Source organism: Burkholderia sp. 3C (assembly GCF_054589155.1).
The window spans coordinates 217,202-267,835 of the sequence record NZ_BAAILN010000093.1 but is presented as its reverse complement, the minus strand read 5'-3'; the positions used below and the strand labels follow the sequence as shown (position 1 = coordinate 267,835).

The 50,634-nt window shown below is 67.7% G+C and carries 43 protein-coding genes; 22 read left to right on the top strand and 21 right to left on the bottom strand.

Translation table 11 applies throughout. From position 1 onward, the window contains the following. Positions 1–111: 111 nt before the first annotated feature. Positions 112–549, top strand: coding sequence for an acyl-CoA thioesterase (locus ACYP33_RS19635; protein ID WP_414449611.1), 438 nt, complete (start codon positions 112–114; stop codon positions 547–549). Between the two features lie 332 nt (positions 550–881). Here the strand turns inward: ACYP33_RS19635 and iolB are convergent, their stop codons facing one another. From iolB to ACYP33_RS19600, 7 genes are all read right to left on the bottom strand, one after another. After that, positions 882–1,742: a 5-deoxy-glucuronate isomerase gene (gene iolB / locus ACYP33_RS19630; protein WP_459623447.1), complete on the bottom strand. Its 861-nt coding sequence runs from the start codon at positions 1,740–1,742 to the stop codon at positions 882–884. Further along, positions 1,742–2,662 carry a myo-inosose-2 dehydratase gene (iolE, locus tag ACYP33_RS19625; RefSeq protein ID WP_459623445.1) on the bottom strand — a complete coding sequence of 307 codons (921 nt, stop codon included), beginning with the start codon at positions 2,660–2,662 and terminating at the stop codon, positions 1,742–1,744. Before iolE ends, iolB begins: the two co-directional genes overlap by 1 nt. Then, on the bottom strand, positions 2,659–4,626 hold the full coding sequence (iolD, locus tag ACYP33_RS19620) for a 3D-(3,5/4)-trihydroxycyclohexane-1,2-dione acylhydrolase (decyclizing) (RefSeq protein WP_459623443.1): 1,968 nt from the start codon (positions 4,624–4,626) through the stop codon (positions 2,659–2,661). Before iolD ends, iolE begins: the two co-directional genes overlap by 4 nt. An 11-nt stretch (positions 4,627–4,637) precedes the next feature. Further along, positions 4,638–6,614, bottom strand: coding sequence for a bifunctional 5-dehydro-2-deoxygluconokinase/5-dehydro-2-deoxyphosphogluconate aldolase (locus tag ACYP33_RS19615; RefSeq protein ID WP_414449608.1), 1,977 nt, complete (start codon positions 6,612–6,614; stop codon positions 4,638–4,640). 12 nt (positions 6,615–6,626) lie between these two features. Continuing rightward, positions 6,627–7,436 carry an ATP-binding cassette domain-containing protein gene (locus tag ACYP33_RS19610; protein WP_459623441.1) on the bottom strand — a complete coding sequence of 270 codons (810 nt, stop codon included), beginning with the start codon at positions 7,434–7,436 and terminating at the stop codon, positions 6,627–6,629. A 12-nt stretch (positions 7,437–7,448) separates the two neighbouring features. Further along, positions 7,449–8,594 (bottom strand): ABC transporter permease, encoded by a 1,146-nt coding sequence (locus tag ACYP33_RS19605; RefSeq protein WP_459623439.1) that lies wholly within the window; start codon positions 8,592–8,594, stop codon positions 7,449–7,451. 109 nt (positions 8,595–8,703) lie between these two features. Continuing rightward, on the bottom strand, positions 8,704–9,780 hold the full coding sequence (locus ACYP33_RS19600; RefSeq protein WP_459623437.1) for a sugar ABC transporter substrate-binding protein: 1,077 nt from the start codon (positions 9,778–9,780) through the stop codon (positions 8,704–8,706). A gap of 194 nt (positions 9,781–9,974) precedes the next feature. Here ACYP33_RS19600 and ACYP33_RS19595 point away from each other — a divergent pair, with 194 nt between their 5' ends. The 9 genes from ACYP33_RS19595 to ACYP33_RS19555 all read left to right on the top strand — a co-directional run bounded on the left by ACYP33_RS19595 (position 9,975) and on the right by ACYP33_RS19555 (position 19,647). After that, entirely contained in the window at positions 9,975–10,853 is an 879-nt protein-coding gene (locus ACYP33_RS19595) for a MurR/RpiR family transcriptional regulator (protein WP_414444899.1), read from the top strand. Further along, complete coding sequence (gene iolG / locus ACYP33_RS19590) at positions 10,846–11,865, top strand: inositol 2-dehydrogenase (RefSeq protein ID WP_459623435.1); 1,020 nt, start codon at positions 10,846–10,848, stop codon at positions 11,863–11,865. Before ACYP33_RS19595 ends, iolG begins: the two co-directional genes overlap by 8 nt. A gap of 11 nt (positions 11,866–11,876) precedes the next feature. Next, the gene (locus ACYP33_RS19585) at positions 11,877–12,914 is read left to right on the top strand and encodes a Gfo/Idh/MocA family oxidoreductase (RefSeq protein ID WP_459623433.1); all 1,038 of its coding nucleotides are present in this window, start codon (positions 11,877–11,879) and stop codon (positions 12,912–12,914) included. Between the two features lie 136 nt (positions 12,915–13,050). Beyond that, positions 13,051–13,278 (top strand): sulfurtransferase TusA family protein, encoded by a 228-nt coding sequence (locus tag ACYP33_RS19580; RefSeq protein WP_414444902.1) that lies wholly within the window; start codon positions 13,051–13,053, stop codon positions 13,276–13,278. 485 nt (positions 13,279–13,763) lie between these two features. Continuing rightward, positions 13,764–14,210, top strand: a complete 447-nt coding sequence (locus ACYP33_RS19575) for a hypothetical protein (protein ID WP_459623431.1) — start codon at positions 13,764–13,766, stop codon at positions 14,208–14,210. 206 nt (positions 14,211–14,416) lie between these two features. Then, entirely contained in the window at positions 14,417–15,121 is a 705-nt protein-coding gene (locus tag ACYP33_RS19570) for a response regulator transcription factor (RefSeq protein ID WP_414449601.1), read from the top strand. Further along, positions 15,118–16,494, top strand: a complete 1,377-nt coding sequence (locus tag ACYP33_RS19565; protein WP_459623429.1) for a FecR family protein — start codon at positions 15,118–15,120, stop codon at positions 16,492–16,494. Before ACYP33_RS19570 ends, ACYP33_RS19565 begins: the two co-directional genes overlap by 4 nt. A 9-nt stretch (positions 16,495–16,503) precedes the next feature. Continuing rightward, positions 16,504–18,924: a CHASE2 domain-containing protein gene (locus ACYP33_RS19560; RefSeq protein WP_459623427.1), complete on the top strand. Its 2,421-nt coding sequence runs from the start codon at positions 16,504–16,506 to the stop codon at positions 18,922–18,924. A gap of 78 nt (positions 18,925–19,002) precedes the next feature. Continuing rightward, positions 19,003–19,647 (top strand): DUF4136 domain-containing protein, encoded by a 645-nt coding sequence (locus ACYP33_RS19555; RefSeq protein WP_459623426.1) that lies wholly within the window; start codon positions 19,003–19,005, stop codon positions 19,645–19,647. 87 nt (positions 19,648–19,734) lie between these two features. On the opposite strand, the gene galU is transcribed toward ACYP33_RS19555, so the two are convergent. Next, positions 19,735–20,616: a UTP--glucose-1-phosphate uridylyltransferase GalU gene (galU, locus tag ACYP33_RS19550; protein ID WP_414444907.1), complete on the bottom strand. Its 882-nt coding sequence runs from the start codon at positions 20,614–20,616 to the stop codon at positions 19,735–19,737. An 88-nt stretch (positions 20,617–20,704) separates the two neighbouring features. Next, positions 20,705–23,575 (bottom strand): valine--tRNA ligase, encoded by a 2,871-nt coding sequence (locus tag ACYP33_RS19545; RefSeq protein ID WP_459623424.1) that lies wholly within the window; start codon positions 23,573–23,575, stop codon positions 20,705–20,707. Positions 23,576–23,788: 213 nt separating this feature from the next. On the opposite strand from ACYP33_RS19545, the gene ACYP33_RS19540 reads away from it, so the two are divergent. Both ACYP33_RS19540 and ACYP33_RS19535 read left to right on the top strand, forming a co-directional pair. Continuing rightward, complete coding sequence (locus tag ACYP33_RS19540; protein WP_414444909.1) at positions 23,789–26,170, top strand: UvrD-helicase domain-containing protein; 2,382 nt, start codon at positions 23,789–23,791, stop codon at positions 26,168–26,170. A 2-nt stretch (positions 26,171–26,172) separates the two neighbouring features. Then, a complete protein-coding gene (locus ACYP33_RS19535) occupies positions 26,173–27,006 on the top strand; it encodes a 5'-methylthioadenosine/adenosylhomocysteine nucleosidase (RefSeq protein WP_459623422.1) in 834 nt (277 codons plus the stop codon). A gap of 97 nt (positions 27,007–27,103) precedes the next feature. Here the strand turns inward: ACYP33_RS19535 and ACYP33_RS19530 are convergent, their stop codons facing one another. Continuing rightward, on the bottom strand, positions 27,104–28,357 hold the full coding sequence (locus ACYP33_RS19530) for an MFS transporter (protein WP_459623420.1): 1,254 nt from the start codon (positions 28,355–28,357) through the stop codon (positions 27,104–27,106). A 346-nt stretch (positions 28,358–28,703) separates the two neighbouring features. On the opposite strand from ACYP33_RS19530, the gene ACYP33_RS19525 reads away from it, so the two are divergent. Next, complete coding sequence (locus ACYP33_RS19525; protein WP_459623418.1) at positions 28,704–30,362, top strand: methyl-accepting chemotaxis protein; 1,659 nt, start codon at positions 28,704–28,706, stop codon at positions 30,360–30,362. Positions 30,363–30,465: 103 nt separating this feature from the next. Here the strand turns inward: ACYP33_RS19525 and ACYP33_RS19520 are convergent, their stop codons facing one another. From ACYP33_RS19520 to ACYP33_RS19505, 4 genes are read right to left on the bottom strand one after another with little or no spacing between them, the layout of a single operon-like run. After that, positions 30,466–31,389 (bottom strand): efflux RND transporter periplasmic adaptor subunit, encoded by a 924-nt coding sequence (locus ACYP33_RS19520; RefSeq protein WP_459623417.1) that lies wholly within the window; start codon positions 31,387–31,389, stop codon positions 30,466–30,468. 13 nt (positions 31,390–31,402) lie between these two features. After that, positions 31,403–31,606: a DUF1656 domain-containing protein gene (locus tag ACYP33_RS19515; protein ID WP_206129043.1), complete on the bottom strand. Its 204-nt coding sequence runs from the start codon at positions 31,604–31,606 to the stop codon at positions 31,403–31,405. Continuing rightward, positions 31,603–33,810, bottom strand: a complete 2,208-nt coding sequence (locus ACYP33_RS19510) for an FUSC family protein (RefSeq protein WP_459623414.1) — start codon at positions 33,808–33,810, stop codon at positions 31,603–31,605. Before ACYP33_RS19510 ends, ACYP33_RS19515 begins: the two co-directional genes overlap by 4 nt. A gap of 11 nt (positions 33,811–33,821) precedes the next feature. Then, a complete protein-coding gene (locus tag ACYP33_RS19505) occupies positions 33,822–35,381 on the bottom strand; it encodes an efflux transporter outer membrane subunit (protein ID WP_459623412.1) in 1,560 nt (519 codons plus the stop codon). A gap of 236 nt (positions 35,382–35,617) precedes the next feature. Here ACYP33_RS19505 and ACYP33_RS19500 point away from each other — a divergent pair, with 236 nt between their 5' ends. Beyond that, a complete protein-coding gene (locus ACYP33_RS19500) occupies positions 35,618–36,559 on the top strand; it encodes a LysR family transcriptional regulator (protein ID WP_414449590.1) in 942 nt (313 codons plus the stop codon). Between the two features lie 122 nt (positions 36,560–36,681). Continuing rightward, positions 36,682–36,840, top strand: a complete 159-nt coding sequence (locus ACYP33_RS19495) for a hypothetical protein (RefSeq protein ID WP_459623410.1) — start codon at positions 36,682–36,684, stop codon at positions 36,838–36,840. A gap of 170 nt (positions 36,841–37,010) precedes the next feature. On the opposite strand, the gene ACYP33_RS19490 is transcribed toward ACYP33_RS19495, so the two are convergent. Genes ACYP33_RS19490 through wrbA form a run of 4 tightly spaced genes read right to left on the bottom strand, consistent with a single transcriptional unit; the run spans position 37,011 to position 40,487 of the window. Further along, positions 37,011–37,892 (bottom strand): metallophosphoesterase, encoded by an 882-nt coding sequence (locus ACYP33_RS19490; RefSeq protein WP_459623461.1) that lies wholly within the window; start codon positions 37,890–37,892, stop codon positions 37,011–37,013. Positions 37,893–37,948: 56 nt separating this feature from the next. Beyond that, the gene (locus ACYP33_RS19485) at positions 37,949–39,370 is read right to left on the bottom strand and encodes an FAD-binding oxidoreductase (protein WP_459623408.1); all 1,422 of its coding nucleotides are present in this window, start codon (positions 39,368–39,370) and stop codon (positions 37,949–37,951) included. Positions 39,371–39,390: 20 nt separating this feature from the next. Next, the gene (locus ACYP33_RS19480; RefSeq protein ID WP_459623406.1) at positions 39,391–39,882 is read right to left on the bottom strand and encodes a DUF2069 domain-containing protein; all 492 of its coding nucleotides are present in this window, start codon (positions 39,880–39,882) and stop codon (positions 39,391–39,393) included. After that, the gene (wrbA, locus tag ACYP33_RS19475) at positions 39,882–40,487 is read right to left on the bottom strand and encodes an NAD(P)H:quinone oxidoreductase (RefSeq protein WP_459623404.1); all 606 of its coding nucleotides are present in this window, start codon (positions 40,485–40,487) and stop codon (positions 39,882–39,884) included. Before wrbA ends, ACYP33_RS19480 begins: the two co-directional genes overlap by 1 nt. A gap of 81 nt (positions 40,488–40,568) precedes the next feature. Here wrbA and ACYP33_RS19470 point away from each other — a divergent pair, with 81 nt between their 5' ends. After that, on the top strand, positions 40,569–41,906 hold the full coding sequence (locus ACYP33_RS19470) for a YihY family inner membrane protein (RefSeq protein ID WP_459623402.1): 1,338 nt from the start codon (positions 40,569–40,571) through the stop codon (positions 41,904–41,906). A gap of 33 nt (positions 41,907–41,939) precedes the next feature. On the opposite strand, the gene ACYP33_RS19465 is transcribed toward ACYP33_RS19470, so the two are convergent. Further along, the gene (locus tag ACYP33_RS19465) at positions 41,940–42,260 is read right to left on the bottom strand and encodes an Mpo1-like protein (protein ID WP_459623400.1); all 321 of its coding nucleotides are present in this window, start codon (positions 42,258–42,260) and stop codon (positions 41,940–41,942) included. A 202-nt stretch (positions 42,261–42,462) separates the two neighbouring features. Between ACYP33_RS19465 and ACYP33_RS19460 the strand changes: the two genes are divergently transcribed. The 3 genes from ACYP33_RS19460 to aroC all read left to right on the top strand — a co-directional run bounded on the left by ACYP33_RS19460 (position 42,463) and on the right by aroC (position 46,240). After that, positions 42,463–42,933, top strand: a complete 471-nt coding sequence (locus tag ACYP33_RS19460) for a CBS domain-containing protein (RefSeq protein WP_414444924.1) — start codon at positions 42,463–42,465, stop codon at positions 42,931–42,933. Between the two features lie 166 nt (positions 42,934–43,099). Continuing rightward, the gene (locus ACYP33_RS19455) at positions 43,100–45,034 is read left to right on the top strand and encodes an MFS transporter (RefSeq protein WP_459623398.1); all 1,935 of its coding nucleotides are present in this window, start codon (positions 43,100–43,102) and stop codon (positions 45,032–45,034) included. A 105-nt stretch (positions 45,035–45,139) separates the two neighbouring features. Continuing rightward, on the top strand, positions 45,140–46,240 hold the full coding sequence (aroC, locus tag ACYP33_RS19450) for a chorismate synthase (RefSeq protein WP_459623396.1): 1,101 nt from the start codon (positions 45,140–45,142) through the stop codon (positions 46,238–46,240). Positions 46,241–46,331: 91 nt separating this feature from the next. Here aroC and ACYP33_RS19445 read toward each other — a convergent pair whose 3' ends face one another. After that, positions 46,332–48,005: an electron transfer flavoprotein-ubiquinone oxidoreductase gene (locus ACYP33_RS19445; RefSeq protein WP_459623394.1), complete on the bottom strand. Its 1,674-nt coding sequence runs from the start codon at positions 48,003–48,005 to the stop codon at positions 46,332–46,334. Positions 48,006–48,175: 170 nt separating this feature from the next. Here ACYP33_RS19445 and ACYP33_RS19440 point away from each other — a divergent pair, with 170 nt between their 5' ends. Together ACYP33_RS19440 and ACYP33_RS19435 are read left to right on the top strand one after the other, a co-directional pair. Beyond that, positions 48,176–48,952: an SDR family oxidoreductase gene (locus tag ACYP33_RS19440; protein WP_414444928.1), complete on the top strand. Its 777-nt coding sequence runs from the start codon at positions 48,176–48,178 to the stop codon at positions 48,950–48,952. Between the two features lie 27 nt (positions 48,953–48,979). Continuing rightward, entirely contained in the window at positions 48,980–49,411 is a 432-nt protein-coding gene (locus ACYP33_RS19435) for an acyl-CoA thioesterase (protein ID WP_414449580.1), read from the top strand. Between the two features lie 49 nt (positions 49,412–49,460). On the opposite strand, the gene ACYP33_RS19430 is transcribed toward ACYP33_RS19435, so the two are convergent. Then, positions 49,461–50,006 carry a LuxR C-terminal-related transcriptional regulator gene (locus tag ACYP33_RS19430; protein WP_414444930.1) on the bottom strand — a complete coding sequence of 182 codons (546 nt, stop codon included), beginning with the start codon at positions 50,004–50,006 and terminating at the stop codon, positions 49,461–49,463. Positions 50,007–50,226: 220 nt separating this feature from the next. On the opposite strand from ACYP33_RS19430, the gene ACYP33_RS19425 reads away from it, so the two are divergent. Continuing rightward, positions 50,227–50,634 (top strand): CoA transferase subunit A (locus ACYP33_RS19425; RefSeq protein WP_459623392.1); only part of this gene is annotated, 408 nt, incomplete at its 3' end.

The window sequence follows — 50,634 nt, the reverse complement described above, 5'->3', positions numbered from 1 at the left end:
CGCCGTGCGCCGCATCGTCGCGCGAACGCGCCGCGCTGTAAAGCCGGGCGCGTCGCCGCGGCGCCGCGTGCCGATCCCGCTTCCTTCCCTCCGACCTCGACTCTGCCGCCCATGTCCGCCAAGCCCGAACTGCTGCCGCGCAGCGCCTACCCTCACTTCCTGTCGATCACCACGCGCTGGATGGACAACGACGTCTATGGCCACGTCAACAACGTCGTCTATTACAGCTACTTCGATACCGTCGTGAACGAATACCTGATCCGCGCCGGCGTGCTCGACGCGGAGCGCGGCGAAACGATCGGCCTGGTGGTCGAGACGCAGTGCAACTATTTCGCGCCGCTGGTGTTCCCGCAGAAGATCGACGCGGGCCTGCGCGTGGCAAAGCTCGGCACCTCCAGCGTGCGCTACGAGATCGGCCTGTTCGCCGAAGGCGAGGCGTCGGCGGCCGCGCAGGGGCATTTCGTGCATGTCTACGTGGGCCGCGACAGCCGCCGCCCGGTGCCGCTGCCCGACGCATTGCGCGCCGCGCTCGCGCCGCTGGCCGCCTGAAGCCGCGGGCAGGCGTCGGCCGTGGTGCGGTCGACGGGCATCAACTAACGGTTGTAGTCGCGATTCTGCCGGTAGCTAGCTCGACGCCGACCGAGGTGGATTTTCCAGCCGGCTTGGCGTGCTCGATTTCGCACACGTGAGCTTCCTCATGCTCGATGCCTGCGCCAATGTCGCGGTTCATGCCGGTGGCCGGGCCGACACCGAGACGGCGCCTTCAGTCGGCTCGACGGACTCGATTCCGCACACGCGAGCTTCCTCGTGCCCGGTGTCTACACCGATGCGCTGGCCGACCACGCACGGCCAGCCACCGGCCATCAGGCCAGCGACCCATCTCACCCCGCCTTGGCCGCCTGCGCGGCCGCATCGCGTTTCGCGATCCAGTCGTGCTCGGGATCGTTCTTGAAATGCCAGACGCGCGTCGGCCCGGCCATCACGTTGAGGTAGTAGGAGTCGTAACCGTACGGCACCACCACCGGGTGATAGCCGCGCGGCACCATCACCACGTCGTGATCGGACACGGCCATCGACTGGTCGATGTCGCGCGCATCGGTATAGACGCGCTGGAACACGAAGCCCTGCGGCGGATTCACGCGATGGTAGTAGGTCTCTTCCAGGAAGCTCTCGACCGGCACGTTGTCGGTGTCGTGCTTGTGCGGCGGGTAGCTCGACGAGTGGCCCGACGGCGTGCGCACCTCGACCACCAGCAGCGATTCGGCGGGCTCCGTCTGCGGAAGGATGTCGCACACGTAGCGCGTGTTCGCGCCGGTGCCGCGCACCGAGCGTGTCATCTCGCCCGGCTCGATGCGGCGCGGCGGATAGCGGCCGGTGCCCGGTGCGCTCGCCACGCCCAGCTCCGTGTCGCGCGTGGCCGTGATCGTCACGCTCACGCCGGGCGGCAGGTACAGCGCGGCGGGCGGGCTGTCCTCGAACACGCTGTCGCGCGAGCCGAGCGCGTCCCAGCGCGTGCCGTCGTCGCTGGCGATATCGACCCGGCCGGCCAGCACGACGATGCAGGTTTCGCGCTGCGGCTCGTGCAGCGCCAGCGATGCGCCGGCTTTCAACCGATGAGCCGAAAAGCCCACGTGCCGCCAGTGGGCCGATTCGGGCGTGACCGTCGCGATCGACGGGCCGGCGGCCGTGCCCTTGACGAGCAGGTCCTGCGGTTTGGTGGGGGTGTTCATGTTGGCGTTCATCACGCGGCCTCCTTGCGTTGTGACGCGAGCGGCGCATCGACCAGCGCGCGCAGCGTCCGGTAACCCAGCTCCGCATAGGCGTAGCTCGGCGCGATCACCGGGTCCTGCTCGGCCTCGACCACCAGCCAGCCCCGGTAACCGTGGCGCTTGAGCCGGTCGATGACGGCCGGGAAATCGACGCTGCCGTCGCCCGGCACGGTGAACGCGCCGTTGATGACCGATTCGAGAAAGCTCCAGTTGCGGTTGCCGGCCAGCCGGATCACCTCGGCGCGCACGTCCTTGCAGTGCACATGGCAGACGCGGCCGATATGCCGCTCCAGCACGGCGAGCGGATCGCCGCCGCCGAACGTCACGTGGCCGGTGTCGAACAGCAGCCCGAGCGCGTCGCCGGTCAGCGCCATCAGCCGGTCGATGTCGGCCGGCGCCTCGATGTAGGCGCCCATGTGGTGGTGATAGGCGGTGCGCACGCCCTGGCTCAGCGTGTAGCGGGCGAACGCGTCGAGCCGCTGCGCGTACTGCTCCCATTGCGCGTCGGTCACGAAGCGCGGGCGCTGGTAGAGCGGCACGTCGGGCGAGCCCTGGATCGAGGCGGCCACCTCGCCGTACACCATCACGGTCGCGCCGTTGCTGGCCAGCAGTTCGAGATGCGGCCCCACCGCGTCGATTTCCTCCTGCACGCCGCGCTCGGCGAGCCGGCCCGAATACCAGCCCGAGACGAGCGCCAGGTCGTAGCCGCCGAGCAGATCCTGAAGCGCCTTCGGCTCGCGCGGAAACTTGTTGCCGAGCTCGAAGCCGGCATAGCCGATCTGCTTGCCTTCGGTGAGCGCCACCGCGAGCGGCGTCTCGCCGCCGAGCGAGGGCAGGTCGTCGTTCATCCACGACAGCGGGTTGACGCCGATTCGAATGTCGTAATCGCTCATGTCGATGATTCCGGGGAAGAAGGTTCGTGAGACGTGCCGGCGCGTGCGGCCACCTGCTGTTCGTAACGGGCGCGCGCCTCGCGCACGGCGGCGCGCGGCGACACCTCGGGCACCGCGACTTCCCACCACCAGCCGCCGTCGGCCGTGGTGCGCGTGGCGTCGGTGTCGATGCAGATCACGGTGCTGCGGTCGGCGGTGCGGGCGCGCGCGAGCGCGGCGTCGAGCGCGTCGAGGCTGTCGACATGCTCGCCGTGCGCACCGAGCGCGCGCGCATGGGCGGCGAAATCGATCTGCGGCGCGCCGGCCGGCCCTTGCACGCAGTCCTCGATCATGTTGTTGAACGGCGCGCCGCCGCAGGCTTGCTGCAAGCGGTTGATGCAGCCGTAGCCGCGGTTGTCGAGCACCACCACGATCAGCCGCGCGCCGAGCATCACCGAGGTGGCGATCTCGCTGTTCATCATCAGATAGCTGCCGTCGCCGACGAACACGATCACCTCGCGCTCGGGCCGCGCGAGCTTGACGCCGAGGCCGCCCGCGATCTCGTAGCCCATGCACGAATAGCCGTATTCGACGTGATAGCCGCCCGGCACGGCGGCGCGCCACAGCTTGTGCAGTTCGGCCGGCAGCGTGCCGGCCGCGCAGACGGCGATGTCGTTGGCGGCCGAGGCGGCCACCGAGCGTTGCACGGCGCCGATCACGTCGGCGTCGTAGGGCAGTTGGCCCGGCTGCGGCGGCGCGTGGGTCAGCGTCTGCACGATGTCGCGCCAGGCCGCGGCCAGCCCGTGCGCGCGCTCGGTCCAGCCCGGTTCGGCGCGCCAGCCGTCGAGGCGCGCTGTGAGCGCGTCGAGCGCGAGCCGCGCATCGGCCTCGACGGCCGTGGCGCGATGCTTGAGCGCGTCGAACGGGTTGGCGTTGATGCCGAGCACGGCGGCCTGCGCGAACAGCGTGTTCGAGCCGGTTGTGAAATCCTGCAGCCGGGTGCCGACCGCGATCACGCAATCGGCCTCTGCGGCCAGCGCGTTGGCCCCCGGGGCGCCCGTCACGCCGAGCGCGCCGGCGTTGAGCGGGTGATCCCACGGCAGGCAGCTCTTGCCGGCCTGGGTTTCGGCCACCGGGATGCCGTGCCGTTCGGCGAACGCGCGCAGCGCGGCGGCGCCGCCCGCGCTGTAGAGCGCGCCGCCGCCGGCCACCAGCAGCGGCCGGCGCGCCGTGCGCAGCGTGTCGAGCGCGGCGTCCAGCTCGGCATCGATGGGCGCGGGCGCATGAAAGCGCACCACGCGCGGCGCGAAGAACGACACCGGATAGTCGTAGGCCATGGCCTGCACGTCCTGCGGCAGCGCGAGCGTGACGGGGCCGCACAGCGCGGCGTCGGTCAGCACGCGCAGCGCACGCGGCAGCGCGTTCAGCAACTGCGCCGGATGGACGATCCGGTCGAAATAGCGCGACACCGGCTTCAGCGCGTCGTTGGCCGACAGCCCGCCGTCGTGGAAATCCTCCACCTGCTGCAGCACCGGGTCGGGCGCACGCGAGACGAACACGTCGCCGGGCAGCAGCAGCACCGGCAGCCGGTTCACATGGGCCAGCGCGGCGGCCGTCACGAGGTTGGTCGCGCCGGGGCCGATCGAGCTGGTGACGGCCATCATGCGACGCCGGAAATGCGCCTTCGCGTAGGCGATGGCGCTGTGGGCCATCGCCTGCTCGTTGTGGGCGCGGTAGGTCGGCAACACGTCGCGCGCCTGGTACAGCGCCTCGCCGAGCCCGGCCACGTTGCCGTGGCCGAAGATCGCGAACACGCCGCCGAACAGCGGCTCGGTGCGGCCGCTGCCGTCCTCGGCCGGCACCTGCTGCGCGGCGAGATAGCGGACCAGCGCCTGCGCGACGGTCAGGCGCACGGTCGCGCCCTCGGCGCCGGCAGCCACGCTGCCGGCCTGCGCCGGATCGGATTCGATCGCTCTACGGTTCATCGTCATCCCTCCTAGGCGACGCGGCGGGCCGCGACCTCGCCGGCACGCGCATCGCGCCAGGCGCCGATCAGCGTCTCGAAGATGGCGCGCACCCGCGCGATCACGCCCGCGTCGTCGATCTCGCCGGCCAGCCAGGCCCGGCTCGGCTCCCAGAAGATCGTGCGGCCGACCGTGAAGCCCCGGCAGGTGTTCGACGCGGCAGCGGCCGCGAAGCCGCCCACCAGTTGCTCGACCGGCGCGGACAGGCCGAGCAGCACCACGCCGAGGCAATACGGATCGCGCTCGGCGATCAGGCGGTCGACTTCGCGCCATTGCGCCGCGTCGAGCGGTTCGAGCTTCCACCACTCGGGATGGATGCCGAGGTTGTAGAGCCTTTTGAGCGCGCGATAGACCACGTCGGGGCCGTCGGGCAGATCGGCGCGGCGCGGCGGAATCACTTCGAGCAGCAGCGCGTGGCCGCTGGCCTGCACGGCGTCGTACAGCGCGCGCAACTGCGTTTCCTGTTCGAGCCGAACCGCCAGCGCGTCGTCGGGGTGATAGCGCACCAGGCACTTGGCGATCTGTTCGGCCGGCCAGGTTTCGAGCGTGGTGCCGACCGAGCGGCCATGATCGAATTCGAGCGGCAGCGAGCCGGGCAGCTCGACCGGGCGGCCGACCCACCAGCCGCGTCCGGTCGCGTCGTTGAGCGCGTCCTGGCCGTAGCGGTCGTCGATCAGCACGCCGATCTGGCCTTGCAGGCCGAGTTCGGTTTCGGTCTGCGCGACGGCCTCGACGAACAGCCGCTTCAGCTCGGCGATCCGCGTGAGCGGCGCGCCCGTCTGCTGCGCCAGCTCGAAGAACTGGTTGCGATGGTCGAACGCAAAGCCGAGCACCTGATCCCATTGGCGGCGCGGCGGGCTGACGCGATGCAGGCGCGCGAGCGCCGGATCGAGATCGGGGCGGCGCATGCGTTGCGGATCGCGCGCGGCCTCGCTCAGGAAGTGCGTCAGCTCGGCTGGAGTGGGCATCGCGGGCGAGCAGCCGTGGCGCGACACCACCAGCGCGCCGCAGGCGTTCGCGGTGCGGGCCGCCGCTTCGAGCGGTGCGCCGCGCAGCCATTGCGACAGCAGGCCCGAGGCGAACGCGTCGCCGGCGCCCAGCACGTTGAGCACCTCCACTTCGACGCCGCCGATCAGCGTCAGCGCGTCGAGCGTCTTCGGCACGGCGGCCTCGACGATCGAGCAGCCGAGCGGCCCGCGCTTGACCACCAGCGTGGCGCTGGTCACGCGGCGCACCATCTCCAAGGCATCGAGCAGCGCATCCTTGCCGCCCGCGATGCGGAACTCTTCCTCGGTGCCGATCACCAGATCGAACAGCGGCAGAATGCGCTGCAAATGCGCGGTCACGCCCTCGTTGGCGATGAAGCGGGTTTCGCCGTCGGCCTTGCCGGTCAGCCCCCACAGCACCGGCCGGTAATCGATGTCGAGCACGGTGCGCACCTGATGGCGGCGCGCGTAATCGAGCGCGCGGCGGCTCGCGCGGTTGACCTTGTCGGTGGAGAAGTGCGTGCCGGTGATCAGCAGCGCCTTCGAGGAGGCGATGAAAGCTTCATCGATGTCGTCCTCGTCGATCGCCATGTCGGCGCAGTTCTCGCGGTAGAACACCAGCGGGAAGCTGTCGCGATCCTTGATGCCGAGCAGCACCAGCGCGGTCAGGCGTGCCTCGTCGGTAATCAACTGGCGCGTGTCGCAGCCTTCGCGCTCGAGCGTGTCGCGCACGAAGCGGCCCATGTGGTCGTTGCCCACGCGCGCCAGCATCGCCGATTTCAAACCGAGCCGCGCGGTGCCGAACGCGATGTTGCCGGACGAGCCGCCCAGGTATTTCGCGAAGCTCGTCGCGTCTTCCAGGCGGGCGCCGATCTGCTCCGCGTACAGGTCCACGGCGACGCGGCCGATGCAGATCACATCGAGCGCCCGGTTCTGCGCGAAGGAAAGGGGGGAGTGAGCCATGTCGGTTCCTGGTTAGATCACGGCGCCGTCGAGTTCGGCGACCATCTTCTGCATTTCCGCGCCGCCGGCCATCATGTCGAGCACCTCGTCCTTGCTGATGGTGTCCTTGGTGAAGGTGCCGAGCGAGCGCCCGCGGTTGAGCAGCGTGAACGAATCGCCGATCGGGTAGGCGTGGTGGACGTTGTGGGTGATGAAGATCACCGAGATGCCCTTGGCGCGCGCGGTGTGGATCAGCTTGAGCACGTTGAAGCTCTGCTTGACGCCGAGCGCGGCGGTGGGCTCGTCGAGGATCAGCACGCGCGCGCCGAAATGGATGGCGCGCGCGATCGCGAGGCACTGGCGCTCGCCGCCCGACATGGTGCCGATCGGCTGATGCGCGTCGCGCACGTGAATGCCCATCTCGGCCAGCTTGCCGCGCGCCACCTCGGCGGCCAGGTCGAGATCCATCACGTCGATCAGGCCGAACAGCTTGCGGGTGGGCTCGCGGCCCATGAAGAAATTGCGCGCCACCGACAGCAGCGGCACCAGCGCCAGATCCTGATAGACGGTGGCGATGCCGAGGTCGAGCGCGTCCTTGGGCGATTCGAAGCGCACCGGCTGGCCGTCCACCAGGTAGCGGCCCTCGGACGGCGCGTGCACGCCGGCCAGCGTCTTGATCAGCGTGGATTTGCCGGCGCCGTTGTCGCCGAGCAGGCAATGCACCTCGCCGCGCCGCAGTTTCAGGTTGATGTCCGACAGGGCGATCACCTTGCCGAAGAACTTGCTGACGCCGTCGAGTTCGAGAATCGTGTCGTGCGCAGGCGCACCGGAAGGCTGGGACATGAGTCGGCTCCGTTACGCTTGCGCCACGCGGCGGCGCACATAGTGGTTGAACAGCACGGCGATCAGCAGCATCACGCCGAGGAACACGCGGAACCAGTCCGAGCTGATGTTGGTGTAGGTGATGCCGATCTGCACCACGCCGAAGATCAGCGCGCCGAACGCGGCGCCCACCACCGAGCCGTAGCCGCCCGTGAGCAGCGTGCCGCCGATCACCGCGGCGATGATCGCCTCGAACTCCTTCTGCAGGCCGCGGTCGGCTGCCGCCGAGCCGATGTCGGCCACCTGCAGCACGGCGAACAGGCAGGCGCAGAACGCGGTCAGCACGAACAGCAGGATCTTCACGCGGCGCACCGGCACGCCCACGTTCTTGGCCGCGTTGGCGTCGCCGCCCACCGCCAGGATCCAGTTGCCCCAGCGCGTCTTGGCCAGCACGAACGCGCCGATCGCCGTGACCGCCAGCCACCACAGGATCACCTTCGGCACGCCCGGCACCAGCGGGTCGCCGTTGTCGAGCAGGCCGCCGATGCCCAGGTGCGCGAGCCAGCGGAACAGGCCGTGGAACGCCACGCCCTGGAACAGCGCATGGGTGAGCGGATCGGCGTGGGCGTAATCGCCGAGGCCCGAGATGATGGTGCGATCCGCGAACATCACCGACAGCGCCAGCGTCAGGCCGCGCAGGATGAACATGAACGCCAGCGTGACGATGAACGACGGCAGCCGGGTGCGCATCACCAGATAGCCGTTCAGCGCGCCGAGCGCCATCGAGCCGGCGAACGCGAAGATCACGGCGGCCCAGATCGGCCAGTGGAAATAGGCGGTGGGGATCGCGACCATCATGCCGGCGAAGCCGATCATCGAGCCGATCGACAGGTCGAACTCGCCGGCCACCATCAGCAGGCAGGCGCCCACCGAGAGGATGCCGAGATAGGCCGCCACCTGGGACCAGTTCATGATCCCGTCGAGGTTGAACATGCCCGAGCCGCCCGCGCCGATCGCGAAGATCGCGAACACCAGCACGGCGCCGGAAATCGCGGCGAATTCGGGACGATTGAGAAAGCGCGAGAACCAGGCCTCGCCGCGCAGCCGCTCGTCGGCGCGCGCGCCGGGCTGCGGGGTTTCCTGGGACTGCGCTGTCAGATGCTTGCCGGCTACACCCATGATGTCTCCTTGATGCCGCGGCGCGCGGGAAAGCGGGCAAACGCAAGCCCGACGCGCCGGCACGAAAGCGCGGCAGCACGCCGCGCGGTCAACGTTGTCCTGCCGTGCCTCAGCGGTACTGGCCCGCGTACTTCACGACCTTGTCCAGGTTGTCCTTGGTGATGAAGCCGGGGCCGGAGCGGATGTTCTTCGGGCCGTAGGACGGTTGCAGCCCGTAGGTCGCGAGGCGCGCCTGGAATTTCGGATTGGCTTCGAGGATCTGGCGGATCTTCACCGGGTCGGTGGTCTTGTCCTTCTTCACGATCGCGAGCACGGCCACCGGGATGTAGCCCTGCAAATACGGCTGCTGATCGATCGCGAACTGGATCGTGCCGGCGCGGATCGCGCGGGCGATGTCGTCGGAGAAGTCGAACGTCGCGAAGTAGACCTTGCCCGACAGCCCCATTTGTTGCAGCGCCTTGAGCGTGGCGGCGGCCGGCACCGGGCCGAGCGTCAGCACGGCCTGGGTCTTCGGATGGTTGCGCAGGTAGGCGCTGACCTTCGATTGAATTTCGGTCGGATCGGTGCCGGCGTCGATCGTGGAGGCCTTCATGTCCGCGCCGATCGCATCGGCGAAGCCACGGCAGCGCTCGAACGACACCGGGTTGGTGGCCAGGTGGTTCACGCACAGGAACGACTTGACGCCCGCTGCCTTGGCTTTTTCGCCGGCCGCCTGGCCCGCCACGTATTCGGGCTGGCCCACGTGCATGATCGCGCCGAGCTGGGTGCTCTGTTCCTCGGTGCCCGAGTTGATGGTGACGAGCGGGATCTTCTTGGCGGTGACCTTGCCGATCGAACTCTTGAGCACGTCGAAATCGGCGATGGTGGTGATCACGCCGTCGTAGTCGCGCGCGGCGGCCTGTTCGATCAGGCGCGACATGTCGGCGATGTCGCCGTTCGGGGGATTGCGGTAATCGGTCGTGACGTTGAAATCCGCGTCGGCCTGCTTGATCGCGTTCTTGATGGTGTTCCACCAGGAATCGGAATCGGGCGCATGACTGATCAGGACGAATCGGGCATCGGCTGCCTGCGCGGGCAGCGCGGCGGTGCCCAGGCCGGCCGCGACGGCCAGCGCTGCCGCAAGCGTTCTCAGGCTCGCCGTGACGCCGGACGAGCGAAAGCCGGCCTTGCCATTGCAAAGTCTCATGTCTCCACCTGTGTCGGTTCTGTTATGGGTCGAACGTTGCCGTTCACGAGCAAGATTAGGTCAAGCGCCGGGCGATTGCAAAGAAAATTTTATTTCAACTTGAAATGGAAAATGTGTTCCATTTTGAGAGGGCGCTGCCTATACTCGGCCCACGACATCAGCACCGGTTTGGCGCGCCGCGCCGCCGCACATTCATGGACGACACCACGCAACCCGACACCACGGTCGACGCGCTGCTGCAGCGCATCACCGACACCTACGACACGCTGCCGCGCCAGCTCAAGCGCATCGCCTCGTATATCGACGAGCACCGTTCGAGCGTGATGATGGATCGCACCAGCGACATCGCCGAGCGCTGCGGCGTGCATCCGTCGGCGGTGGTGCGCTTCGCGCAGCGTTTCGGTTTTTCCGGGTTTTCCGATTTGCAGGCGGTGTTCCGCGAGGCCTATACCGAGCGCAACCCGAGCGTGCAGAGCTATCAGCAGCGCATCCGCACGCTGATCGACGACGAGGCTGGCGCGCTGTCGGAGCCGGCCGTCGCGCGGCAGTTCATCGACGCCGCGCGCGCGGGGCTCGACGAGCTGGCGGCGGGCCTCGACGACGCGCAGTTCGACGCGGCGGTCTCGATGCTGGAGAAGGCCGACAACATCTACGTGATCGGCGTGCGCCGCTCGTTTCCGGTGGCGAGCTACATCGTGTATGCGCTGCAGCACACGGCCAAGCGCGTGCATCTGGTGTCGGGCATCGGCGGCATGTACCGCGAGCAGATCCGCAGCGTGCGCAAGGGCGACGTGGTGATCGCGATCAGCTTCGCGCCGTACGGCAAGGAAACCCAGTACTGCCTGCGCGCCGCGCGCCACAACCATGCGAGCACGCTCGTCATCACGGACAGCCGGCTCTCGCCGCTGGTTCGCGAGGCGAGCGCGCATCTGCTCGTCAAGGAGGGGAGCGCGTTCGCGTTCCGTTCGCTGACGAGCACCCTCTGCCTGTGCCAGGCGCTGTTCATCGCGCTCGCGTACCGGCTCGAATTGAACGTGGAAGAAGTGAAGGACACTGGAGGATACGATGACTGAAGCAGTTCCGACGATCGACGTCGCCGTGTTCGGCGCCGGGCGTATCGGCCGCATTCACGCGGCCAATCTCGCGCGCCAGCCGGGCGTGCGCCTCAAGTACGTGATCGATGTCGATCCGGCCGCCGCCGCGGCGCTCGCCGCCGAACACGGCGCGCGCGCGGCCGATGCCGACGGCGCGCTCGGCGACGCCGCGATCGGCGCCACGGTGATCTGTTCGAGCACGGATACCCATGCGGACCTGATCGTCGCGTCGGCGCAGGCCGGCAAGCACGTGTTCTGCGAGAAGCCGGTCGATCTCGCGCTGGCCCGTGCGCGGGCCTGCGAGGCGGCCGTGACGCAGGCCGGCGTGGTCTGCATGATCGGTTTCCAGCGCCGCTTCGATCCGACCTTCGAGGCCGTCAAGGCGCGCATCGAGGCGGGCGAGGTGGGCACGCCCGAGATGCTGATCGTCACGAGCCGCGATCCGGGCGCGCCGCCGGTCGGCTATATCCAGCGCTCGGGCGGCATCTTCAAGGACATGCTGATCCACGATTTCGACATCTTCCGCTGGATTCTCGACGACGAGGCCGACACGCTGCACGCCACCGGCAGCGTGCTGACCGATCCGGCGATCGGCGAGGCGGGCGACGTCGACGCGACCGCCGTGACGATCCGCACGCGGCGCGGCCGGCTCTGCCAGATCAACACCTCGCGGCGCGCCGCCTACGGCTACGACCAGCGCTTCGAGCTGCTCGGCAGCGGCGGCATGCTGCAGGCCGGCAACGTGCGGCCCACCGAGGTGACCGCCTACACGGCGCAAGCGGTGTCGAACGACTTGCCCGAGGCGTTCTTCCTCGAACGCTACCGCGTGGCCTATGCGCGCGAGATCGCGCATTTCTTCGCGGCCGTGACGCGCGGCGAACCGGTGCGCACCACCATCTGCGACGGCGTGAAGGCGCTGGAGCTGGCCGAGGCGGCTACCCGTTCGTGGCGCGAGGGCCGCGCGGTGCGGCTGTCCGAAGCCGTCGCATAAGGGGCGCCGCGATGACTTCCCAGACGCAAGCCGCGCCGGTGCGGATCGGCATCGCGGGGCTCGGCCGGCTCGGCCGCCGCCATGCGGAAAACCTCGCGCGCCGCGTGAACGGCGCGCGGCTCGTGGCGGCGTGCAGCCCGGTGGCCGAGGAATGCGCGTGGGCCGCCGACACGCTGGGCGTGTCGCGCGTATACGAGGACGTGGCGGGGCTGATCGACGACCCCGAGGTGGACGCGCTGTGGCTCGTCACGCCGTCCTCGCTGCACGCCGACCAGATCGTGGCGGCGCTGCGCGCGGGCAAGCACGTGTTCTGCGAGAAGCCGCTGTCGCTCGATCTGGCCGAATGCGAGCGCGTGATCGCCGAGGCGAACGCGCGCCCGCACCTGCAGGCCATGATCGGCTTCATGCGCCGTTTCGATCCGAGCTACCGCGATGCCTACCAGCGCGTGGCGCAGGGCGCGATCGGCCGGCCGTTCCTGGTGCGCTCGCAAACCACCGACCAGAACGATCCCGACGGTTTCTTCGTGCGTTTCGCGCCGAGTTCGGGCGGCATCTTCCTCGATTGCTCGGTGCACGACATCGACGTGGCGCGCTGGCTGCTCGGCCGCCCGCGCGCCACGCGCGTGTTCGCGGCCGGCACCGTGGCGCTGCACGAGGGCCTGCGCGCGTGCGGCGACGTGGACAACGGCGTGGCGATCTGCGAATTCGAAGGCGGCGCGCTGGCGATGTTCTACGCCTCGCGCACCATGGCCCACGGCAACGATTCGCACTCGGAAGTGATCGGCACGGCCGGCGCGATGACGATCGGGCGCATTCCGCGTGCGAACCGCGTCGAGATCTACGACGCGGGCGGGGTGCGCGCCGCGTGCACGCCGACGTTCTTCGACCGCTTCGAGCAAGCCTTTCTGATCGAGGCGCAGGCGTTTGTCGATGCCGTGCGCAGCGGGGCCGACTCGGGCGGCGCGACGCTGGCCGACGCGCTGGAGGCGACGCGCATCGGCCACGCGATGCGCGAGGCGCTGCACACCGGCCGCGCGGTGACGCTGTAATGCCGTAACGCGCCGGGCGGGGCGGGGCGGCTCGGCCATGCGCGGCTGCATGGCGGCCGGCGGGCCTGCCCGCGCTGCGGTAAAATCGCGCCTTCACTCCGCGCCTTGCCGGCGCGTCACTCGAAGGTCGAAGCCGATGGAAGTTCACAAGGAAGTGGATGCGCGCGGGTTGAACTGCCCGCTGCCGATCCTGCGCGCCAAGAAGGCGCTTGCCGATATGGAAAGCGGCCAGATTCTCAAGGTGCTCGCCACCGACCCCGGTTCGCAGCGCGATTTCGCCGCGTTCGCCAAGCAGACGGGCAACGAGATCGTCGAATCGACCTCCCAGGACAAGACGTTCGTGTTCCTGATGCGTCGCCGCTGATTCGGCACCGCACGCGTGAAACATGCCGCCCGGGCTTCGGCCCCGGCGGCATTTTTCATGGCGCGGCGGTTCGCGCACGCCGCCAGGACGGCGCGCAAGTTTCGTAATGAAGTTAAGGATCGCGCCGCGCATCGTGTTGAACCGTCACCGAATGCGATAATACGTCGCACCCATTTTCATCGGCATCGCAATCGCGGGCCGATTGCCGGGCGGTTATCGCACGGTGAATTTGTGTGAAACCCGCGCCGCGCGCTTGCGTCAGATTTCAGGCCCAGCAAGCCATTGCGGCCAATCCTTCGATTGAAAATGCGGCGATTGCAAGAAAATCGGCCGGCGATCCGCAATGCGCGGTATCGAATCGCAAAGATTGTTGTGTCGATTATTAACGATCTAACAATGTTTAAACGATGTTTGATCGTGCGCTCCTTATACTGCACTGCAACGCTTGACACGAGCGGCGGGAAACGCTGCACCAGGGAGAGAGCATGTTCTTCAGGCCCGGAACGGTCCGGATTCCGTTTGCCGCACCGCTCAAGGCGCGCGATCGGGTGGGCGCGATGCAGCGCATCGGGCTCGACCCGTCGCGCGACCGCCATGCGCGCGCCGCGCTCGAAGCCTACGCCGACGCCTGCGCGGCCGACATGCCGTGGCTGGCCGAATGGCTCGGCGGGATGCTTGGCCAGCCGGCGCCGGCCGTGACGCGCTGCGCGCCCACCGTGATTCGCGTGTTCGACCAGGCGCATGCCTGGGCGGCAGAGCAGCCCGATTACGCGCGCACCGCCTGGGAGCATGTGCGCGGCCAGCTTCACGCGGCGCTGGCCGAACGCGCGGCGCCTGCCGATGACGATGGCGGCGGCAGCGACGTGGCCGAGCGGCGCGCAGACGGTGATGCACGCGGCGAACAGGACGAGACGGTCACGCCTTTGGGCTAGGCGCGCCAGGCGGAACCGATCGAAAGGACGCCCCGAAACGCCCGCGAGCCGCCAGGTGGCGATCGCAGTCTCGGTGAACGTCCTGATTTTGAGAAAAGAAGCGATCCAGACACAATGGCGGCACAGCGTCGCATCGTGTCGAGTCGTGCCGGTTTCGACCGGAAAAGCGAGGGGCGGCAGCCGCCGCCGCCGCACTGCGGGGTGCTATGAGAATTGCTGTATTGGATGACGACGAAGCGCAAACCGATTTCGTCAGCCAGACGCTGACCGCGGTCGGCCATACCTGCTATGCCTTCAGCGAGGGCAAGGTGCTGAAGAAGCGCCTGCAGCGCGAAACCTTCGACCTGCTGGTGCTGGACTGGAACGTGCCGGACCTGTCGGGCGAGGAACTGCTGAAGTGGGTGCGCGAGCAGCAGGTCGAGCACCGGCTGCCGATCATCTTCATGACGAGCCGCGACGACGAGGCCGGCATCACCGCGATCCTGAACGCCGGCGCGGACGATTACGTGGTCAAGCCGGTATCGGGCGGCATCCTGCGCGCGCGCATCGGGTCGCTGCTGCGCCGTGCCTATCCGGCCCGTTCCGAATCGATCGTGCGCGAGTTCGACAACTATCGGTTCGACACGAACCTGAAGCAGGCCTTCGTCGGCGATCAGCCGGTCAGCCTGACGCAGAAGGAATTCGACCTGGCGCTGCTGCTGTTCCAGCACGTCGATCAGCCGCTGTCGCGCGCGCACATTCTCGATCTGGTCTGGAAGCAGGCCACCGATATCCCGTCGCGGACCATGGATACCCACGTCTCGATGCTGCGCACCAAGCTCGCGCTGCGGCCCGAGAACGGCTACCGGCTCGCGCCGATCTACGGCTACGGCTACCGGCTCGAACGGCTGCCACTGGACGCCGCCGAATGACGGGCGCGCCGGCCGCGCGACGCGGCGGATTGCGCGCGATCGCGATGGGGTGCGTGGTTTTGTGCGGCTCGCTCGCCGTGGCGGGAGCCGCCGCGCAGGCGACAGCGGCGGCGGGGCGGGGAGTGGGCGCCACCGTGCCGTATGTCACGCACGACGGCGACACGCTCTACGCGATCTCGCAGCAGTATCTGCAAGGCGCCGACGACTGGCGGCAGGTCGCGCGCCTGAACGGCGTGCCCGCGCCGAAGCGGCTGCAACGCGGCCTCGCCATCCGGCTGCCGGCCGCGCGACTGCGCACGGTGCTGCTCGCAGCGCGTCCGGTGGCGATGCACGGCGCGGTCGAGCGCGCCGGCCGCACCACGGCGTTCGGCCCGCTCGCGGCCGACGCGACGCTCGGCGAAGGCGACCGGCTGCGCACCGGCGCGGACGGCTTCGTCACGCTCGAGCTGACCGACGGTACGCATCTGAGCCTGCCGCCCGACAGTGAAATCGGCCTCACCGCGCTCCATCGCACGGTGCTGACCCAGACGCTGTCGCGCACCATCGACCTGAAACGCGGCTCGGTCGACAGCGACGTCACGCACATGAAGCGGCCCGACGACCGGTTCCAGATCCGTTCGCCGTCGGTGGTGGCCGGCGTGCGCGGCACGCGCTTTCGCGTGAACTACGATGCGCTCGGCGATACGCGCACGCGCGTCGAGGTGCTGGCCGGCACGGTCGGCGTCGGGCCGGCGCGCAGCCTCGATCCGACGCTGGTGCATGCCAATTTCGGCAGCATCGCGGCCGCCGACGGGCAGGTCGACGCGCCGGTGCCGCTGCTCGACGCGCCCACGCTCGTCAAGCCGGGCCGCGTGCAGGACGAGGTGCAGGTCGGCTTCGATCTGGTGCCGCCGGCGGGCGGGCAGGCTTACCACGTGCAGATCGCGAGCGACGCCGGGTTTCTCGACGTGCTGCGTGAAATGCGCGTCGCGACGCCGCAGGCGCGCTTCGACGGCGTGCCCGACGGCAGTTATTTCGTGCGCATCGCGGCGATCGACGCGAACGGGCTGGAAGGGCAAGTCCGCACCTACGGTTTCGAGCGGCGGCGCTTCGACCTGCATGCCGAGGCCGGGCCGGCCAGCGGCGGCTATGCATTCCGCTGGATGCCCGGCCGCGCGGCGGCGGGCGTGACCACGCGTTACCGGTTCGTGCTGTCGGCGTCGGCGGATCTGTCGAACCCGATCGTCGATCAGCCGGGGATGGCCGACACCCGCATGGTGATCGCGCATCTGCCGCCCGGCGACTACTACTGGAGCGTGAGCGCCGAGCAGTTCGACGGCGGTCGTTTCTACGAGAAGGCGGGTACCGTCAACAGCTTCACGCTGGCCCGCTGACGCGCGACGATGAAGCTTGCCGAAGGTTTGCTGCCCGAGTCCGGGTCCGTGCCCCCCTCGGGCCTCGCGCCCGAGCCTGGCTCGCGCCGGCGGCGTCCGCTCGGCCGGCGCTTCCTGATCGAATGGCTTGCGATCGGCTGCCTCGGCGTGGCGGCCGTGTTCGCCGGCGTGTTCTGGCAGGCCACGGCCGGCGTGGATCGGCTTGTCTACGACCGCCTGCTCGGCGCGCGCAGCCTGGCGCTCGATCCCGACATCGCCGTGATCGAGATCGACAACCCCAGCATCGAGCGGCTCGGCCGCTGGCCGTGGGCGCGCGATGTCCATGCGCGGCTGCTCGACGCGCTCGCGCGCGCCAGGCCGGCCGCGGTGGCGTACGACGTGCTGTTCGTCGAGCCGTCGGCCGACGATGCGCCGTTGGCCGCGGCGCTCGCGCGCGTGCCGACCTGGCTGCCGGTGCTGCTGAGTGCCGAGAACGCGTCCGGCGCGCGCGACGTGACGCCGCCGGTGCCGGAGCTGGCCGAACGCGCGGCGGGGCTCGGCCATATCAACTTCGAGGTGGACCCGGACGGCATCGTGCGCAGCGTGGCGCTGACCGAAAGCGACGGGCGGCGCGACTGGCCGCAACTGATGCTGTCGGCGGCGCGCGGGCTGGCGCCGGCTTCGCCGCTGATCCATGCGCCGCTGCCCGAGGCGGGCCGCTATCTGATTCCGTTCAGTGGCGCGACGCCGCGCTATCCGGCGTATTCGCTGGCCGACGTGCTGGCCGGCAAGGTGCCCGACGCCGCGCTGCGCGGCAAGCTGGTGCTGGTCGGCGTGACGGCCTCGGGGCTCTACGACCGCTTCGCCACGCCGATTTCGGGTGAATTCGGCCCTCTGCCGGGCGTCGAGCTGCACGCCACCGTGCTCGACATGCTGCTGACCGGCCGCGCCATCTCGCCGGCCTCGCGCGGCTGGCTGTTCGCCGCCTCGCTGCCGCCGCTGGCCGCGCTGCTGGCCGGCATCCTGCTGCTGTCGCCGCGACGCGCGCTGCTGCTGGCGGTGTCGCTGACGCTGGCCTGCGTGGCCGCCAGCGCCGCGCTGCTGTCGGGCGCGCGGCTCTGGCTCACGCCCGCGCCGGCGATCCTCGGCCTGATCGTGGTGTATCCGGTGTGGAACTGGCGGCGGCTCGAAATGACGATGCGCTACCTGCGCGGCGAGCTCGAACGGCTTGCGGCTGAGCCGCATCTGCTGCCCGAGGTGCCGCGCGACCCGGCCGCGCGCGGCCGCTTCGGCGGCGACGTGCTGGAGCGTCAGATGAACCTGATGGCGCAGGCCGCGCAGCGCGTGCAGGACATGAAGCGGTTCGTCTGGGACAGCCTCGACAGCATGCCCGAGCCGATCTTCGTGACCGACGTGGCCGGCATCGTGCTGATCGCCAACCACGCGGCCAAGTGCTATTGCGCGCGGGTGCGGGTGGCCGCGCCGGAAGGGCGGCCGCTGCGTGCCGCGCTCGGCGAGCTGGCCTTCGTCAAGACGGTGGCGCATCCGGAGCACGACGCAGCGCTGCGCGCGGCCTGGCCCGACGCGCTCGATCCGACGCGCGGCCAGGCCCCGGCGCTGCTCGAAAGCGGCCTGGAGGTGCGTGATGTCGACGGCCTCGACCATCTGCTACGCTACGCGCCGTGTACCAATGCCGAGGGGCGCGCGAGCGGCTGGATCGCGGGGCTGGTGGACGTCAGCACGCTGCACGCGGCCGAGCGGCAGCGCGAGGAAGCGCTGCATCTGCTGTCGCACGACATGCGCTCGCCGCAGGCGTCGATCCTCGCGCTGTTGCAGTTCGAGCGCCAGCGCGCCGATGCGCCGGCCGCGCAGGCCGAATTGTTCGGCCGCATCGAGCGCCATGCGCGGCGCGCGTTGTCGCTGGCCGACGAGTTCGTGCATCTGGCCCGCGCGGAATCGCAGACCTACCGGATCGACGCGACGAATTTCGCCGATCTGCTGATCGACGCCAGCGACGAGGTGTGGCCGCAGGCGCAGGCCAAGCGAATCCGCATCGACGCGCAGGTCGGCGCCGAGCCTTACTGGATCGGCGCGGACCGCTCGCTGATGACGCGCGCGCTCGTGAACGTGCTCAACAACGCGGTCAAGTACAGCCCGGCCGATACGCTGATCACGTGCCGCTTCACCGCCGAGCGGTCGCCGCCGCGCGTGACCTGCACGATCCGCGACCAGGGCTACGGCATCGCGCCCGAGGATCAGCCGCATCTGTTCGAGCGGTTCCGGCGCTTTCACGCGAGCGAGCGGCCCGAGGTGACGGGTGCGGGGCTCGGCATGGTATTCGTCAAGACGGTCGTGATCCGCCACGGTGGCAGCATCGCGGTGGAGAGTGCGGTGGGCGCCGGCACGGCGATCTCGATCACGCTGCCACGGCTCGACGAGCCGGGCGAATGAACCAGGCGAATGAACCAGGATGAGCGGGGCGGCATGACGCAACAGAGGCTTACAGCAAGCCACGCGAGGAGAACGGGAATGAAAACGATTCGGGCGATGGGAATCATGAGCGCCGGCTTCGCGGCGGTGCTGCTGGCCGGTTGCGCCGCGCCGACCACCGGCGTCAGCGTGACCGGGCAGCCGGCCGGCTTCGGCACGGCCGGGCAGACCTACGAACTGACGCGCACCGATGCACAGGACGGCAACGCGCAGTACGCGCGCGTCGAGACGCTGGTACGCGACGCGCTGGCGCACGACGGCTACCGGCAGGCCGACGCGGGGCAGGCGGCGCGCTACCGGCTCGCGATCGCCTACGCGACGCAGCCGGCCGGGCTCGCGCTCGGCGCGCCGTGCCCGATCAACAGCGGGCCGTGCTCCGATGCGCCGGGCTTGCGCGTCGACGGCTCCGCGCCGTTTCCGCTGCCGTTCGCGGGGCCGATCTATCGGCATCTGCTGACGCTGCGTTTCGTCGATCGCCGCACGGGGGCCACGGCCTATCAGGTCACGGCCGCCGCGCGCGACCGCCAGCCCGATGCGCTCGCCGCGATGCCGCTGCTGGTGCGCAGCGCGCTGGCCAAGCTGCCGTTCGACGACGCGCGCGGCTGGCTGGTGAAGACGCGGCCCGATCCGGCGGGCGGCCTGCCCGGCGTGGTGTCGGTGAAACCGGCTGCCGCTGCGCAGTAAGCCGGGGCCGCACAGTAAAAAACGCCGCATGAAGCGGCGTTTTTTATGCTGTCCGCGTTGGAAAACGCGGTTGAACAGGGCGGGGCTTTACACCGACTGATGCGTGCCGCGTTCGCGCAGGTATTGCTCGAACTCGTCGCGCACTTCCGGGTGGCGCAAGGCGAACTCGACCGTCGCCTTCAGGTAGCCGAGCTTGCTGCCGCAGTCGAAGCGCGTGCCTTGATACTTGTAGGCCAGCACTTGTTCGTCGGCGAGCAGCGCCTCGATCGCGTCGGTGAGCTGCAGCTCGCCGCCGGCGCCGGGCTTGATCGAACGCAGGTGTTCGAAGATGCGCGGCTTCAGGATGTAGCGGCCGACCACGCCGAGGTTCGACGGCGCGTCTTCGGGCGCCGGCTTCTCGATGATGCCCGACAGCTTGATGATCGAGTCTTCCCACTCCTTGCCGTCGACGATGCCGTACGAGCGCGTTTCGCTCGGGGGGATCTCTTCGACGCCGATGATCGAGCTGTGATAGTGATCGAACGTGTCGACCATCTGCTTCATGACGGGCGGTTGCCCGTCGAGCAGGTCGTCGGCGAGGATCACGGCGAACGGGTTGTCGCCCACCAGCTTTTCGGCGCACAACACGGCGTGACCGAGGCCGAGCGCTTCCGGCTGACGCACGTAGAAGCAATCGACGTTGGCCGGCTTGATGCTGCGCACCAGGTCGAGCAGCTTTTCCTTGCCGCGCGCTTCGAGTTCGGCTTCGACTTCGTACGACTTGTCGAAGTGATCCTCGATCGCGCGCTTGCTGCGGCCGGTCACGAAGATCATTTCCGTGATGCCGGCCGCGATCGCTTCCTCGACGGCGTACTGGATCAGGGGCTTGTCGACGACGGGCAGCATTTCCTTCGGGCTTGCCTTCGTCGCCGGCAGAAAGCGGGTGCCGAGGCCGGCAACCGGGAATACCGCCTTAGTGACTTTCAGCATGTGATCGACCTTTCATCTGGGGTTGTATCGTCCGTGCCGCCCATGTTGATTGGGCTGGCACGGTCCGTGCAAGCGGCCTTACCGTTTGTTACGCCGGCAGCCGCGCAAGCTGCGCCGCCAGTTTTTCGAGCGTCACGCGGAATTCCGCGATGCGCTTTTGCTCCTGTTCGACCACGGCCGGCGGGGCTTTCGCGACGAATGCCTCGTTGCCGAGCTTGGCTTCACACTTGCGGATTTCGTTCTCCAAACGCGCGACTTCCTTCGACAGGCGTTCGCGTTCGGCCTTCACGTCGATCTCCACCTTCAGCACCAGCTTGCTGGCGCCGACGATGGCGATCGGCGCGCCCTGGCCTTCGGCGTCGAGCGTGGCTTCGTCGGCCACGATCGTCACGTCGGACAGACGCGCCAGCGCCTTCAGGTACGGCGCGAAGCCGGCCAGGCGGTCGAGATCGCCGGTGGCGAGCAACGGCACGCGGGTGGCCGGCGAGAGGTTCATCTCGCCGCGCAGGTTGCGGCAGGCGTCCACCACGGCCTTCAGGTCGGCGGCCCATTGCTCGGCCGTGTCGTCGAGCTTCGAGAGATCGGCGACCGGATAGGCCTGCACCATCAGCGAGGCTTCGCCCTCGGCTTGCCCCGCCGGGTAGCGGCCGGCGAGCGGCGCCACCTTCTGCCACAGCGCTTCCGTGATGAACGGGATCACCGGGTGCGCCAGGCGCAGCACCGTTTCGAGCACGCGCAGCAGCGTGCGACGCGTGGCGCGCTGCTGCTCCGGCGTGCCGTTCTGGATCTGCACCTTGGCCAGCTCGACGTACCAGTCGCAGTACTCGTCCCAGACGAACTTGTAGATGCTGTTGGCGATGTTGTCGAAGCGGTAATCGTCGAAGCCCTTGGCGATGTCGGCTTCCACGCGTTGCAGCAGCGAGACGATCCAGCGGTCCGCCGCCGAGAAATCGAGGTAGCCGCCGGGGCCGCAATCGCCCGCGCCGCACTGTTCCGGCTTGGCGGTGCCGCAATCGTGGCCTTCGCAGTTCATCAGCACGAAGCGCGTGGCGTTCCACAGCTTGTTGCAGAAGTTGCGGTAGCCCTCGCAGCGCGCCAGGTCGAAGTTGACGTTGCGGCCGAGCGTGGCCATCGACGCCATCGTGAAGCGCAGCGCGTCGGTGCCGAACGCCGGAATGCCGTCGGCGAATTCCTTGCGGGTTTTCTTCTCGATGCTGGCGGCCTGCTTGGGATTCATCAGGCCGGTGGTGCGCTTGGCGACCAGGTCTTCCAGCGCGATGCCGTCGATGATGTCGAGCGGGTCGAGCGTGTTGCCCTTGCTCTTCGACATCTTCTGGCCTTCCGCGTCGCGCACCAGGCCGTGCATGTAGACGGTGTGGAACGGCACCTTGCCCGTGAAATGCGTCGTCATCATGACCATCCGGGCAACCCAGAAGAAAATGATGTCGAAGCCGCTGACGAGCACCGAGGACGGCAGGAAGTGCTGGAGTTCGGGCGTTTCGTTCGGCCAGCCGAGCGAGGAGAACGGCACCAGCGCCGACGAGAACCAGGTGTCGAGCACGTCCTCGTCGCGCTTGAGCGCGCCGCCGTAGCCGGCGGCCGCGGCCTTGGCGCGCGCGCCGGCCTCGTCGCGGGCGACGAAGATCTCGCCGTTCTCGCCATACCACGCCGGGATCTGGTGGCCCCACCAGAGCTGGCGCGAGATGCACCAATCCTGGATGTTCTCGAGCCACTGGTAGTAGGTGGTGGTCCAGTTGTCGGGCACGAACTTGATGCTGCCGTCGCGCACCACGTCGAGCGACACCTCGGTGATCGACTTGCCCGGATGGAAGCTGCCTTCCGGCGCCGGCTTGGTCATCGCGACGAACCACTGGTCGGTCAGCATCGGCTCGATCACCACGCCGGTGCGATCGCCGCGCGGCACCATCAGCTTGTGCGGCTTGACCGAATCGAGCGCGCCGAGCGCTTCCAGATCGGCCACCACGCGCTTGCGCGCCTCGAAGCGGTCGAGGCCGCGATAGGCTGACGGCGCGTTGTCGTTGATCTTCGCGTCGAGCGTGAGGATTTCGATTTGCGGAAGCTGGTGGCGCTGGCCGACCTGGTAGTCGTTCTGATCGTGCGCGGGCGTGACCTTCACCACGCCGGTGCCGAATTCGCGATCGACGTAATCGTCGGCGATGATCGGGATCTCGCGATCGCACAGCGGCAGGCGCACCGACTGGCCGATCAGGTGGCGGTAGCGCTCGTCTTCCGGGTGGACCATCACGGCCACGTCGCCGAGCAGGGTTTCCGGGCGCGTGGTGGCGACCGTCAGGTGGCCGTCGCCCGAGGCGAGCGGGTAGTTGATGTGCCAGAGGCTGCCGTTTTCTTCCTCGCTGACCACCTCGAGATCGGACACGGCCGTCATCAGCACCGGATCCCAGTTGACGAGGCGCTTGCCGCGATAGATGAGGCCCTGTTCGTAAAGCTGCACGAACACTTCGCGCACGACCGACGAGAGCTTGTCGTCCATCGTGAAATATTCGCGGCTCCAATCGGTCGACGCGCCGATCCGGCGCACCTGGTTGGTGATCGTGGAGCCCGATTTTTCCTTCCACTCCCACACGCGCTCGACGAACTTCTCGCGGCCGAGGTCGTGACGGGAGATTTTCTGCGCGTCGAGCTGGCGCTCCACGACGATCTGCGTGGCGATGCCGGCGTGGTCGGTGCCCGGCACCCACAGCGTGTTGTCGCCGCGCATGCGGTGGTAGCGGGCCAGGCCGTCCATGATGGTCTGGTTGAACGCGTGGCCCATGTGCAGGGTGCCCGTGACGTTCGGCGGCGGGAGCTGGATCGCGAAATCGGGTTTGGCCGGGTCGAACGCCGGGGCGGCATAGCCGCGCTTTTCCCATTCCGGCCCCCAATGGGATTCGATGGTCTGGGGCTCGAAACTCTTCGCCAGCGTGCTGTCGTCGCTCATGGTTGGAAATGCCTGAAGGAATGCGTGATTGATGCGGAAACCGTGAATTATAAATGGATGCGCATCGCCCGGGAGCGCGAGGGTGCGCGCGGGCTCGCCGAGGCAGCGCAAATCGCCGCGCCGATGCGCCGGCACCAGCGCGGCGGCGCTACCCGCAACCGCTCTATAATGTCCGGCCTGTCGCCTGACCTCCCACCGTCCGCCTCCCGCTTTATGCCCGATCTGCTCGCGAACCTGAACCCCGAACAATATGCCGCCGTCACGCTGCCCAACGAGCCCGCGCTGATCCTCGCCGGTGCGGGCAGCGGCAAGACACGCGTGCTGATCACGCGGATCGCCTGGCTGATCCAGCAAGGCCTCGCGTCGCCGCCCACCGTGCTGGCCGTCACGTTTACGAATAAAGCCGCGCGCGAAATGCTGACGCGGCTGTCGGCGATGATGCCGATCGACACGCGCGGCATGTGGATCGGCACGTTCCACGGGCTGTGCAACCGCATGCTGCGCGCGCATTACCGCGACGCCGGGCTGCCGCAAACCTTTCAGATCCTGGACACGGCCGATCAACTGTCGGCGATCAAGCGCCTGATGAAGGCCTCGAACATCGACGACGAGAAATATCCCCCGAAGAACGTCCAGTACTTCATCAACAACGCGAAAGAGCAAGGGCTGCGCCCGGACAAGGTCGAGGCCACCGACAACTTCAACCGGATGTTCGTCGAGCTGTACCAGGCCTACGACCAGCAATGCCAGCGCGAGGGCGTGGTCGATTTCCCCGAGCTGCTGCTGCGCTGCTACGAGCTGCTGATGTTCAATCCGCCGCTGCGCGCACATTACCAGTCGCGCTTCCGGCAGATCCTGGTGGACGAGTTCCAGGATACGAACAAGCTGCAATACGCCTGGCTCAAGCTGCTGGCCGGCTCGGAAAACGCGATCTTCGCGGTGGGCGACGACGATCAGTCGATCTACGCGTTCCGTGGCGCGAACGTCGGCAACATGCGCGACTTCGAGGACGAATTCCGGGTCCGCAACCTGATCAAGCTCGAACAGAACTACCGCTCGCACGGCAACATCCTCGATGCGGCCAATCACCTGATCGCGCACAACTCGCACCGGCTCGGCAAGAACCTGCGCACCGATGCCGGGCACGGCGAGCCGGTGCGCGTGTACGAGGCGGCCACCGATTCCCAGGAAGCCGGCTGGATCGTCGAGGAAATCCGCTCGCTGATCACCACCGGCATGGCGCGCAGCGAAGTGGCCGTGCTCTATCGCAGCAATGCGCAGTCGCGCGCGATCGAGCACACCCTGATGACGGCCGGCATCGCCTATCGCGTGTATGGCGGCCTGCGCTTCTTCGAGCGCCAGGAAATCAAGCACGCGCTGGCCTATCTGCGCCTGATCGACAACCCGAACGACGATACGGCGTTCGTGCGCGTGGTCAATTTCCCGACGCGCGGCATCGGCGCGCGCTCGATCGAGCAACTTGCCGACGCGGCGCGGCTCTACAACTGCGCGATGTCGGCCGCGATCCCTTATGTCACCGGCAAGGCCGGGTCGAGCCTTGGCGCGTTCGCGAACCTGATCGCGAAGATGCGTGCCGAGACGGCGCGCATGAGCCTGCCCGAGACGGTCGAATATGTGGTGCGCGTGAGCGGCCTCGGCGCTTTCTACGAGGGCGAGCGCGAAGGGCAGGATCGCCTGGAAAACTTGCAGGAACTGGTCAATGCGGCCACCGCGTTCGTCGGCGAGGAGGGTTACGGGCTCGACGCGCCGGCGCGTGCGGTTCCGCTGCGCCCCGGCGCGAGCGCGGCGCCCGAGATCGCCGTGGCGGGCGACGCGGCCGACACGGTGCTGGCGCCGGCCGAGCTGGGCGACCCGGCCCAGAACCCCGACACCATGACGCCGCTGGCCGGCTTCCTGTCGCACGCCTCGCTGGAGGCTGGCGACAACCAGGCGCAGGCCGGCCAGGATGCCGTGCAACTGATGACCGTGCATGCGGCCAAGGGCCTCGAATTCTCGGCCGTGTTCATCACCGGCCTGGAAGAAGGCCTGTTCCCGCACGAGAACAGCGCGCTCGAATCGGAGGGGCTGGAAGAGGAGCGCCGGCTCATGTACGTGGCGATCACGCGCGCCAAGGAGCGGCTCTACATGTCGTTCGCGCAAAGCCGCATGCTGCACGGCCAGACGCGCTACAACATCCGCTCGCGCTTTTTCGACGAGCTGCCGCAGCACGTGCTGAAGTGGCTGACGCCGCAGGTCGAGGCCGGCAGCCGCTGGGGCGGCCGTGCGGACAACGCGGGCTATGGCCGCAACTGGTTCTCGCGGCCGGGCGGCGGTAGCGGCAGCAGCAGCGGCGGCTCGCGCGAGACGGTGGTCGACGCGGCCGTGACGGCGCCGCTGCCGGCGTTCGCCAACGAGAAGCGCGCGGCCGGCAACGGCTTCCGCGTCGGCCAGGCGGTGTTTCATACCAAATTCGGCGAGGGCAAGGTCACGGCCCTCGAAGGCGAAGGCGCCGATGCGAAGGCGCAGGTCCGATTCAAGCGGCACGGCGAGAAATGGCTCGCGCTGGCCGTCGCAAAACTCCAGCCGGTGGAATGATCATGACGTCTTCTCTGAGCTTCGACCGCAGCCGGCCGCTCGGCATCCTCGCCGCGCTGCCGCAGGAATTGGGCGATCTGGTCGCCGCGATGCGCGCCGAGGGCGCGGTCGAGACGATCGCGCTCGGGCAGCGCGAATACCACGTCGGCACCGCCTACGGCGTGCCCTGCGTGGTGACGCTCGCACGCGTCGGCAAGGTGGCGGCCGCCACCACGGCCACCGCGCTGATCCATCGCTTCGACGTGCGCGCGATCGTGTTCGCCGGGGTGGCCGGCGGCGTGTCGCGCGAGGTGGCGGTGGGCGACGTGGTGGTGGCGCAGGCGCTGTTGCAGCACGATCTCGACGCATCGCCGATCTTTCCGCGCCACGAAGTGCCGCTGCTCGGCATCACGCGCTTCGCGGCCGATGCGGCGCTGTCGGCGCGGCTGCATGCGGCCTGCGACGCGTTCGTGGCCGAGCACGGCGAAGCGCTGAAGGCGCGCTTCCGGCTGCGCGGCGCGCGCGTGCATGCGGGCCTGATCATCAGCGGCGACCGGTTCGTGTCGAGCGAACCGGAAGTCGTCGCGTTGCGCGAGGCGCTGCCCGATGCGCTGGCCGTCGAAATGGAAGGCGCGGCGCTGGCGCAGGTCTGCTACGAATACGGCGTGCCGTGCGCGGTGGTGCGTACCATCTCCGACACGGCCGACGACCACGCCACGGCCTCGTTCACGAATTTCCTGACCGAGATCGCCGCCGCCTATTCGTCGGAAATCCTGAAGGGGTTCCTGATCGGGCTGGCCGGCGCGCCGCTTGCGGCAGCCGGCGAATCCGATCCGGCGAGTGCGTTGCCGGCCTGAGAACGCCGGCCGGTTCGCGGCGCGAGCAGACGAAAAAACGCCCGGTTCACACGAACCGGGCGTTTTGCATTCGGGAAGCGCGCTCCCGCGAGGCGGCTTACGCGGCCGCCGCCGCCCGTTTCGCCTTCTTGCCCTCGACGTCGGGCAACAGCACCGTCAGCACGCCGAGCAGCGGCAGGTAGGCGCAAAGCTGGTAGACGTACGACACGCTGGTCGCATCGGCGATGTCGCCGAGCACCGCCGCGCCGATCCCGCCCATCCCGAACGCGAGGCCGAAGAACAGGCCCGCCACCATCCCGACCTTGCCCGGAATCAGCTCCTGGGCGTAGACGAGGATCGCCGAGAACGCCGAGGCCAGCACCACGCCGATGATCACGGTCAGCACGCTGGTCCAGAACAGGTTTGCGTGCGGCAGCATCAGCGTGAACGGCGCGACGCCGAGGATCGACACCCAGATCACGACCTTGCGGCCGATACGGTCGCCGATCGGCCCGCCGATCACGGTGCCGGCCGCCACGGCGGCGAGGAAGATGAACAGGTGCAACTGCGCGGCCTGCACGCCGAGATGGAAGCGATCCATCAGGTAGAAGGTGAAGTAGCTGGTGATGCTGGCCAGATAGAAATACTTCGAGAACACCAGCATCATCAGCACGCCGAGCGCGAGCAGGACCTGCTTTCTCGACAGCGTGGCATGGCGCTCGCCGGTCTTGCGCTTCTTCAGCGACGGCTGGCGGCGGTACCAGCGGCCGATCTGCGCAAGCACCACGATCGCCACCAGCGCGGCCACCGACACCCACGCGATGCTGTGCTGACCGTGCGGGATGATCACCAGCGCCGCGAGCAACGGCCCGAGCGAGGTGCCGGCGTTGCCGCCCACCTGGAACAGCGACTGCGCGAGGCCGTGGCGTCCGCCCGAGGCCATCCGCGCCACGCGCGACGATTCCGGATGGAACACCGACGAGCCGCAACCCACCAGGGCGGCCGCCACCAGCAGCACGCCGAAGCTCGGCGCGACCGACATCAGCAGCAGCCCCGACAGCGTGAAGCCCATGCCGACCGGCAGCGAATACGGCAGCGGCCGCTTGTCGGTATAGAGGCCCACCAGCGGTTGCAGCAGCGAGGCGGTGATCTGGTAGGTCAGCGTGATCAGGCCGATCTGCGCGAAGGACAGCGAGAAGTTGTCCTTCAGCATCGGATAGATCGCCAGGATCAACGACTGAATCATGTCGTTGAGCAGGTGCGAGAAGCTGATCGCGCCGAGCACCGGGTAATCGGTGCGGGCGGGCGCCGGCGCCGCGGTGGCGGCCGGCGTGTTGGGCAAGGGCTGAGCGGTATCGAGGCTGGTTTGCATGGCGAACGAGCGTTGGGCGGCGGGGCCGCGCGGTGTAATGGGAATTCGTAACAGCGTCACCGGAGTGTAAATTGGCTCACTCGGATTGTCAGGCCAAGTTTTGTCGCGATTCGGACATCTCGGCGGGTTCGATTCGGTGCAGCGATCGCACAAGATTTTTGTTTGCACGAATAAAAATTGCCTCCTATCAGGACAGACCCGTACTCAAGAAAAAAATCCGACCTGCCGACAATTCCTTATCCGTGACGACACGCGCGGAAAGGTCCGTGCCGCAGATCCGCGGCTGGCGGCCGTACGGTGATGCCGGAGCCGACATTTCCGGCAGCAGAATGAGTACGGGGGAAGGATGATGGGAATTTCGCTGCGCGCACGGCCGGCGACGGCAGGCATGACGTCCGGCGCCGCCGCGTCGGCCGCTTCGACACGGGGCACGCGGGCGCCGGGGCGGACCTGGTCGGTGCGGGCGACGCTGTATGCGGCGTTCGCCGTGGTGCTGGTGGGCACGCTGGCGATCGGCCTGTTCTCGCTCTGGCAGATCAGCCGGCTCGACGAATCGATCCGCTCCGTCTACGAGCAGGGCCATGTCGCCAGCCACGCGGCCGAATCGGTGCGCGGCCACGTGTTGCGCGCGAGCCGTGCGCAGAAGATGCTGCTGACGGCCACCACGGCCAAGGAGCGCGACGATCTCGGCAACGACATCACGGGCGACCTGAACGGCATCACGACCGAACTGGCCGTGCTCGACCGCTACGCCGACGCCGGCGACCGCGCCGCGCTCGACAGCTTCGCCAAGTCGGTGAAGGACTGGAGCGGCCATCTGAGCGACTTCGTCACGCTGGTCAAGCAGCAATCGCTGGATCTGTCGCAGATGAACTGGCAGGTCGGCACGCAGGACGTGAGCCTGCTGGTCGAAACGGGCAAGCTCGAAAAGCAGGTCGATACGCTGGTCGCGGCGCGCGGCGAAGCCGCCAAGGAAACGCGCGACGCTTCCACGGCGCGCTTCCACGCCTCGCTGCTGATGATCGCCGTGATGACGGCCGGACTGATCGTGTTGGCGATCCTGATCGCCTCGTGGGTGGTGCAGCGGCTCGGCGCGCAACTGGGCGGCGAACCGGCCACGGCAAAGGTGATCGCGGCCGGCATCGCGCGCGGCGACCTGACCCAGCCGGTCAAGCTCACCAAGCGCGATCGCGACAGCGTGCTGTTCGCGCTCGACGCGATGCAGCGCGAACTCGGGCAGACGGTGCGCGAGATCGCGGCCAGCGCCGAGGCGATCGCATCGGCGTCGAGCGAAATCTCCACCGGCAACCTCGATCTGTCGCAGCGCACCGAGCAGCAGGCGGTGGCGCTGGAGCGCACTTCATCAAGCATGTCGCAACTGACTTCCACCGTGCACCAGAACGCCGAGAACGCGCGGCAGGCCAGCGCCTTGGCGCAGAACGCGTCCGACGTGGCCGAGCAGGGCGGCGAGGTGGTGAGCCGCGTGGTCAACACCATGAACGAGATCGACGCCAGCGCCCGCAGCATCCGCGAGATCATCGGCACGATCGAGGGCATCGCGTTCCAGACCAACATCCTCGCGCTCAACGCGGCGGTCGAGGCGGCGCGCGCGGGCGAGAACGGGCGCGGCTTCTCGGTGGTGGCGAGCGAGGTGCGTTCGCTCGCGCAGCGCTCGGCCACGGCGGCCAAGGAAATCCGCCAGTTGATCGGCGCGTCGGTGGATCGCGTGGCGAACGGCGCGCAACTGGCGACCGACGCCGGCCGCACGATGGAGGACGTGGTGCGCGCGGTGCGGCGCGTGACCGACATCATCGGCGAGATTTCAGCCGCATCGACCGAACAGAGCGCCGGCATCGACGAGATCGGCCGCGCGGTCGAGCAGATGGATTCCGGCACGCAGCAGAATGCGGCGCTGGTCGAGGAGGCCGCCGCGGCGGCACGCTCGCTCGACGAGCAGGCGCAATCGCTGAAGGCGCTGGTGGGGCACTTCCGCGTGGCGGGCTGAGACGCGAAGCGCCGGGCGCCCGCTTTCGGCGGTACCGACGAAAAACCCCGCGATGCGTCAGGCATCGCGGGGTTTTTTCATGGCCGCCGGGGGGCGGCGCGGATCAGGAATGCGCGGGCGCGGGCGTGGCGGGTGCCGGCGTCTTGTGGTCGGTGCCTGCCTGCGGCTTGCCCTCGTCGACGATCACCGTGCAGGTGGTGCCGGCCGACAGCACCACGCCGTCCGGCACTTCGTCGATATGGATGCGCACCGGCACGCGTTGCGCGAGCCGCACCCAGTTGAAGGTCGGATTGACATCGGCCACCAGATCGCGGCTTTGCGGGTTGTCGCGGTCGTAGATGCCGCGCGCAAAGCTGTCGACATGGCCCTTCAGCACGCCGCCGCTCATCAGCCGCATCTCGGCCTTCGCGCCGAGCTTCACGCGCGGCAGCTTGGTTTCCTCGAAGTAGCCGTAGACCCAGAACGAATGGCTGTCGATGATCGCGAGCTTGGCGTTGCCGGCCGTCGCGTAGTCGCCCTTGAACACGTTCAGGTTGGTGATGTAGCCGTCCACCGGCGCGACCACCCGCGTGCGTTCGAGGTTCAGCTTGGCGGCGTCGAGCGCGGCGTTGGCCTGCTGGAGCTGGGCGGCGGCGCCCGAGGCGGTTTGCGCGGCGTTCTCGCGGTTTTCCTTCGACACCACGGCTGCGTCGAGATCGGCGCGGCGCGCGGCGTCCGCACGCTTCATCTGCAACTCGGACTGGCGCGCGGCCACGGCGGCCTTGGCCTGCTCGACGGCGATCTCGTAATGCGACGGATCGATCTGCATGATCAGGTCGCCCTTGTGCACGAACTGGTTGTCGCGCACCGGCAGCTCGACCACGGCGCCCGACACGTCCGGCGCGACGTTGACGATTTCGGCGCGCACCCGGCCGTCGCGGGTCCACGGCTCGTCCATGTAATGGACCCACAGCCGGTGTCCGATCAGGATCGCGACGACGAGGATCACGGCTGTCGCGACGAAGCCGAAAAGTTTTTTGAGGAGCATGGTTCGATTCATTTCAACGGTAGACGGCGAGGCTCAGGCCGCCGCAGATGCAAACAAGCAGGCTGGCGCGGAACAGCGAGGGATGCCAGACCAGCCGGTACAGGCCGGTGGCGGCCAGCACCCGGTCCAGCGCCCAGGTCAGGATGGCGCCGAGCACGAACAACAGCACGACGGTCGGCATGTACGCATCGAATACGGCGATTTCACGCGGCATCATGATGGGGCTCCCGGAGTAGGCGGTGCGGCGTTGCCGTCGAGCGCCGCGAGCGGCGAGTCACGATCGAGCAGCGCGGTGCGCACGAGATGCAGGTGACTGAGTATGCGTTGCAGGCGCTGGCGCTCCTCGGCCGGCGGCGCGAACGTGTCGAGCGCCTGGTGGGTGGCCGCGATGGCGTCGATCGTCGCGGCCAGCGCGGCGTCGAAGCGCGCCGGCTTCGGCCCGGCGAACAGCGCGCAGACCTTGCGGCGCATGGCGCGGATCGCGACGCGCCACGGCATCGAGGCCGCGTAGCGCGGATCGTCGGGCAGGCCCTTCAGTTCGTGGCGCAGGTCGATGATCGCGTTGCCGGTTTCGAGCACCGCGAACATCCAGCGCAGCGCGTCGCGCTGCACGCCCGGCTGGTCGGCCGACAGCGTGTGCGCCTGGAACATCAGGTCGCGCGCGCCGCTCTCGAAGCGGGTGCGCAGCCCGGCCAGACGGCCCTCGCAGGCCTGCACGACCTGCCGGCGCAGGTCGGCGAGCAGGCGGCGCTTGAGCCACGGCGCGGTGGGCGGCATCAGCACCCCGAACGCGATCGCCACCACCACCATGGCCAGCACGATCGCCATGCCGTTGTTGATGAAGTCGGTCGGGTCGTAGCGCGTGATGTTGTCGGGGCCGGCCAGGAAGCTGAAGAAGATCAGGTAGCCCATGCCGTGCGCGCCGGTTTTGGGCTTCATCGTCAGCCAGATGCCGATCGACAGCAGCGGTGCGAGCGCGACGCAGAGCATCACGAAGCCGTCGATGCGCGGGTAGATCACGAACATCAGCAGCGAGCCCATCGCCACGCCGAGCGAGGCGCCCATGGCCATCTGCACGGCGGTGGTGCTCGGGCGCGGCGACGACGAGGCCAGCGCGCAGACGGCCGCCGAGTTCAGCACCAGCATCACGCCGCTCGGCCAGGTGCTGTGGATCCAGAACCAGCCCAGCAGCATCATCACGACGCCGGTGCGCAGGCCCGCGATCAACGCGGCGGTCAGGTTGGTCTTCGGCTCGAAATGTTCGATCCAGCGCTCGCGTTCGTGCGTCTCGCTGGCGAGCGACCCGTAGGTGGCGGCGTAGGCGTGCACGTCGCTGATGAAGCGGTAGAGCAACTCGGCGGCCGTGTCGAAATCGAGCAGCGGGAACTCGGGCTGCCGTTCGAGCTCGGCACGGGTGGCGCGCAGCCGTTGCGGCAGTGCGTCGCGATAGGCCAGCAGCGGCTCGGTCACGCGCGTGGCTTCGGCGGCGGTGAGCACCGGCCGTCCGTCCGGTTCGAGCAGCGGCGCGATCTCGCGGAAGTACGGCTCGATTGCTGCGATCACGGCCGTGTCATGCGCGGCGCGCAGCCGGTTCATCAACTGATGCAGCGCGTGAAAGCGGCTCGATGCGGTCATGAACTCGCTGTTCAGGCGCGTGAGCCGCCCGTTGCGCTTGCGCGATTCGTGATTCTCGAACACGGCCATGCTGCGCGCCGATTCGAAACCGATCACGTCGGCCACGAAATTCGTGTGCACCTTCTCGATTTGTGCGCGGTCGAGCTTGCCCGACAGCGCCGACGTCACGTAATCGACGAACGACGAGAAACGGCGACGCACCGTGGTGCGCATCTGCTGGCCCGTGTAGCGCGGGAACAGCAACGCGCTGACCAGACCGGCCGAGACGATCGCCACGACGATTTCGGCCACCCGTGTGAGCGCCGTCATGAACGCCGTGTCGGGCTGCTGCGAGGCGGGCAGGCCGATCAGCGCGGCCGTGTAGCCCGCCAGCAGGAAGCCGTAGCTGCGGAAGTTGCGGTTGCGCGCGGCGCCTGCGTTGCAGATCGCCACCCACAGCGACACGGCGCTCAGGAACAGCCAGGGCTGCTGCGGGAACAGCGCGACGAAGGTCAGCGTGGCCACCAGGCCCACGAAGGTACCCGTCAGGCGGTAGAAGCTCTTGGCCAGCACCGCGCCGCTTTGCGGCTGCATGACGATGAATACGGTGGTCATGGCCGTTTTCGGCGCGGGCAGGTCGAGCACCATCGACACGCCGATCGCAAGGAACGCGGCCGTCAGCGCCTTGACGAGGTAGAGCCAGGCGTTGCCGTCGGTGCGTGCCCAGTCGGCGAACGCGGCGGCCAGCGCCGCGAACGGGTGGCGGCCGGGCGGCGTGGCGGTGGGGGAGGACGGGGAGGCGGACATGGTCGGCGCCCTCAGTCGGCCGCAGGCGCGGTGGCGCTGCGGGGGGCGGTGGTCGGGCGGGCCATGGCGGCGCGGGCCGGTGCCGGGTTGGCGGCGGTGCCGGCGTCGGCCGGTTTGCCGGGTGCCGTGGCGGCAGGGCCGCCCGCTGCTGCGAGCGGCGCGGTGGCCGCTGCGGCCTTCGGCGTGTCGGCATCGTGCGGCCCGTTTTCCGGCGTGTCGAGCCCGCCGCCGAGCGCGGCCATTAGCGACGCATGGGCAGCCAGCCGTTCCGCTTCGACGCGCGTCTGGCTTTCCTGCGCGCGCAGCAGTTGCGACTGCGAGACGAGCACGTTCACGTAGTCGGTCAGGCCGCGCTTGAAGCCTTGATGCGAGAGATCGAAGCTGCGCCGCGTCAGCGACACCGAGCGCGCGGCGTCCTTGCGCTGCGTGTCGAGCGAGCGGATTCGCACCACGTTGTCGGCGATGTCCTTGAGCGCCGACACCAGCGTCTGGTTGTAGTGTTCGACGGCCTCGTCGTAGCCGGCCGCGGCTCCACCGAGTTGCGCGCGCAGTCGGCCGCCCTCGAAGATCGGCAGCGTGATCGCCGGGCCGGCCGTCCAGCCGCCGTTCATCGAACGCAGGAAGCCGGTGAGCGCCGAACCCACGCCGAAGCCGCCGAGCGAGGCCATCAGGTCGACGTTCGGGTAGAACTGCGCCTTGGCCACGTCGATGCCGCGTGCCTGCGCGTCGACCATCCAGCGCGCGGCCACCACGTCGGGGCGGCGGCCGATCAGCTCGGCGGGCAGCGCCGAAGGCAAGCTGGCCGGCGTTTCCAGCGACAGCGCCGGGCGCGTGAGCGCCTCGGCCGCGCCGGGGCCCTTGCCGGCCAGCGCCGCCAATTGATGGCGGCCGAGTTGCACCGCTTCCTCGTAGCTGTCGATCTGGCGGGAATAGTCGGGCAGCGGCGATTCGGCCTGGCTCAGTTCGAGCTGCGTGCCGATGCCGGCGCGCAGCCGCTTCTGCGCCAGCTCGACGAGTTCGTGCTGGCGGTCGTAGGCTTGATGGGCGATATCGAGCAGCGCGAAATTCTTCGCGAAATCGATATAGGTGCGCACCACGTTGACCTCGAGTTCGAGGCGCGCGGCGCGTTCGTCGGCCGCTTGTGCGCGTGCGGCATCGAGCGCACGCTCGGCGTTGTTCTTGTCCTTGCCCCAAAGATCGAGGTGATAGGACAGGTTCAGCGTGCCGGTGTTGTTCCAGGTGTTGCTGTTCGAGAGCGTGCCGGGGCCGTAGAAGTAGTCGTCGGGCCAGTGCTCGCGTTCGAGCGACAGCCGGCCGTCGAGCTGCGGCAATTCATCCGCATGGGCAACGCGCGCGGCGGCCTGCGCCTGGCGCACGCGCGCCTGGGCCGCCGCCAGCGACGGATTGCCGGCCTGCGCGGCGGTGATCCAGCCGTCCAGTTGCGGATCGCCGTAAGCGCGCCACCAATCGGCGCTGGGCCAGCCTGCATCGCGGTTCGCCGCCCGGATTGCCGATCCGGCATCGAGCGCGGACGGATCGACGCGCTTCGATTGCGGTGCAACATTGCCCATGCTTGCGCATCCGGCCATTGTTATTGAGATTGCAAGAACCGCGAGTGCAAGCGTCCCTCTTGTTGCCCGAGACTGCACGATTTTCTCCCGTTCTGATATAGATGACTGGGAAGCGATTATATTTTTTCAGTTATTGGTAGATAAGCCCGTAAGGGCGCAAGGCATTTTTACGAAATCCGAGATAATATTGCCAGGGCTTTGTGCAACAATCTGCCCGCAATCAAGGGGGAATCAGTATGGATACGCTTCAGAACATGCGTGTGTTCGTCCGCGTGGTCGATGCGGGTAGTTTTACTGCGGCCGCCCAGCAGCTCAATTCGACCACCGCCTATGCATCGCGCGCGGTGTCGGATCTGGAGTCGCATCTGCGCACGCGGCTGTTGAACCGCACCACGCGGCGGATCGCGCTGACCGAGGCCGGCGAGCGTTATCTGCAGCGTTGCGAGCAGATCCTGGCCTATGTCGATCAGGCCGAAGCCGAGGCCAGCGACGCCCACGCGCGCCCGTCCGGCAAGCTCAAGGTGCATTGCATGACGAGCCTCGGCCAGCATTACGCGGTGCCGATGATCGCGCGCTACCGGCAGCGCTATCCCGAGGTGCAGGTGGATCTGACGCTCGCGCAGCGCTTGCCCGACCTGCTCGACGAAGGGTTCGACGTGTCGATCGTGATCGACCGCAACCTGCCTGATTCGGGCCTGGTCTCGCAGCGTCTCGGCGAAACCTTCAGCGTGGCCTGCGCATCGAGCGACTATCTCGAACGGCACGGCGTGCCGCGGGTGCCGCAGGATCTCGACGCGCATACCTGCCTCGGGATGGTCGCGCCCGGTTTCCAGTGGGACGAGTGGACGCTGGTCGGGCCGGATGGCGAGAAAAGCCTGCCGGTGGCGTCGCCGCCGTTCCGGGTCAACGTGGCCGAGGCCTTGTCGGTGGCGATCCGCGAGGGGATGGGGATCGGCGTGCTGCCGCTCTATACCGCTATTACCGGCCTGCGCAACGGCGATTTCGTGCGTGTGATGCCCGAGTACCGCTCGCACGTGATGAACATTTACGCGTTGTATCCGTCGCGCCAGTATCTCGACGCGAAGATCCGCACCTGGGTCGATTTCATGCGCGAATCGTTGCCGGCCACCCTCGAGGCCGACATGACGGCGCTCAAGCTATTCACGCGCGAGACCTGATGCGTCGAATCGTTGGGCGCTCACACTTCTTTTCGGTCTAGCAACATTTTTTTACGCTTGAAACGCGCAGGGTTTGCTACTGTTGAGTCATTGGATGTCGGACTGACTGACGGAGAAAATCGATGAGCGCGCACTGGGTGATGTTGGGTCTCGCGGCCGTGACTGGCTGGATGGGTATCGTGGGTGCACGGGACCTGCTGCGCGCGAAGCAGCGCCAACTGGTACCGGTGCGGGTTCGGCGCCCGGAAGACACGCAGGCGCGGAGCGCTTCGCGGTATTGAATCGGGTTGGTAAGCCGGCGGCATGAACGCCGGCTTTTTCGTGGCATTTTCGTGGGTAGGCAGCGGGCAGTTGTTACCGATTGCTACCGGCGTGACGATTTTCCGCGATCGTTTGCACTCGATCGCGACGCGGGCGTGCTTGTCGCACGCCCGTTGTCGTTTACGGCGCGTTACAGCCGTTCCACCGAGGTGGCGTGTGTGGTGTGCGTGGCGTTTGGCAGTGTCACCACCTTGTCCCATGCGAACGCGGGATTTTCGCGTTCACCCGTTTTCCGTCGAATGTAGCCGCGCGGGTTGCAGACCACGCGCGTACCGGCCGCCGTCTCGTAGTCGAACGAGGTGTGCGTGTGGCCGTGGATCCACAGTGCAGCCGGCGGCGCCACCAGGGGTGTCAGGTCGCTGATGAAACCGGCCGAGACGATCTCGTTCGCGTAGCGCTCGGCCAGGCTCGCGCGATGCGGTGCGTGATGCGTCACCACGATCGTCTGCCCCGGCCACGGCTTGGCCAGCTCGGCTTCGAGCCACGCGCGCGCGCCGCGATGCAGGGCCAACGTGTCGGCCGGCGTTAGGGCGCGCGATTCGCCGGGGCCTGGGCTGCCGCCGCGTTCCGTATCGCCGGCCGCGGCCCAATCCACTTGAATCACACCGTTGAAATCGAACATCGTGCGGGCGCAGGCCGTCATTGCATTGGTGAGCGTGTCTTCGTCGCTGCCGAACAGCGCGAAATCGGTCCAGAGCGTCGTGCCGAGCACGCGAAAGCGGCCGTCTGGCGAAACGTAGGCATCGCCGTTCAGGTAATGGACGTTGTCGAGCGCGCGGGCCGTGTCGCGCATCGCGGCTTCGAGCGCACCGAACGCGCCGTCGTAATACTCGTGATTGCCGGGCACATAGATCACCGGCACGTCGGGATCGAAGTTCTCGGCCGCCCAGCGCAGGCCCTCGGCGTGATTGTGGATGTCGCCGGCCAGCACGACGAGATCGGCGGCGGCGCCGGGAATCGCTTCCGGCATGTTGCCTTCGAGATGCAGGTCGGACAGCACGCGCACGCGGATCGACATGAAAGCTCCTGCTTGGGGGAAGTTCTGTGTGAGAGGCCGCGTTGGCCGGCTTACCGCAACACCTTCCCCGGATTCATCAACCCGAGCGGATCGAACGCCTGCTTCAGCGTCTTCATCAACCCGATTTCCACCGGCGACTTGTAGCGCTGCGCATCGTCGATCTTCAGTTGCCCGATGCCGTGTTCGGCGCTGATGGTGCCGTGATGGCGGTGCACGTTGTCGTACACGACACGGTTGATCGGTGCCTGGAATTCGGCGAGGAAGGCGCGGGCGTCGCCGCCCTCGGGCGTCTGCACGTTGTAGTGCAGGTTGCCGTCGCCGAGATGGCCGAACGTCACCATGCGCGCGCCGGGCGCGACCTGCTGGATGGCGGCGTCGGTTTCGTCGATGAAGCGCGCGATCGACGAGATCGGCACGGCGATGTCGTGCTTGACGTTGAGGCCTTCGTCGGACTGCGCGAGCGAGATATGTTCGCGCAGATCCCAGAACGCGCGCGACTGCGCGAGGTTTTCGGCCACCACCGCGTCCACCACGAGGCCGGCGTCGAACGCCTCGGCCATCATCGCCTCGAACAGCGCGCGGGCGTGATCCTCGCTCTCGTTGTCGGACAGTTCGAGCAGCACGGTTTGCGCGTGCGGCGTCGCGAACGGGTAGCGCAACTGCGGATAGTGCTTGCCGACCAGCCGCATGCAGAAATCGGACATCAGCTCGAAACCGGTCAGCAGCGGGCCGGCCGCGCGCTGTGCCAGCGACAGGAAGTCGAGTGCGGCATGCGGCGATTCGAGCGCGGCGAGCGCGGTGACTTGCGCCGCCGGGCGCGGATGCAGCTTCATGACGGCGGCCGTGATGATGCCGAGCGTGCCCTCGGCGCCGATGAACAGGTCGCGCAGGTCGTAGCCGGTATTGTCCTTGCGCAGGCCGCGCAGGCCGTTCCAGATCTCGCCCTGCGGCGTGACGACCTCGAGGCCGAGGCACAGCTCGCGCGTGTTGCCGTAGCGCAGCACGGCGGTGCCGCCGGCGTTGGTCGACAGGTTGCCGCCGATCGTGCAACTGCCCTCGGCGGCCAGGCTCAGCGCGAACAGGCGGCCGGCTTCCTGCGCGCGTGCCTGCACGTCGGCCAGGATCACGCCGGCTTCGACGGTGATGGTGTTGTTGTGCGCGTCGAGTTCGCGGACGCGGTTCAATCGCGCCACGCTGAGCACGGCCTGCGAGCCGCTGCCGTCGGGCGTGGCGCCGCCGGCAAGGCCCGTGTTGCCGCCTTGCGGCACCAGCGCGACACGGTGTTCGACGGCCAGCTTCACGACCGCCGCCACTTCTTCCGTGGTGCCGGGACGCAGCACCGCGCAGGTCGCGCCGTGGTAGCGCTTGCGCCAATCGGTGACGAACGGCGCGGTGTCCGGTGTGTCGGTCAGCACATGGTCGGCGCCGATCGCAGCGCGGCAGGCATCGAGGAAGACGGGGGAGGTGGTCATCGCGAGTGTCTCGAATTCGGTCAGGAGGGGCGGCGCGGCGGGCGTGTCGCCGACTGCGGGCGCCGCGCGGCATGGGCCTCATTGTCGGCCGGTTCGGCTCGGGCTGCGCCGGAGGCCGTGCCGATCTGCCGGGCAGCCAGTTTGGCGGCACGCTTGAACGGCGCCACATACGCAATCGTCGCCACGAAAAAGCCGAGCGCCAGCACGCATTCGACCCAACCCAGCCGAGCCGACAGCCCGCGATCGGTCATGCCGCGCACCACGCCCTCGGCAAGGTACAGCAGGATCAGCATCGACGCCCATTGCAGCGTATAGAGGCGCCGCCGCCACACGCCCGGCAGCATCAGCGCGAGCGGCACGGCCTTCAGCATCAGCGCCGAACCGCCGGGGCGCAGCGGTGCGAGCCAGACTTCCCACGCCACCGACAGCACGATCAGCGCGGCCAGGCAGCCGGCCGCGGCGAGCGCGAAGGCGGGGCGGCCGGCGGGCGGCGCGGCGCGCGGGGTGTCCATCAGGCGGCGTCGAGCTTCGCGGCGGCGCGCGCGAGACGGGTGCCGAGCGCCACGGCCAGCGCCTTCTCGTCGGCCGAGATGCCGTGGCGCGTGCCCGGCTGGCCGCCGTGTGCGTGATGCGACGCACCGTATGGCGTGCCGCCGCCGTCGGTGGTGCTCAGTGCGCTCTCGGTAAACGGGATGCCGACGATCAGCATGCCGTGGTGCAAAAGCGGCAGCATCATCGACAACAGGGTGGACTCCTGGCCGCCATGCAGGCTGCCGGTCGACGTGAACACGCAGCCGGGCTTGCCCGCCAGCGCGCCGGCGAGCCACTGCGGCGTGGTGCCGTCGAGGAAATACTTGAGCGGCGCGGCCATGTTGCCGAAGCGGGTGGGGGAGCCGAGCGCGAGGCCCGCGCATTCCTCGAGGTCGCGCAGTTCGGCGTAGGGCGGGCCGTCGGACGGGATATCGGGCTCGCTGGATTCGCAGACGGTGGAAACCGGTGGCACGGTGCGGATGCGGGCCTGCATGCCGGGTACGGCATCGACGCCGGCCGCGATCGCCAGTGCAAGATCGCGCGTGGCGCCGTGGCGGCTGTAATAGAGCACCAGGATGTCTTTCATAGGTCCCTTGAGTGAGCGGCTATTATAGGGGGTGCGACCGCGGCGAAGCCGGCGGAGCAGGCCGTCCGAAGGAGAAAGCCGTTGCCGAAGTTGAGTGTGGATCTCGACACCATCAAGCGTCTCGCGCGCTTCGCCGCCCGCCGTGGCGCTGAAGATCGCATCCCGCAGGTCGCGGGCAGCCTGACGTTCACCACGATCCTCGCGCTGGTGCCGCTCGTGACGGTGGCGTTCGCGCTGTTCACGGCGTTCCCGATCTTCTCGTCGTTCCAGTCGTCGCTGCAGGGCTTTCTCGCCGATCACCTGATGCCGGCGCAGTTCAACAGCCAGATCTTCAAGTACCTGAATCAGTTCTCCGCCAAGGCCAAGGGGCTGACCACGGCCGGCCTGATCGTGCTGGTGGTCACGGCCGTGATGACGATGATGACGGTGGAATCGGCGTTCAACGTGATCTGGCGCGTGCGCAAGTCGCGGCCGTTCGCGCAGCGCGTGCTGGCGTACTGGGCCATCATCACGCTCGGCCCGCTGCTGTTCGGCGTGAGCCTGTCGATCTCGTCCTATTTGTTTACCAAGTCGCTGGCCTTTGCGGGCGCGCCGGATTCGGTCAACTCGTTCGAATGGCTGTTGACGATCGCGTCGCTGCCGCTGACGGTGCTGGCCTTCACGCTGCTCTATGTCTTTTTGCCGAATTGCACGGTGGCCTGGCGCGATGCCGTGGTGGGCGGGATCTGCGCGGCGATCGCCTTCGAGCTGGCCAAGCGCGGCTTCGGTTACTACGTGCGGCGGATTCCGACCTACACGGCCGTGTACGGCGCGTTTGCGGCGGTGCCGCTGTTCCTGCTGTGGATGTATCTGAGCTGGCTGATCACCTTGGCCGGGGCGATGCTGACCTCGGCGCTACCAGTGATCCGCATCGGCCAGTTCCACCGGGTCGACTATCCGGGCAGCGATCTGCTCGATGCCGTCGCGCTGCTGGCGCGCCTGGCCGACGCCCAGGATGCCGGAAAACCGGGCCATTCGGCGGCGCGGCTGGCGGTAATGGTGCGCTGTGGCATGGAAACGGCACAGCGGCTGCTGTCGGCGATGGAGGATCGTGAGTGGGTCGCGCGGCTGGAGGGCGGGAACAGTGCGGCGTCGCGCTACATCCTGCTGGCCAACCGGGAGAAACTGACGGTTTCCCAACTGTTCGACGCGTTCGTGGTCGATCGCGACGAGCTGCTCTATCAGGCCCAGCGCGGCCGCGCGGCGATCGACGGCACGCGCCTGATCGCGGCGCTGACGGGCGAGCCGCTCGGCGCGACGCTGGCCGACCTGCTGACCCGGCGGGACGTGACGCAAGCCGACGAAGCGGGCGAAACCAATGGCCCCGGCGGCGAACCGAGTGCCGGCAAGACCGCCGCGCCGCCGCCTGAAACGGCCTGAACGCCCCGAATCTGTCTCGAATCCGCGGCTGCCTTACAGCCGCACCCGCCCGATGCAGATGTCCTTGAACATCACCCAATCGCCCATCAGGCTGTAGACCGGATGCCGAAACGTGGCCGGGCGGTTCTTTTCGAAGAAGAAGTGACCGACCCAGGCGAACCCGTAACCGCACACGATGGCCGCCGGCAGCCAGCCCCAATGGCCGGTGGCGATCGCCATCGCGAGGCAGCCGATCACGCCGAGGCTGCCGGCGAAATGCAGCCGCCGCGACACGCGGTTGCCGTGCTCGCCGAGGTAGAACGGGTAGAACTGGGCGAAATTTGCGAAATCCTCGCCTTGGGCGGTGCGCGTCATGGCTGTCTCCCGGGCGGGCGGCATGCCCGTCTCGTCATGGCGGCCATTGTGCGGCTCGCGGCGGCAGGCCGCAACCGCCAGGCTGGGCCGCCCCCCGGCACCTGCCGTAGGGGCTTGCCGGGCGGGCCTCGCGCTTTCCTTTTGATGGGGTTTCCGATACGATCGAAAACCAGTTATGTACCATCCAGTTTTGGGGGCAAGAATGCGCGTCAGCGATATTCTGAAAGTCAAGGGCAACACGCTGTACACCGTGACGCCTGATATGCCGCTGCGCGAGGCAGTCGATACGATGGCGGAGCGCGATATCGGTTCGCTCGTCGTGATGGAGTACGGCGATCTGGTCGGAATCCTGACGTTCCGCGAGATCATCCTGCGCCTGAAGGCCAATGGCGGCGCGATCGGCGATGTCCAGGTCCGCAAGGTCATGGACGATCCGCTCACCTGCACGCCGGAAACGGACGTCAACGAAGTGCGCCGGATGATGCTCGAGCGCCATGCGCGCTACATGCCGGTGCTCGAGAAGCGCGTGCTGATGGGCGTGATTTCGTTCTACGACGTCGCGAAAACGGTGGTCGAGGCGCAGAGCTTCGAAAATCGCATGCTGAAGGCGTATATCCGCGATTGGCCGCCCGAGCCGGACGGCGAAGTGCATCAAGCACCCGCGGCGAACTGATCCGGGCTCACCGAAGCAAGGCAGCCTGCCAAGGCGGGCTGTCCGTCACACCGGATGCGCAGGACGGGCCGCGCATCTTCCCACGGCCGGTACGCGAACGCGTGCCGGCCGTTTTCGATCCGACACACCGACCGCGTGCGGCGTCGATGCCGCGCGCCCCGAGCGCATGAGCGATTCCAATACGACAACCACCACGCGGCGCAACGAACGCCATTCGCACTCGTCGCAATTCGGCCTGCTTCGCCAGCGACGCTTCGCCCCGTTCTTCGCCACGCAGTTCTTCGGCGCGCTGAACGACAACGTCTTCAAGATCGGCTTCACCTCGCTGATCACCTACCAGAGCACGAAATTCAACGGTGTCGATCCCAAGACGGCCGCGTTCCTGATTTCGGCCGTGTTCATCCTGCCGTTCATGCTGTTCTCGGCCACCTCCGGCCAGATCGCCGACAAATACGACAAGGCGCGCCTCACGCGCTTCGTCAAGACCTTCGAGATCGCGCTGATGCTGGTGGGTGCGGCCGGCTTCGTCACCCATGTCGCCTCGCTGCTGTATCTGTGTACGTTCATGATGGGCATGCACTCCACGCTGTTCGGCCCCGTCAAGTATTCCTACCTGCCGCAGCATCTGAGCGACAAGGAACTGGTGGGCGGCAACGGGCTGGTCGAGATGGGTACCTTCGTCGCGATCCTGATCGGCACCATCATCGGCGGCGCGGCGGCCGGCATCGACGGGCGCGGCGAGCTGCTGCTGGCCGTCAGTTGCGTGGTGATCGCCGTGATCGGGCGGTTGGTGGCCTCGGGCGTGCCGGTCACGCCCGCGCCGCAGCCGGATCTGAAGATCAACTGGAATCCGGTGTCGGAAACCTGGCGCAATCTGAAGCTGGCCGGCCAGAACCGCACCGTGTTCCTGAGCCTGCTCGGCATCTCGTGGCTGTGGTTCGTCGGTGCGACGTTCCTGACCTCGTTCTTCGGGTTCGCCAAGGACGTGATGTCGGCCAACCCCGACGTCGTCACCGTGCTGCTGGCCACGTTCTCGATCGGGATCGGCCTGGGTTCGATGCTGTGCGAGAAGCTCTCGCGCAACCGCGTCGAGATCGGCCTGGTGCCACTCGGCTCGATCGGCATCAGCGTGTTCGCGATCGACCTGTACTTCGCGAGCCACGTGCTGCCGGCGCACACGCACCTGCTGAACGTCGGCGAATTCCTCGCGCAACCGGCGCACTGGCGCGTGCTGGCCGACCTGTTCCTGCTCGCGATGTTCGGTGGTTTCTACAGCGTGCCGCTCTACGCGCTGATCCAGAGCCGCAGCGCGCCGACCCACCGCGCGCGCATCATCGCCGCGAACAACATCCTCAATTCGCTGTTCATGGTGGCGTCGGCGTTGATGGCGATGGGCCTGACGCATGCGGGCGTCGGTATTCCGGGGCTGTTCCTCGTCACGGGGCTGCTGAACGTGGTGGTGGCCGTCTACATCTATTCGCTGGTGCCGGAATTCCTGCTGCGCTTCGTGGCCTGGGTGCTGGTGCACACGTTCTATCGCATTCGCCTGGTGCATGCCGAGCGGATTCCCGAGGACACGGGGGCGGTGCTGGTCTGCAATCACGTCAGCTATGTGGATGCGCTCGTGATCGCCGCCGCCAGCCCGCGCCCGATCCGTTTCGTGATGGATTACCGGATCTTCCGCGCGCCGCTCGCGAGCTGGGCGTTTCGCCATGCCAAGGCGATTCCGATCGCGCCGCGCCACGAGAATCCCGAGATGCTGGAGCGTGCCTATGCGGCCTGCGAAGCGGCGCTCAAGGACGGCGATCTGGTCTGCATCTTCCCGGAAGGCAAGCTCACGCGTACCGGCGAGATCAACACGTTCCACCACGGCGTGACCGAAATCCTGCGCCGCGCCGACGTGCCGGTGGTGCCGATGGCGCTGCGCGGGCTGTGGGGCAGCTGGTTCTCGCGGCACAGCGATGCGCGCTGGCCTCGGCCGGTGCAGAAGGGCGCGATGAGCCGCCTGACGCTGGCGGTCGGCGAGCCGATCGAGTCCTCGGCGGCCTTGCCGGACGTGTTGCAGAAGGTAGTGACCGAACTGCGCGGCTTGCGGAAATAGGGCGCGAATAGGGTGCAATTGGGCGTCGGCGGGGCCGCGCCCCCTCGGCAGGCGGGGCGGCTGGCATAATAGCGGTTTCCCCGACTTTCTCCTGGAACGGCTCCCATGTCCGGCAATACCCTCGGCAAGCTCTTCACTGTCACGACCTTCGGCGAATCGCACGGCCCCGCGATCGGCTGCGTGATCGACGGCTGCCCGCCGGGAATGGAACTGACCGAAGCCGACATCCAGCTCGAACTCGACCGCCGCAAGCCCGGCACCTCGCGCCACGTCACGCAGCGCCAGGAGCCGGACTCGGTTGAAATTCTCTCGGGCATCTTCGAGGGGCGCACCACCGGCACGCCGATCGGGCTGCTGATCCGCAACACCGATCAGCGCAGCAAGGATTACGGCAACATCGTCGAAACCTTCCGCCCCGGTCACGCCGATTACACCTACTGGCAGAAATACGGCATCCGCGATTACCGCGGCGGCGGCCGTTCGTCGGCGCGCCTGACCGCGCCGATCGTCGGCGCCGGCGCGGTGGCCAAGAAGTGGCTGCGCGAGCGCTTCGGCATCGAGGTGCGTGGCTACATGAGCGCGCTGGGCGCGATCGACGTGCCGTTCGTCGACTGGTCGCATGTGCGCGAGAACCCGTTCTTCGCGCCGAACGCCGAGATCGTCCCGCAGCTCGAGGATTACATGGACGCACTGCGCAAGGACGGCGATTCGATCGGCGCGCGCATCAACGTGGTGGCCTCCGGCGTGCCGGTCGGCTGGGGCGAGCCGCTCTACGATCGCCTCGATGCCGATATCGCCCACGCGATGATGGCGATCAACGCGGTGAAGGGCGTCGAGATCGGCGCCGGCTTCGCGAGCATCGCGCAGCGCGGCTCCGAGCACGGCGACGAGATCACGCCGCAAGGCTTCGTCGGCAATCACGCGGGCGGCATTCTGGGCGGCATCTCGACGGGCCAGGACCTGACGGTATCGATCGCCATCAAGCCGACCTCGAGCATCCGCACGCCGCGCCGCTCGATCACGAAGGCGGGCGAGGAATCGGTCGTCGAAACCTTCGGCCGCCACGATCCTTGCGTCGGCATCCGCGCGACGCCGATCGCCGAATCGATGCTGGCGCTGGTGCTGATCGATCACGCGCTGCGTCATCGTGCGCAGTGCGGCGACGTTCACACCGCCACGCCTAAGATCGCGCCGGAAGCGCCGTAAGCTGCTCGGTTGTCCCTCCATAAAATAACGGGCCTCGCGATTCGATTCGCGAGGCCCGTTTCGTTTCCGGCGTCAGGGGTGCCGGCAGCGCTTACATGTTCGGATAGTTCGGTCCGCCGCCGCCTTCCGGCGTGACCCACACGATGTTCTGCGTCGGATCCTTGATGTCGCAGGTCTTGCAGTGGACGCAGTTCTGCGCGTTGATCACGAGGCGGTCGCTGCCGTCGTCGTTCTTCTGGAACTCGTACACGGCCGCCGGGCAGAAGCGCGCTTCCGGGCCGGCGTAGGTGTGCAGGTTCACGTTGACCGGCACGCTCGGGTCCTTCAGCGTCAGGTGGGCCGGTTGGTTCTCTTCATGGTTGGTGTTCGAGATGAACACCGAGGAGAGACGATCGAACGTCAGCTTGCCGTCCGGCTTCGGATACACGATCGGCGTGCATTGCGAGGCCGGCTTCAGCATCTCGTGGTCGGCGTGCTGGTGATGGAGCGTCCACGGCACGTTGCCGCCCAGCAGCTTCTGCTCGATGCCGACCATCACCGTGCCCAGATACAGGCCCTTGGCCATCCACTGCTTGAAGTTGCGCGCCTTGTACAGCTCCGTGTAAAGCCACGACTGCTTGAAGGCTTCCGGATAGGCCGTCAGCTCGTCGTGCTCGCGGCCGGCCTGCACGGCCTCGAACGCGGCGTCGGCGGCCAGCATGCCGGTCTTGATCGCGGCGTGGCTGCCCTTGATGCGCGAGGCGTTCAGGAAGCCGGCGTCGTCGCCGACCAGCGCGCCGCCCGGGAACACCGTTTTCGGCAGCGATACCAGCCCGCCCGCGGTGATGGCGCGCGCGCCGTACGACACGCGCTTGCCGCCTTCCAGGAACTTGCGGATTTCCGGGTGAGTCTTGTAGCGCTGGAATTCCTCGAACGGGGAGAGATACGGGTTCGAGTAACCCAGGCCTACCACGAAGCCGACCACCACCTGGTTGTTGTCCATGTGATACAGGAACGAGCCGCCGTAGGTGTCCGAGGCGAGCGGCCAGCCGGCCGTGTGGATCACGAGGCCCGGCTTGTGCTTGGCCGGATCGATTTCCCACAGCTCCTTGATGCCGATCCCGTAGGCCTGCGGATCGGCGTTCGCGTTCAACTGGAACTTGTCGATCAGTTGGCGGCCCAGGTTGCCGCGGCAGCCTTCGGCGAACAGCGTGTACTTGGCGTGCAGTTCCATGCCGAGCTGGAAGTTCTCGGTGGGCTCGCCGTCCTTGCCGATGCCGAGGTTGCCGGTAGCCACGCCCTTCACCGAACCATCTTCGTGATAAAGGATTTCGGCGGCCGGGAAACCCGGGAAGATCTCGACGCCGAGCGCTTCGGCCTGCTGACCGAGCCAGCGCGTGACGTTGCCCAGGCTGATCACGTAGTTGCCGTGATTCTTGAAATTGTCGGGCAGCGCCCAGTTCGGCACCGACTTCGCGCCGGTTTCGCTGAGGAACAGGAAGCGGTCTTCGGCCACTTCCACGTTGAGCGGCGCGCCTTTTTCCTTCCAGTCGGGGAATAGCTCGCCGATCGCGCGCGGGTCCATCACGGCGCCCGACAGGATATGCGCGCCGATTTCCGAACCCTTCTCGAGCACGCAGACGTTGATTTCGCCGCCTTTTTCCGCCGCGAGCTGCTTCAGCCGGATGGCCGCCGACAGGCCGGCCGGGCCGCCGCCGACGATCACGACGTCGTATTCCATCGACTCTCGGGGGCCGTATTGCTCGATCAGGCTTGTGGGGGTCATGAGCGTTCCTCTAACCGTTAGAATGCTTTTTAATTGGGAGCGTATTGTCGATCAAATAAAACGGTTGCCGCAACAGAATGCGGCTAGATTAGCACGATCGTTCTATTTATATGATAAGGTTCCTGCCCGGCAGCAAGCCGCATGCCGGGCTATCCAGCAAGGGAGTTGTGATGGGTCGTTCGATCAATCTGGAAGGCAAGGTGGCGATGGTGACGGGCGCGTCGAGCGGGCTGGGCCAACGCTTCGCGCAGGTGCTCTCGGAGGCCGGCGCGAAAGTCGTGCTGGCGAGCCGTCGTATCGAGCGCCTCAAGGAGCTGCGCGCGCAGATCGAGGCAGCCGGCGGCGCGGCGCACGTCGTGTCGCTCGACGTGACCGATCACCAGAGCATTCGCGCCGCGGTGGCGCACGCCGAAACGGAAGCCGGCACGATCGATATCCTGGTCAACAATTCCGGTGTGTCGACGATGCAGAAGCTGGTCGACGTGACGCCCGAGGATTTCGGCTTCGTGTTCGACACCAACACGCGCGGCGCGTTTTTCGTCGCGCAGGAAGTGGCCAAACGGATGATGATGCGCGGCAACGGCCACGGCAAACCGCCGTATCGCATCATCAATATCGCATCGGTGGCCGGCCTGCGGGTGTTTCCGCAGATCGGCCTGTATTCGATGAGCAAGGCCTCCGTGGTGCACATGACACGCGCGATGGCCAGCGAATGGGGCCGGCACGGCATCAACGTCAACGCGATCTGCCCCGGCTACATCGATACCGAAATCAATCACGACCTGTGGGAAACCGAGCAGGGCCGCAAGCTGCAGTCGATGCTGCCGCGCCGGCGCGTCGGCAAACCGCAGGATCTCGACGGCCTGCTCCTGCTGCTGGCGGCCGACGAGTCGCAATTCGTCAACGGCTCGATCATCTCGGCCGACGACGGGTTCGGGCTCGCATGAAGCGGCGGTCTGCTGGAAGAAAGTGAAATGAGCGAATACGTTCCCGTTTTCGAGATGTCGATGCCGATCCGGTGGGGCGACATGGATGCGTTCGGCCATGTCAACAACACGGTCTATTTCCGCTATATGGAGCAGGCGCGGATCTCGTGGTTCGAGGCGCTCGGCATTGCGGGCGGCAACGGCGAAGGGCAGGGGCCGGTGATCGTCACGGCCTCGATGGAGTTCCTCAAGCAGTTGCACTATCCGGGCGACGTGATCGCACGCATGACCGTCGCCAAGCCGGGGCGCAGCAGCTTCGACACCGGGTTCGAGCTGGCCCGGGCAGACGATCCGAGCCACTTGTACGCGCGCGGGAACGCGCGCTGCGTCTGGGTCGATTACGCGCTCGGCAAATCCACGCCATTGCCGGAACTGCTGCGCGATACGATCGAAGCGGCGCTGCGCCAGCGCGTCGAGTAAGCGGCAGGCCGCGTCGGGCTCGTGCACGGCGCAATCGCGCGCCGCGCCGCTACTGGCCGAGCAGCCGCTGCAGCAGCTCGGCCGTGTTCGCCGTGCCGTACTTGCGCATCAGCCGCGCGCGGTAGATATCGACCGTGCGCGAACTGATGTCCAGCACGCGGCCGATCTGCTTGCTGGTCTTGCCGGTGGCCAGTTGCGCGGCGATCTCGCGCTCGCGCGGTGTCAGTTCCACGGCCACGCGCCGCGTCGCGCTCAAATCCTCGAAGGTCCACACGCCATCGGCGAGCGGCGCCGCGCGGTCGAGCGCGCGGCCCGTCACATGGCACCAGAACAGCTCGCCGTCGGCGCGCTTCATGATCCGTTCGTCCGCATAGCAGCCGGTTGCACTCATCACCCGGGTGATGCGCTCGCCGATTCGCTGGAATTCGTCCGGCGACGGATAGAGCACGCGGTACGACTGGCCGATCAGGTCGGTGCGGCGGCAGCGGAACATCGCCGCGAGTGCGTCGTTGCAATCCTCGATCACGCGGTCGCGCGACAGCACGAGGCCGATCGGCGCAAGGTGGAAGGCAGTCTGGTAATCGAGTTCGGGCATCGGGCGGTGTTGTCGGGCGTTCGCGCATGGTGGTGAACGCTTATGTATTTTTGCGTATTGTGCCGTATCGGCTGCCCATCGTACCCTTTCCGGCAAATCACTCGACGGAAGTGCCGCGTTGTCAACGCGGGATCATCCGAGGGTGTCTAGAATGACGCGGCAGGTTCGACACGCGTCGCGAACCGGTTCGACTGGTTTCCATAGAGGAAGGGACAGAAAGATGAACAAGATCTACCCAAGCGCGGCTGCCGCGCTCGAGGGCATTGTCGCGGACGGGCAGACCTATGCCGTCGGCGGCTTCGGCCTGTGCGGGATCCCCGAGGCGCTGATCGCCGCGCTGCGCGACACCGCCGTCAAGAACATCACCTGTATCAGCAACAACGCGGGCGTGGATGGCTTCGGCCTCGGCCTGTTGCTCGAAACGCGGCAGATCAAGAAGATGATCTCGTCGTATGTCGGCGAGAACAAGGAATTCGAGCGCCAGTACCTGTCGGGCGAACTCGAGCTCGAATTCACGCCGCAGGGCACGCTGGCCGAGAAGCTGCGCGCCGGCGGCGCGGGCATCCCGGCGTTCTTCACCAACACCGGCTACGGCACCGTGATCGCGGAAGGCAAGGAAACGCGCCAG

Bases quoted from the DNA above. Each gene is read 5' to 3' on its own strand.
- ACYP33_RS19610 (WP_459623441.1), bottom strand. From the start codon at position 7,436: ATGTCCCAGCCTTCCGGTGCGCCTGCGCACGACACGATTCTCGAACTC.
- ACYP33_RS19505 (WP_459623412.1), bottom strand. From the start codon at position 35,381: ATGGGCAATGTTGCACCGCAATCGAAGCGCGTCGATCCGTCCGCGCTC.
- ACYP33_RS19575 (WP_459623431.1), top strand. From the start codon at position 13,764: ATGTTCTTCAGGCCCGGAACGGTCCGGATTCCGTTTGCCGCACCGCTC.
- ACYP33_RS19465 (WP_459623400.1), bottom strand. From the start codon at position 42,260: ATGACGCGCACCGCCCAAGGCGAGGATTTCGCAAATTTCGCCCAGTTC.
- ACYP33_RS19535 (WP_459623422.1), top strand. From the start codon at position 26,173: ATGACGTCTTCTCTGAGCTTCGACCGCAGCCGGCCGCTCGGCATCCTC.
- ACYP33_RS19495 (WP_459623410.1), top strand. From the start codon at position 36,682: ATGAGCGCGCACTGGGTGATGTTGGGTCTCGCGGCCGTGACTGGCTGG.
- ACYP33_RS19460 (WP_414444924.1), top strand. From the start codon at position 42,463: ATGCGCGTCAGCGATATTCTGAAAGTCAAGGGCAACACGCTGTACACC.
- ACYP33_RS19565 (WP_459623429.1), top strand. From the start codon at position 15,118: ATGACGGGCGCGCCGGCCGCGCGACGCGGCGGATTGCGCGCGATCGCG.
- ACYP33_RS19560 (WP_459623427.1), top strand. From the start codon at position 16,504: ATGAAGCTTGCCGAAGGTTTGCTGCCCGAGTCCGGGTCCGTGCCCCCC.
- ACYP33_RS19570 (WP_414449601.1), top strand. From the start codon at position 14,417: ATGAGAATTGCTGTATTGGATGACGACGAAGCGCAAACCGATTTCGTC.
- ACYP33_RS19440 (WP_414444928.1), top strand. From the start codon at position 48,176: ATGGGTCGTTCGATCAATCTGGAAGGCAAGGTGGCGATGGTGACGGGC.
- ACYP33_RS19595 (WP_414444899.1), top strand. From the start codon at position 9,975: ATGGACGACACCACGCAACCCGACACCACGGTCGACGCGCTGCTGCAG.
- ACYP33_RS19600 (WP_459623437.1), bottom strand. From the start codon at position 9,780: ATGAGACTTTGCAATGGCAAGGCCGGCTTTCGCTCGTCCGGCGTCACG.
- wrbA (WP_459623404.1), bottom strand. From the start codon at position 40,487: ATGAAAGACATCCTGGTGCTCTATTACAGCCGCCACGGCGCCACGCGC.
- ACYP33_RS19605 (WP_459623439.1), bottom strand. From the start codon at position 8,594: ATGGGTGTAGCCGGCAAGCATCTGACAGCGCAGTCCCAGGAAACCCCG.
- iolE (WP_459623445.1), bottom strand. From the start codon at position 2,662: ATGAGCGATTACGACATTCGAATCGGCGTCAACCCGCTGTCGTGGATG.
- ACYP33_RS19615 (WP_414449608.1), bottom strand. From the start codon at position 6,614: ATGGCTCACTCCCCCCTTTCCTTCGCGCAGAACCGGGCGCTCGATGTG.
- ACYP33_RS19510 (WP_459623414.1), bottom strand. From the start codon at position 33,810: ATGTCCGCCTCCCCGTCCTCCCCCACCGCCACGCCGCCCGGCCGCCAC.
- ACYP33_RS19500 (WP_414449590.1), top strand. From the start codon at position 35,618: ATGGATACGCTTCAGAACATGCGTGTGTTCGTCCGCGTGGTCGATGCG.
- ACYP33_RS19525 (WP_459623418.1), top strand. From the start codon at position 28,704: ATGATGGGAATTTCGCTGCGCGCACGGCCGGCGACGGCAGGCATGACG.
- ACYP33_RS19580 (WP_414444902.1), top strand. From the start codon at position 13,051: ATGGAAGTTCACAAGGAAGTGGATGCGCGCGGGTTGAACTGCCCGCTG.
- ACYP33_RS19515 (WP_206129043.1), bottom strand. From the start codon at position 31,606: ATGATGCCGCGTGAAATCGCCGTATTCGATGCGTACATGCCGACCGTC.
- ACYP33_RS19485 (WP_459623408.1), bottom strand. From the start codon at position 39,370: ATGACCACCTCCCCCGTCTTCCTCGATGCCTGCCGCGCTGCGATCGGC.
- ACYP33_RS19555 (WP_459623426.1), top strand. From the start codon at position 19,003: ATGAAAACGATTCGGGCGATGGGAATCATGAGCGCCGGCTTCGCGGCG.
- aroC (WP_459623396.1), top strand. From the start codon at position 45,140: ATGTCCGGCAATACCCTCGGCAAGCTCTTCACTGTCACGACCTTCGGC.
- ACYP33_RS19585 (WP_459623433.1), top strand. From the start codon at position 11,877: ATGACTTCCCAGACGCAAGCCGCGCCGGTGCGGATCGGCATCGCGGGG.
- iolD (WP_459623443.1), bottom strand. From the start codon at position 4,626: ATGAACCGTAGAGCGATCGAATCCGATCCGGCGCAGGCCGGCAGCGTG.
- ACYP33_RS19540 (WP_414444909.1), top strand. From the start codon at position 23,789: ATGCCCGATCTGCTCGCGAACCTGAACCCCGAACAATATGCCGCCGTC.
- ACYP33_RS19435 (WP_414449580.1), top strand. From the start codon at position 48,980: ATGAGCGAATACGTTCCCGTTTTCGAGATGTCGATGCCGATCCGGTGG.
- ACYP33_RS19635 (WP_414449611.1), top strand. From the start codon at position 112: ATGTCCGCCAAGCCCGAACTGCTGCCGCGCAGCGCCTACCCTCACTTC.
- iolG (WP_459623435.1), top strand. From the start codon at position 10,846: ATGACTGAAGCAGTTCCGACGATCGACGTCGCCGTGTTCGGCGCCGGG.
- ACYP33_RS19520 (WP_459623417.1), bottom strand. From the start codon at position 31,389: ATGCTCCTCAAAAAACTTTTCGGCTTCGTCGCGACAGCCGTGATCCTC.
- ACYP33_RS19445 (WP_459623394.1), bottom strand. From the start codon at position 48,005: ATGACCCCCACAAGCCTGATCGAGCAATACGGCCCCCGAGAGTCGATG.
- ACYP33_RS19480 (WP_459623406.1), bottom strand. From the start codon at position 39,882: ATGGACACCCCGCGCGCCGCGCCGCCCGCCGGCCGCCCCGCCTTCGCG.
- ACYP33_RS19530 (WP_459623420.1), bottom strand. From the start codon at position 28,357: ATGCAAACCAGCCTCGATACCGCTCAGCCCTTGCCCAACACGCCGGCC.
- ACYP33_RS19455 (WP_459623398.1), top strand. From the start codon at position 43,100: ATGAGCGATTCCAATACGACAACCACCACGCGGCGCAACGAACGCCAT.
- galU (WP_414444907.1), bottom strand. From the start codon at position 20,616: ATGCTGAAAGTCACTAAGGCGGTATTCCCGGTTGCCGGCCTCGGCACC.
- ACYP33_RS19545 (WP_459623424.1), bottom strand. From the start codon at position 23,575: ATGAGCGACGACAGCACGCTGGCGAAGAGTTTCGAGCCCCAGACCATC.
- iolB (WP_459623447.1), bottom strand. From the start codon at position 1,742: ATGAACGCCAACATGAACACCCCCACCAAACCGCAGGACCTGCTCGTC.
- ACYP33_RS19430 (WP_414444930.1), bottom strand. From the start codon at position 50,006: ATGCCCGAACTCGATTACCAGACTGCCTTCCACCTTGCGCCGATCGGC.